The sequence below is a fragment of the Pectobacterium quasiaquaticum genome, assembly GCF_014946775.2.
GTDB classification, from domain to species: domain Bacteria; phylum Pseudomonadota; class Gammaproteobacteria; order Enterobacterales; family Enterobacteriaceae; genus Pectobacterium; species Pectobacterium aquaticum.
Window position 1 is genome coordinate 3,974,750 of the sequence record NZ_CP065177.1, and the last position, 57,671, is coordinate 4,032,420.

Below are 57,671 nucleotides of genomic sequence, written 5' to 3' on the forward strand. Positions count from 1 at the left end.
TAAGCCCCTGTCGCTGTACCCTACCAATAAAAAAGCGTGAAGCCTCGGCCTCACGCTTTTTTTATGGCGAGCTTCCTGCTCGCCACCCTACGGGTCGTTGCTAACGCAACGTTGAAAAACGTTCCCTACGTTTTTTATGGCTGATCTTTTGAGAGCATAATCAGTCTGCTGCGTTAACGACCTGCGCGACGGCTTTAGCAAATTTTGCCATCCCCTGCGCAATATCCTCTTCATCAATGATCAAAGATGGCACAAAGCGGATTACGTTCGGCCCAGCCATCAGCACCATAAGCCCCTGAGCCGTTGCCGCCGCCAGAAACTCGCCCGCACGACCGTGCCATTGCGGTTTCAGTTCAGCCCCCAGTAACAGCCCCATACCGCGGATCTGTTTGAATACATCGTACTGCTGATTGATTTTCTCAAGCTCGCTGACAAAGCGATCGTGGCGATCCGCTACACCTGACAGCACTTCTGGCGTATTGATAATATCCAGCGCGGCTTCCGCTACCGCACAGGCCAGCGGGTTGCCGCCATAGGTGGTGCCGTGCACCCCAACCGTCATGGCCGATGCGATCTCTTCCGTCGTCAGCATCGCGCTAATTGGGAAACCACCACCCAATGCTTTAGCCGTTGTGAGAATATCCGGCGTAATGCCGTAGTGCATGTAGCTAAATAGTTTGCCAGTACGCCCCATTCCGCTCTGCACTTCATCAAACACCAGCAGCGCCTTGTGCTGATCGCACAGCTCGCGAACGCCTTGTAAAAATTCAGGCGTAGCAGGCGTAATCCCCCCTTCACCCTGAACCGGCTCAAGCACGACTGCACAGGTGTGATCGTCCATCACCGCTTTAACCGCAGCCAGATCGTTGAAGGGAACATGAACAATATCGGCAGGCTTCGGCCCGAAACCATCGGCATATTTAGGCTGTCCGCCGACTGAGACGGTGAACAGCGTCCGACCATGGAATGCATTGTAGAAGGCGATGATCTTGGTTTTATACGGACTATGGCGTTTAACCGCATAGTGACGCGCCAGCTTGAAGGCAGCTTCATTGGCCTCAGCACCGGAGTTAACAAAAAACACACGGTCGGCAAAAGTCGCATCAATCAATTTGCTGGCGAGGCGCAACGCAGGCTCATTAGTGAAAATATTGCTGGTATGCCACAGCTTTTCACCCTGCTGCTGCAACGCGTTCACCAATGCAGGATGACAGTGACCCAGCGCCGTAACCGCAATACCGCCGGAGAAATCGATATACTCGCGGCCGTCCTGATCCCAGACGCGACTCCCTTTACCTTTCACGGGTACAAACTTCGCGGGTGCATAAACTGGCAAAATCACTTTATCGTGAGTATCCCGTGTCACTGCTTTCTGCTCTGCTGCCATTTGCTGCCTCACTCTGCTGTCCATCATATCGGAATGAAAATATAGTCACTAAATATGCATAAAAAATCAATTTCAGGCAATATTAAATCGGCTACTGAGGAGAATAACTTTCTATATAGCTAAATTTTAAGGAAATTATCCAAAAGCTGATGCCCTTGTTGGCTAAGAATGCTCTCTGGGTGAAACTGCACCCCTTCCAGCGGCAATGCGCGATGGCGAATCCCCATAATCTCATCACGCGTTCCTTCATGTTCGCTCCAAGCCGTAACTTCAAAGCAATCGGGTAGCGAGGCGGAATCAATAATGAGTGAATGGTAGCGGGTGACCGTCAACGGCTGAGCCAGCCCCGTAAAAACCCCCGTATCGCTGTGCGCAATTGCTGAGGTTTTACCGTGCATCACCTGTCGTGCCCTCACCACCCGAGCGCCGAACGCCTGCCCCATCGCCTGATGACCAAGACACACGCCCAAAATAGGCAATTTATCGGCAAAGTGACGAATAGCCGCCAGTGAAATACCCGCCTCATCTGGCGTGCAGGGGCCGGGAGAAATCACCAATCGCTCAGGCGCAAGCTGTTCAATCTCACGCAGCGTCAGTTCATCATTACGCTTCACCACGACTTGGGCGCCAAGCTCACAAAAGTATTGGTAAAGGTTGTAGGTAAAGGAATCGTAGTTATCGATAATTAGCAGCATATTTTACTTAAGTTATTTATAAATAATGAATTTATAATTTAAACACCCTTTTGATACCCGCTGTAATACCCACAATTTTTTTCAATACCTTCTTATTTGGGCTAAAACGGAAAAACCATTGTACCCGTCTCCGGCATGAAAGGGGTGTGTCAGATGCATGACACAGCAGTTGAGGTGCATGTCTCAGGCAATAATGGGATCTTCGGCTGCAGTATGGAAGCCGTTCTCTGACTGGGTATAGTAAGCCCACGGCAATGTTGGGCTTGAAGTAAAGTAGTCAAAACGAACCTTCATCACCACGCTCGCAACGACGTTCAAACTACCCGGTGATATCTGCTTTCAAAGGCTGGCAGATTTACCACACGCAACTGAGCGTGTTTTTCCTTGCAGGCTACGGAAGTGTTTGTGGTCGCCCGAAGGCATTTCTCACAGGTCACTCGTATCATCCCGATACTGGAAACATTGGTGGCTGTCATCGACAGCAGGGTTTGACGGTCAAAAATACTACAAATTTTTTGCAGATTCCAAGCACTTTGACTCTGCATAAAAAGCGAGTAATCTAGCACCAAGTGCTATAGTTAAGGTTACAGGATGTCGGCCTGATGCGTGTATTCAAAACCAAATGGTTTACTAAGGCAGCTAAATCCCACGCAATCAAGGATAGCGAGTTATATGAAGCTATTGAGGCGGTGATACAAGGGAAAGCTGACGATCTTGGCGGCGGCGTTTATAAGAAGCGGCTGAACCAGAATCGTGATCGCGCGATCATACTGGCGAAAGGTGGACAGCACTGGTTTTACACGTTCCTGTATGCCAAGCAGGATATGGCGAATATCGATAATCGTGAACTGGCCGGATTCCGCGAGTTGGCGAAGCACTACGCAACCCTTGCCGATGAAAAGATTACGGCACTGATTAAGAGTAAAGAACTGGTGGAGATTTGCCATGACTGCAAAAAGTAAATTCAAGAGTCCTGCATTTGAGGCTATCCACAGCGCGGCTTCTGGATTATTCAGTGTCGACGCTATTCCACAGGAAACCATGCGCAACTTTGACAAAGCGTGTCTCAACAGCGTGGACGATCTTCAACCCCTTGAGATTAAGGCACTGCGTGAAAAGCTGAACGTCAGCCAGCCAGTTTTCGCCAGCTACCTAAACACCAGTGTTTCGACGGTACAGAAATGGGAAAGTGGCGTAAAACGCCCTAGCGGGTTATCGCTGAAACTGCTCACCGTGGTGCAGAAGCATGGGTTGAAGGTACTGGTTTGATTTATCGGACTGGTTATTTTGGGAGATAGATTGATGGTCAGTTATGTGCCAGGAGCGGAAGTTATTACGGTGGTTTGTCTCAGTCAATTGGGAGCAGGTCACCCGGACGCTTTATAATTTAGTATAAAATGGCCAGAGAGATCTTCAGATACGCAACACATATTTCTTTCATTTACATTTTTTTCTGACATCTATTAAGGAACCAAGGATGCCTATAGAACGACTACACGTTAAAAACTTAAAACAATTCCCGGAAGTTAACGTTAAATTTAATGACAGATTCAACTTTATTACGGGCCCCAATGGTTGTGGCAAAACATCTCTTCTCTCTGCCATTGCACACTGTCTTGCTTGGAATGGTGAATATTCAAGACACCAAGATGACAGTGAGTACTGGATAGATGTAATTGAAAATGATGCAAGATTCAGACTCGGTTTCGGTCAGATTTTTTTAAGAGATAAAAATTACAGGAATAATCATATAAAGGGATTTGTGGCCCCTCCCACCGAAGAAGGGAGGCAGTCATTTGATATATATAATGCTAATACCGCGTATAAATTCCCTCCACTAGTCATCGGTGCACAGAGAAAAATAAACTATAAATCGATTAACGGAGTGACCAAAGAAAAAGACAGCCAAGAGAGCAAGAGTATATATTGTGTTAATGCGTTACATTTCCTGTACAACAACTTCTCACGCGACGTAAAACAATGGCTCATTAACCGTTACTTTATAATCGATAAACCTTGGGCAAAAGAAGAAAAAGATAATTGGGATCATTTAATTCAATCATTACCAGTAATTGGGCCATTCAACAGTGAGTTCCGATATATTGAAACAGGGCGTGATCTCGAACCTGTATTTTCAATCTATGATAAACAATGTTTCCTCGAGGAGCTATCATCAGGGTTTCAAGCCGTTTTATATATTATAATTTCCATATTTGAATGGATTGAGGCATGCTTACCAGTAGGCGAACGAAATGTAAAAACAGCATATGGGACGGTACTTATTGATGAATTGGACAACCATCTTCACCCTGAGTGGCAACTGACAGTAAGAGATGGGATTGCGGCAATATTCCCTAATATACAGTTCATTGTAACAACTCACTCGCCACATCTCTTGGCCTCGGCGAAAGAAAATGAAATCATCTTGCTTCCACCATCATATATTGATGAAACATATGAATTCCAGCCTTCGGAGAAAGCATATTCAGGTTGGAGTACAGACTTAATTCTGACTGAGCTAATGGGAGTAAGAAGTCTTGATAATAAAGATTACGAAAAACTGGTAAAGAATTGCTATGAAAACATCAAGGAAAATAACCTTGATGATCTTAAAGAAAACTATGCCCGTCTTGAATCCATCAGTCATCCGGGGGATGCCGTATTAATTATACTGAAAACCCGTATTGCAGGTATGGAGGCGAAGGCGAATGATTAAACTAACCCGACCACCTGAACCACAGGTTTTATGTGATAACAGTGTAACCTGGACGAGGGATATTATGGCTTTGGTAAATAAATATGGTGTGTACAAAAAAATACCCAAAGCAGAAAAGGATGCAGCATTAAAGTTCTATCGTCACGATGATATAAGGAACGCACTGAAAGAAAGCTCATTCCAGAAATGTGCCTTCTGTGAAGGAAAACCTGCCGAAACCGGTTTTGCTGAGGTTGAACATTTTCATCCAAAATCGCTCTACACGAATAAAGCCTTCGAATGGACAAACCTCCTTTACAGCTGCAAAGCATGCAATAACAAGAAACTCAATCATGATACACAGAGAGAACCAATCATAAATCCTTACGACCTTGATCCCAGCGATTGCTTTACCTATAACGATATCATGATCGAGGCTAAAGCAGGAGCCAACCACGATATTGCTGAAAAGACCATTGCAGTGTGCGGGCTGTCAGATAAGAGACTTTTTTCTCCAAGAGGCGCTATTTTAGTAAATTTTCGCATTTTCGAGACTGACATCCGTGAAGCTCTGGATGAATTTAATCTGGCTAGCACTTCCGAAAACAAGCAAAGGCGGGCAGGGAATATAAGTGACGCTCTGCGTACGATTGAAGAACTGGTGCAGCCCAGCGCAAAATGCTCAAACTTTTGTTCCCACCTACTGGCTAATTCGGAGGTTTATCAGGAAGCCAAGCAACGACTGCTGGAATATACTAGCGAAAGCTTGTGAGCATCTCTAGACGTTGCCGGGAGCAGAACTAGAAGCGGAAAGACACGTACTTTCCGCTTTCTGGTAGCAAACGAAAAATAAAGTAAGACGGTAGAGACAAAATGAATAGCAACGGCTTTCGTAGCCATTTTTCATTGTAGGTAGATAAGCCCTAACGTCCGCTCTGGGCAAAGCGGACGTAGCGCATAGTGTAGTGCTTCTAGAAAAGCTCTCATGTAGTGGCAAATTTTTGTCGCCCACGTCAAGCCAATAAAATTATTTACAACACAAATTACCAATAAAATCCGCCCACATCTGCATCATCTTCCGTCGCTCATCCAGATACTCCGCACGGTTGTAACTTGCCCGTACCTTTTTACGCTCAGTATGAGCAAGCTGACGTTCGATCACATCCGGGCGGTAGCCCATTTCATTTAAAATAGTTGATGCGGTAGCGCGAAAACCGTGCGCAGAAAAACCGATGCTGTCCTTGCCATTAAATCCCATACGCTCAAGCGCATGGTTAAGAGTGGTCGCCGTCATACAATCCTGTGGATTCCGATAATTTGGAAACAGCCACCCACGTCCGCCAGTGTATATCTGTAGTTCTCGTAGCAGCACTATCGCCTGCGTTGATAACGGGACAATATGCTCTTCTCGCATCTTCATTCTTCCAGCAGGGATTCGCCACTCGGCACCATCCAGATCAAATTCATTCCATTCCGCTTTGCGAAGCTCCACGGTTCTGACAAACGTCAGTAACATCAATTCTAAGGCAATCACCGTGGTTCGATAGCCACCATAACGATTTAATGTCTGCATGAAATCCGTAATTTCAGTGCGAGACAGAGGTTTATGATGTTCAACTTTAGGCTGGCGTAACGAAATATCGCAAATGACCATTGCCTGAGCAGCAAAGCAACCGTCCCCGCCCTTCAATATGTTAGAAGGATGACACGACGTTGACGTTAGCTGCATCCAGAGGCGAGTGGATGATAGGAGACAGAGATTCCGAATGAAATTGGAGAACAATGACGAATCTCTGGTTTGGTTTGATTAAGCGACAAGCACGATCGTTACACGTCATCCGGTATACAAGGCTAACGATGACTGAAACCCGATAATGCACTTCATTTTCCATTAGAAAAACCTAACCGTTATGCCTCACTCACATCCTTATTCACGTAAACCGTGAAGCAGTCTGGTTTTAAATCGGGATGATCAATCGAAATATCATTTATCACTTTACCGGTTAAGGTATAAATTAAGTGCTCGGCAACATGCAGGCACTTTTCATACTCTTCCTGAGGTAATTCAGTTTTCAGCACCACTAATTCTGCTTTGATTTTTTCGATAAGAATGATTGATTTATCAATTAAACTTGCTGCAATTTTTTATCTGAAATGAACATATTACGCTCCTGGTGATGTGTTTGAAAATGGCTTCCCTGTATTCCAATCACGCTACCTCTCACACATTTAACAGTCAATAAAAACCAATTTTGTCAACAAAAAATATGTGGCGAAAATATTTATGCAGATAAACGGTTGCAACACATGGCCAGCTTCCCTGTTTTTAGCGATCCATAACAGTGAGCGGCAATCTTCAACGGCACAACGCCTCTGCAAACAGAGGAAAATCGGGGCTATGTGTTTACACGATGTCAGAACATAAAGTTAGCACGATAATAATCATATAGATCATAAATAATTTATTTCCGTAACAACCATCTTTATTAATAGGCCTTATTTATTATATTCACTACATTAAATGATTACCATGAAATAATTTTTAACAAAAAAAATAATAACAACAAAAAACCATGAATTAATTGATTTTTTAAAAAAGAAAGAGGGAGACTAGGTAAAAAAACCGTTCCAGCAATATTTATTTTTAATTTTTGATGAAGATCACAATTGCTAAGAAAGCGAATAAACCACGCATGTTAGATGGATAAAAAATAAAGAATCCAGATTGGGAAAACACATATTAAAAAAACATAAGCAAATGAATTTAAATGATTTAAATGGAAATTAGTTTCTATTTAAAAGTAATAAACACAAATCCTCTCAGCTGTCCTCTGTTATTTAATTAATATATTTAACGCCCCATCTTGTATTGTTTGTTTTTTCTGTTAACACTTAGCTTGGCCTATAGACAAACCTTAATTTCATTTTTGTTGAAACTGCCTTTTATTACACAGGGTGTGTAGTGATCAATACCCAAAAAATTCTATGTCAAGGAGAGTACATACATGAAATACCTACTGCCTTCTGCAGCCGCTGGGCTGTTGCTGCTTGCTGCCCAACCGACAATGGCCGCAAATACGGGAGGTTATGCCACCACTGACGGCGGCGACGTTTCCGGTGCTGTGAAAAAAACCGCACGCTCTCTGCAAGAGATCGTCGATATCATTGAAGCCGCAAAAAAGGACTCAAGCGGTAAAGCGGTCAAAGGTGGCGCCTACCCGCTCGTTATTACTTATAACGGTAATGAAGATGCGCTAATCAAGGCCGCTGAAGCTAACATCTGCGGCCAATGGAGCAAAGATCCACGCGGTGTAGAAATCAAAGAGTTCACCAAAGGGATCACTATCCTCGGTACCAACGGTTCTTCCGCTAACTTCGGCATCTGGATGGTTAACTCTTCCAACGTTGTCGTGCGTAACATGCGCTTCGGCTATATGCCTGGCGGTGCAAAAGATGGCGATGCCATCCGTATTGATAACACGCCAAACGTTTGGATCGATCACAACGAGATCTTCGCCAAAAACTTCGAATGCGACGGTACACCAGACAACGACACCACCTTTGAATCAGCGGTTGATATCAAGAAAGCCTCAACCAACGTCACCGTGTCGTACAACTATATCCATGGCGTGAAAAAGGTAGGGTTGAGCGGTTCAAGCAACACGGATACGGGTCGTAACCTGACTTACCATCACAATATTTACAGCGATGTTAACTCACGTCTGCCGCTGCAACGTGGTGGTCAAGTGCATGCTTATAACAACCTGTATGATGGTATCAAAAGTTCAGGCTTTAACGTCCGTCAGAAAGGGATCGCACTGATCGAAAGTAACTGGTTCGAAAATGCACTCAACCCAGTGACGGCACGTAACGACGATTCCAACTTCGGTACTTGGGAACTCCGTAACAACAACATTGCCAGCCCATCTGATTTTGCTAAATACAACATCACCTGGGGTAAACCTTCTACACCGCATATCAATGCGGATGACTGGAAGAGCACTGGCAAGTTCCCAGCTGTCCCGTATAGCTACTCTCCAGTTTCTGCACAGTGCGTGAAGGATAAACTGGCGAGCTATGCCGGCGTAGGTAAAAACCTGGCGGTACTGACAGCAGCTAACTGCAAATAAACGCGATCAGGCTTTCCCTGTCGAATCAAGACAGGAAGCAATAAGCCTGGATATCCCGCTGCCGTGACTCTTCACACAGAAGCATGGTTCTACCCAAGCGAGCGCTAAAAGCTCGCTTGTTTTTTATGGAAGCTACGCATGAGAGTGGATAGGTATTCCTAAATAACATGCATAAGTTAAATATCATGCTAATTATTAATTATGTAAATTAATAGCTTGATTTATTAATGAAGAAAAACATCCTTTAATTAAGAATGAATCGATATAAATAACAACAGCTCATCAACACGCGATTAATTAATAACTTGATCGGCATCAACTATTTCTGACCCCATTTTCTCAACGAGGAATTTTACTTATTTATTGATGTCGCTCACAGTTATCACCTCTGTCAAATCGAATCCAACAACACGTAATAAAACGAAATATAATTTTATTTTTCATAAAATTCTCAACAGCTTGATTTTAGAAAAAATGAAAAAAATATTATCATTTAAAATAGGCACTTATTAGTCTTTGAGATTTCCACCGTTATTCACCCTATATATTTAATATCGAAATATTGAATTATTTTTCTTTTATGGTAAGAATTAATTGGGATTTCAATAAACCTTGATTTTATTTTTATTGAAACACCAAGACAATATAATCTGGGTTATGTGGATCATAAATGCCCAAACAAAAATTCTATTCCAAGGAGAGTACCCTAATGAAATACCTACTGCCTTCTGCAGCCGCTGGGCTGTTATTGCTTGCGGCCCAACCAACGATGGCGGCAAATACGGGGGGTTATGCCACCACTGATGGCGGTGACGTTGCTGGAGCTGTGAAAAAAACAGCACATTCCATGCAAGATATCGTTGATATCATCGAAGCCGCGAAGCTGGATTCCAAAGGTAAGAAAGTCAAAGGCGGCGCTTACCCGCTCGTCATCACCTATAACGGTAATGAAGATGCGTTGATCAACGCCGCTGAGGCTAACATCTGCGGCCAGTGGAGTAAGGATGCACGCGGTGTAGAAATCAAAGAGTTCACCAAAGGCATTACTATCATCGGAACCAACGGGTCTTCCGCTAACTTCGGGCTCTGGATGGTTAACTCTTCCAACGTTGTCGTGCGTAACATGCGTTTTGGTTACATGCCGGGCGGCGCGCAGGATGGTGATGCTATTCGTATCGACAACACGCCGAACGTCTGGATTGACCACAACGAGATCTTCGCGAAAAACTTTGAATGCGCAGGCACAAAAGACGGTGACACCACGTTCGAATCCGCGATTGATATCAAGAAAGCCTCAACCAACGTGACGGTGTCGTACAACTACATTCATGGCATCAAAAAAGTGGGTCTGAGCGGCTTCAGCAGCAGCGATACGGGCCGTGACCTGACTTACCATCACAATATTTACGACGACGTTAACGCTCGCCTCCCACTGCAACGTGGTGGTCAGGTTCATGCGTACAACAACCTGTACACCGGCATCACAGGTTCTGGTCTGAACGTGCGCCAGAAAGGGATTGCGCTGATCGAACGTAACTGGTTTGAGAATGCGAAAAACCCAGTGACCTCACGTTATGACGGTTCCAACTTCGGTACCTGGGAACTACGTAATAACAACGTCATGAGCCCAGCCGATTTCGCTAAGTACAACATAACCTGGGATAAAGATACCAAACCCTACGTGAATGCCGAAGACTGGAAAAGCACTGGCACATTCGCTTCTGTTCCTTACAGCTACTCTCCGGTTTCGGCACAGTGCGTGAAGGACAAACTGGCGAACTATGCTGGCGTGAACAAAAACCTTGCCGTGCTGACAGCAGCAAATTGCAACTAGTTGCAATGTGTAAAGCGTGAAAGGTAAATAAGCGAATTGCAGGCCCCGTCCCTCATTGTCCGGTGCTAACCGGACAATGAGGGACGGGGCCTGCAAGCGAGCTTAACGCACGTCGGTTTATCGTTCGGGCCGCACTTGAGCGAGTCCTAAGGGCTCGCTCATTTTTATCGTTAATATTCAAGGAAATGAAATGAAACGTTCTCTTCTGTTCGCCGCACTGTTCAGCACTGGATTCGTATTTAGCGTCGGCATACCGATGGCAAGCGCCGCCACACCGGCTGCACCAGAGTTGAAAGGATTCGGGACTGATACCGTGGCAGGCAGCGGTGGGCGCATTATTCGCGTCACCACGCTGGCCTCTTCCGGAGCAGGTTCACTCAGGGAAGCGCTGGCCGCTAAAGGGCCGCGCATTATCGTTTTTGAGGTTGGCGGCATTATCGACCTGAATAAAAGTGACCTTCGGTTAGCAGAACCGTTTGTCACCATTGCCGGTCAGACCGCTCCCTCTCCCGGTATCACCATCATTCGCGGCGGAATGGGGATCAGCACACATGATGTGCTGATGCAGCATATTCGTTTTCGCATCGGCGATGCCGGTACAGGTAAAAAAAGCGGCTTTGAACGCGATGTTTCCATCAACGGCAAAGATGCCTACAACGTGGTGATCGACCACAGTAGCTTTGCCTGGGGTACAGACGAGAACCTATCTATTTCCGGCCCGCGCTATGACGGGCCGCAGGGCACCGCACACCGTATCACGCTTTCGAATAATATCGTTGCTGAAGGCCTATACGATTCGGCTCACACCAAAGGTATTCACTCGATGGGGACGCTGGTTCACGATAACGTGACCGATGTGTCGATCGTGGGAAGCCTGTATGCGCACAACAACGAACGCAACGCTTGGTTCAAAGCGGGTTCCACAGGCGTCATGGTCAATAACCTGATCTACAACCCTGGCATCTGGGGCGTTCGCGTCGGTGGAGTAAAAGGGGAATGGGAAGGGAAAACCATGCCTGCCAGCCCACGCGTCTCCGTTGCAGGTAACGTGATGCACTACGGCGCCAATACCAAAGCCGGTTTAGGGCTCGTAGGAAGCAACAGCTCCGGCGATGTCTGGATGTCAGATAACCTCGCGTACGATGCCCAAGGAAAAGTGGCGCCGCAAACGTCAGGCAGCGGGATAAATTTACTCAAAGTGTCCCCTATTTGGCCTGCAGGCTTAACGGCATCACCGGCCAGCGCCGTCACCAATCAGGTGCTGCAAAGCGCGGGAGCGCGTCCTAAAGATCGCGATGCCGTCGATAAGCGTATCGTGGACAATTTCAAACAGAGGAAAGGTGGCTTCGTGAACAGCCAGGAAGACGTCGGCGGCTACCCTGTTGCCACCGCAACCTACCGTCAGTTGAATGTGCCGAGCACCGGCGTGGACGCGTGGCTACAGCAGATGGCCAACGCGCTGGAATAACGCGGTAGTCGAGACGTTAAGATCGCAAAAGGCCACATCAGTGGCCTTTTTCATATTCTCGTTTCTTTGCTTATCTATTTTGCCAATCCGGGCAGCACTTTCGCGGACTGAATCACGACTGGCGTAGTCGGCACGTTCTGGTAAGGCCCAACATTTTTCGTTGGCACCTGGGAGATCTTATCCACAACGTCCATGCCCTTCACGACTTTACCGAACACGGCGTAGCCAAAATCACGCTGGCCGTGATCGAGGAACGCATTGTCCGCGATGTTGATAAAGAACTGGCTGGTCGCACTGTCTTTATCAGACGTGCGCGCCATCGCAATCGTGCCGCGCTGGTTACGTAAACCGTTATCGGCTTCATTCTTGATCGGCGCATTCGTCGCTTTTTGGCTCATTTCGCCAGAAAAGCCGCCGCCCTGCACCATAAAGCCAGGGATCACACGGTGAAATGTCGTCCCGTTATAAAAACCGTTGTTAACGTACTCGACGAAATTTTTTACCGAAATCGGTGCCTTTTGATTATCTAAAGACAGTTCGATATTGCCCGCAGATGTCGTCAACAGCACACGCGTGGTGGCGTCGGAAGCCGCAAAGGCGGGAGAAAATGCCGTCAGTGAAATAAGGGCTGCCGCAGCAACCAGAGTACGTTTGAACATGAGAATTCCTTTTTGAAGAGGCCGACTACAGAAAGCGTAATGATTGTAAGTATCCACACCCTTCAACGCTACCCATTTACCTTTTTTTACGTATAAAAGTCTGTTCGTAACCAACTGTGAACGAAAACCTGTGCGTAAGATAAAAAAAGGGCCGATTGCTCGGCCCTCATAATGATGATTATCGCGCAGCGCGACGAGTCCATACGTACTTAGTCTATAAATACCTAGCCCATACGCTCCGAACGCACCGCCAGATCGCGGCTGTACTGACGGCTAGCGTCCACCAGCATGGCAGTATACGCGTCCTTAGGTACATCGCTGGTCAGGTCGTCGGTTTCCAACGTTTCCAGTATCTTCCCGTATTGCATCACCGCCACTTTATGGCACAGGTGGGAAATCACGCCCAAGTCGTGCGTCACCATCAGGTAGGTCAGCTTTTCCTGCTGCTGCAACTCCGTCAGCAGGTTAAGAATTTCCGCCTGCACCGACACATCCAGCGCCGACGTCGGCTCATCCAACAGCAGCACTCTCGGTTCCAGAATCAGCGCTCGGGCAATCGCCACACGCTGACGCTGTCCACCCGAAAGTTGGTGCGGATAGCGGCGACGAAAGTGCGTTCCCAGCCCCACCTTCTCCAGCAAGGTATCGATACGATCGTCACGATCGTCAAAGCGGTGGATCGACAGCGGCTCTTCCAGAATCGACTCCACGGTATGACGAGGATGCAGCGATCCATACGGATCCTGAAACACCATCTGCACCCGGCGACAGCGAGCCTGATCGATTCGGTGTGCCAGTTTCTTCCCGTCAATATGCAGCGTGCCTTCCCAATGATTAAAAAGCCCGGCCAGACACTTCAGCACCGTGGTTTTACCGGAACCCGATTCCCCTACCAGACCAAAGATATCGCCATCGTTGACGGTAAGGTTCACATCGTACAACACCTGATTCGCCGTGCTGCCCTGCCCAAAAGAGAGATTCAGGTTACTCACTTCGATCATCGGCTTGCGCTGACTCATTGCTTCAGTTGCCATGATTATCCCCTTTATCCATTGATCCAGGCTGGATCACGATTCATCACCGGCAAACGCGGGCGTCGATGATCGATATCCGGCAGCGAATTCAGCAACCCACGCGTATAAGGATGCTGCGCGTTGTCCAGATCGGCGGCAGCAATGGATTCCACGACGCGTCCGGCATACATCACCAGCACCCGATCGCAGAAGCTGCGTACCAGATTGATATCGTGACTGATGAAAATCAGCCCCAGACCGCGCTCGCTGACCAGATCGTCCAGCATTGCCAGCACCTGCAAACGCACGGACACATCCAGTGCGGAGGTCGGTTCATCGGCAATTACGATTTCAGGTTCGGTAATCAGCATCATCGCAATCATGATGCGCTGCCCCTGTCCACCCGAGATTTCATGAGGGTACAGATTGTAGACACGCTCTGGTTGACGAATACGTACCACGTCTAGCATCGCCATGACCTTTGCCTTCGCCTCACGGTGCGACACTTTATGGTGTGCCAGATACGCCTCGGCAATCTGATCGCCGACGCACACCACCGGATTCAGCGAATATTTTGGGTCCTGCATAATCATGGAGATACGCTTGCCGCGAATCTGACGCATCCGCGCCTCATCCGCTTTCAGCAGGTCGGTATCGCCAAAGCGCAGTTTGTCTGCCGTAATCCGCGCGCTGTGCGGATGCAGTTGCAGCAGCGCACGACCGACCGTCGATTTACCAGAGCCAGATTCGCCGACAATAGCCAGCTTTTCACAGCCAAGCCGGAAGGAGACGCCGCGCACGGCATCCGTCACGGCACCACGGTTCACGAAGCTTACCCGCAGATTTTCCACTTCCATCAGGGGCGAGCTTCCCGGCGCACGTTGAGAAGACTTATTCAGTTCTGGGATCGAGGATGTCACGTAGGCCGTCTCCAAGGAAGTTGAACGCCAGGCTGTTAATCAAAATCGCCAGCCCAGGAATAGTTACTAACCACCAGCACTCCATCATGTAACGACGACCCGCAGAGATCATCGCGCCCCATTCAGGATCGGGCGGCTGTGCCCCCAACCCCAGAAAGCCCAGACCCGCCGCTGTCAGAATGATGCCCGCCATATTCATGGTGATACGAATAATCACCGACGGCAGACACAGCGGCACAATGTGGTGCAGCAGGATGCGGATAGAGGATGCACCTTGCAGCTTCACGGCAGACACAAAATCCGCGTGACGCAGCGACAGCGTCTCCGCCCTTGCCAGACGGGCAATCGGCGGCCAGGCCGTCAGCGTAATCGCGATCACAACATGCTCCAGACCTGGGCCAAGTGCCGCAACGAACGCCAGTGCCAACACCAGGCTAGGGAACGAAATGAAGATATCGGTAATACGCATCAGGATGGTATCGACGATCCCGCCGTAATACCCGGCCACCACGCCCAGCGCCAGCCCGATAGGCCCAACGGTTACCGACACCAGCGCAACGATATACAGCGTGATGCGTGAACCATAGACCAGACGGCTAAACACATCACGCCCAAACTCATCGGTGCCAAAGTAATGCGCCGCACTCGGGGCCTGTAATGCATTAGCCAAGTCCTGTGCCAGCGGATCGTGCGTGGCGATCCACGGGGCAAAAATGGCGACCAGAATCAACATCAGCACAATCGCAGAACCAATCGCGGTCAGCGGATTACGCAGCATCGTCAAGAGAAACCCGCCGATTCGCGCACAACGTAGCCGCAGGCGGCTCACCCGTTTTTCCGGCGGTGTTCGCATTACCGATTCACGACTGACCGACGGCTCAGAGGAAATATTCATGCGTTCGTCCTCGGATCAAAGATTTGATACAACATGTCCGACAGCAGGTTAAGCGTCACGAAGATCAACCCGACTAGCAGCACACATCCCATAACCGCATTCATATCCCCCAGCAGCAGGCTGCCTGTCAGATAGGAACCAAAGCCAGGCCATGAGAAGACCGTTTCGATCAGTACCGCCCCTTCCAGCAGCGAGCCATACGCCAGCGCCACCACCGTCAGAAGCTGAACCAGAATATTGCGAAACGCGTGCGCCCAGACAACACGGAACTCAGACAACCCTTTCACTCGCGCGGTAATGATGTATTCCTGCGAAAGCTGCGCCAGCATGAAGCTACGCGTCATACGGCTGATATAGGCAAGCGAGTGGAAACCGAGAATCGTGGCGGGCAACACCAGATGGTTCAGCGCGCTGCGGAACACTTCCCACTCACCCGCCAGTAGCGAATCCACCAGCAGCAGGCCGGTACGGTTCTCCACCAGACCGTCGTAGGCCATATCAACCCGTCCGGCACCGCCCACCCAGTTCAGCCAGGCGTAGAACACCAACAGCCCCATCATCCCGACCCAGAATATCGGCGTGGAATAACCGGCCAGACTGATAAAACGCACCACATAATCCGCCCACTTGCCGCGTCGCGCCGCAGCCAGCACGCCTAATGGCACGCCCAGACCGGCACCCACGATAATCGCCATCGTTGCCAACTCAACGGTCGCTGGGAAAACGCGAATAATGTCATCCATAACCGGCCGCCCGGTCAGGAGCGCATTGCCCAGATCTCCATGCATCAGCGAATTGAAGTAAATAAAGAACTGCACATACAGCGGCTTATCCAACCCCAGCTGTTGGTAAACCTGTTGATAGGTACTTTGGTCGGCATCCTGTCCGACAATAGCCAGGACGGGATCGATTGGCATCACACGGCCGATCACGAAGGTCAGGATTAATAACCCGAACAGCGTGACGACGACCTGAAACAGACGTTTTGCCAAACGACGCAGTACTCCACCCGGCTTGATCCAATCAGAGAAAACCATGTTCTTTCTCCTGATATCCCGGTGAGCGGCGACAGCAAACCACCACTCACGCGGTTATCTCTTTTTAACGTATCTGATCGGGATGATTAGCCGGGAACGTATCGGCTAATCATCCGGTTTAACGTGTGGACACTAGCGCTGCTTATACACCTCACGCAGATGCGTCGTAGAAGACGGATGTGGCACATAGCCTTTCACGTCCTTACGCAACACCACAGAATCGATCATCTGCGACACCGGAATGATGGCCGGGAACAGTTCTTCATAGCGATTCTGCGCGTTGATATACATTTGCTTCTGTTTCTGAGGATCTTTCTCCAACAGCGCCTGATCGATCATGTCGTTCAGAGGCTTGTCGTAGAAAGACGTGCGCCAGCCTTGGAAGTTGGTCAGTTTGGCTTCGTCGCTGTTATCCGGGTTATAGACAACAGAACGCAGGCTGGAGTGAGGATGCGGATCGACGCCGCCACCGCCGCGGCCGACTAGCATATCGAAGTTACGATCGCGCATCGCGCCGTAAACCTGATTACCAGTGCCGGAGATGATTTTGGCTTTGATGCCCGCCTGTGCCAGCGTGGACTGTACCGACGTCGCCAGATTCAGGAACGGCTGATCGGACAGGACGCGCAGCGTGGTTTCAAATCCATTCGGGTAGCCCGCTTCAGCCAGCAGTGCTTTAGCTCGTGGCACGTCTAGCTTGTAGCCAGGATCCGGCAGCGTCGCATCCATTCCTTTCTGGATAGGGCGCTGATGATAGAAACCATAGCCAGGCATCACCGTCTTATTCACGCCATCGTAATCGATCAGGTAACGAACCGCTTCGCGCACTTTCGGTTTAGCGAAGTACTCGTTTTTCAGGCTCATGGCAACATAGTACAGCGTGCCTTTTTTCACCTCATCAACCACAACGTCCTTATCTTGTTTCAATGCATTGATATCCGGCACCGACATCCCAGAGGCAACATCAATATCGCCTTTTTCAATCATCAGGCGCAGCGCCTGTGACTCAGTCATGTGACGGAAAATCACGCGACGCATTTTCGCATCGCCCTGCCAGTTGTTCTCAACTTTGCTGATGCGCAGCACGTCTTTCGCCTGCCATACGTCCAGCTTGAACGGGCCGGAACCGGCTTCGTTCGTGGTCAGCCAGCCGTTACCCCAGTCGCCGTTTTTCTCATGCTGCATGACCGTTTTGCTATCCAGCACCGAGCCGCTACCCAGCGTCGCCAGCGAGTAGATCACCAGTTTTGGATCGTTCGGTTTTGGCAGTTCGATTTCAACGGTGTGCGCGTCTTTGGCGCGGATCATTTTCTCCACGTTTTCCGCGGTGAAGCCGTAGGATTTCCACGTCGTGGCCTGTGCCATGTTGAGGTTAAGCAGACGCTTCATCGACCAGGCGAAGTCTTGCGCCGTTACGGGGTTACCGGAATGGAATTTGGCATTATCCACCAGATTGAAGGTAATGACCTTACCATCATCACTGACGCTCCAGCTTTTCGCCAGAGAAGGCTGGATGTTACTCAGGTTGGCGGGATCCAGCACCACCAGCGAGTCATAGAGGTTGACGATAATGCCCACCACTTCGTTACCGGTCATGGCGGCCGGATCGAGTGAGAGCATGTTGTTCATGTTCATCCCCACGATCAGCTGATCGTCAGGGGTTTTTGCCGATAGAATGGCCGGCGTAGCGGCCATGCAGAGTGAACTTAACAGCAAGGTACGGAGTATTGCGCGTGCTTTCATCATTATTCTCCAGGTGTGGGAGCATGGAAGACGACAACTTTTTATTTTTTAGGTAAGGCTATCTTTCAGATCGAACAAAACTATTCATATAGAACACAACGCTATTCTTTACTTAGGGTATGCTCCTCAATCCAGTCAAAATTAATATCTTCTCCCAGCCCTGGACGTTGCGGCAGATGCACAAAGCCCTCGTTGTCCATTGGATCGACAATCGAATTCAGATAAGCAGCAGGTTCGTCATAATCGAGGAAAGGATGCAGCAGCCCGCGCTCATACCAGCGGCAGTTTTTGATCGCACCCACGACGTTGAGGTTTGGTGCACCGTTACCGTGAACTTCGCAATCCATACCGAAGGATTCCGCCAGGCTCGCGACTTTCATACACGGCCAGAGACCGCCCACGCCTTGCACGCCCGCGCGTAAAATGTCGCATGCGCCTTCTTTAACCCAGTCAGCACGGCTGAAGTATTTGCCTGACAGACTTTCTGGCCCGATCACATCGATATCCAGGCTCTTGGTCAGCCAACTGTAAGACGCCATGCTCTGTTCTTCCATCGGCTCTTCAAACCAGGTGAAATCGAGCTTTTGCAGTTCACGGCCGATGTACAGTGCATCGCTACGGCTGTACCAGTGGTAACCATCCAGCATCAGGCAGATATCTGGACCGACCGCTTCACGGACTGCCGCACAGGCTTGTACGTCAATCTTCGGGCTAGGCGCGAACGACACCGGTGGCATCCAGGTATGCAACTTGATGGCTTTATAGCCGCGCTGCACCAGCTTTTCTGCGAACTGGCCGTATTCCTCTGGCGTAGACAAACCACCTTCCAGCTCGTCACCACACATGGTGCTGCCGTAAGCAGGGACTTTCTCACGATAGCCGCCGAGCAGCTTATGGACTGGCATGTTGAGCACACGACCTTGTAGATCCCACAGTGCGGATTCCACAATCGACAGCGCGCGGTCGGTCAGTTGGTTGGCGCTACCGCGCTGCCAGTGCACCAGATCTTGCCACAGGCGCTCACGGTCGAACGGGTTTTGCCCAATCAACACTTTGCGGAAGAAAGCATTAACGATATGAGGACGAATCACTTCCGGCGGCGCGAAAGCGTAGCCTTTTTGGCCGTCATCTGCCGTGATGGTTAACAGTGCCATCTTGGCCTGATTTTCAGGTCCCGGGTGTGAATGACCCGCACTGTCGGAAACCCGGCGTGTGGGATAAGTGAAGACGGTGACATCAATTGATTCTATTTTCACGTTGTTACCTGCCTTGATGTTTAACACAACTCATGTACAAGATTGACGAATGTAAGCCGTATAAATAATTAAAGAATAACTCCACTGACTGTGTTGGCCTTGTCGCTAAAAAACACTGCTATTTTTCTGGTACGACCTTATAAATCGATCAATGTCACAGAAAAGGAATCGCGTGCTGATTAAAAAAAAATGCTGTTTTATTTTCAATTATTAAGGTTGTGACGCCGTTAGTCATTAGGCAATTTCTTCCATATGATGAAATTATGTCACCGATAATTGTGCAATTGCACACAACCTTGTGAGCATTATCACCAGAATATTTCATATCCTTACTAAACAAATGGATAATCCCTTAGTTTTATTTTTAACCGCTCAGGAACGTGAATGATTGACGAGGGGGACGATTACTCTGATCGCGGATTGCCCGCTAACCAGTCGGCTTCTGACCAAAAGCGTGCTATAGATCTCATTTTTGCCCGCCACTAAAACTCCATAAAAAACCAATACTTAATAAAAAATAAGTAAAATCATAAACATACTCATAAAGTAGTATATAAAAGACTATTTGATGTACATCAATAAGCGCCCAGTGTGGAGCGATAAGGTAACCTCAGAAGAAGCAATTTTGAGGCAAAAATGAACAAAGTCAGACTCGCTGTTATCGGTAACGGGATGGTTGGCCACCGTTTTATCGAAGAGTTGCTGGATAAGGCTCCAACGTCCACCTACGATATTACCGTTTTTTGTGAAGAACCCCGCGTCGCCTACGATCGTGTCCACCTCTCTTCTTACTTCGCACACCACACGGTAGAAGAGCTCTCTTTAGTACGCGAAGGCTACTACGAAAAAAATGGCGTTAACATCCTGCTCGGTGAACGCGCCATCACCATCAACCGCAGTGAAAAAGCCATTCACTCTAATTCCGGCCGTACCGTGTATTACGACAAGCTCATCATGGCCACCGGCTCTTATCCGTGGATCCCGTCAATCAAAGGATCAAACGGGCAAGACTGTTTCGTCTACCGCACCATTGAAGATCTCAACGCCATCGAAAACTGCGCCCGCCGTAGCAAACGCGGCGCGGTGATCGGCGGGGGTCTGTTAGGTCTGGAAGCGGCTGGCGCGCTGAAACACCTTGGAGTGGAAACGCACGTCATTGAGTTCGCCCCGGTGCTCATGGCCGAACAGTTGGATGCACAGGGCGGCGCCCTGCTGCAACGCAAGATTGAAAACATGGGTGTGCGAGTGCACACCAGCAAGAATACTCAGGCTATTCAGCATTCCGGTCTGGAAAACCGCAAGACGATGGTGTTTGCCGACGGCAGCACGCTGGAAGTCGACTTCATCGTGTTCTCGACCGGTATCCGCGCACAGGACAAACTGGCGCGTCAGTGTGCGCTGGAAATCGGCCCACGCGGCGGTATCGCGATTAACGACAGGTGCCAAACCTCCGATCCGGACGTCTACGCCATTGGCGAATGTGCCGCCTGGCAGGGCCGGCCATTTGGTCTCGTCGCCCCCGGCTACAAGATGGCGCAGGTTGCCGTCGACCACCTGTTAGGGCATGAAAACCGATTCCAGGGTGCCGATATGAGCGCCAAGCTCAAGCTGATGGGCGTCGATGTCGGCGGGATTGGTGACGCACACGGCCATACGCCGGGTTCTCGTAGCTACATGTGGCTGGATGAAAATAAAGAAACCTACAAACGACTGATCGTCAGCGCCGACAATAAAACGCTGCTCGGTGCTGTGCTGGTCGGCGACACGCGGGATTACGGCAACCTGCTGCAATTCATGCTGAACAAAATCCCGCTGCCGGATTCTCCTGAAGCGCTGATTCTTCCTGCGTCCGCTGGCAGTGCGAAACCGACGCTGGGTGTCGATGCGCTGCCAGAAAGTGCGCAAATCTGCTCCTGCTTCGACGTGTCCAAAGGCGACATCATCAAAGCGATTAACGGCGGCTGTCATACCGTCGCGGCGCTTAAGGAAACCACCAAAGCCGGTACGGGCTGCGGCGGCTGTATCCCACTGCTTACGCAGGTGTTGAACGCGGAACTCAGCAAACAGGGGATCGAAGTCAATAATCACCTGTGTGAACACTTCGCCTATTCGCGTCAGGAGCTGTACCACCTGATCCAAATCGAAAAAATCAAAACGTTCGATCAACTGCTGGAGAAACACGGTTCAGGCTACGGCTGTGAGGTCTGTAAGCCGACCGTGGCGTCCCTGCTGGCTTCCTGCTGGAACGAGTACGTGCTCAAACCGCAGCACACGCCGTTGCAGGATTCCAACGATAACTTCCTCGGCAATATCCAGAAAGACGGCACCTACTCCGTGATCCCACGCTCCGCAGGCGGGGAAATCACGCCGGATGGCCTGATCGCCATTGGTCGCATCGCGAAGCAATATAACCTGTACACCAAAATGACCGGCTCTCAGCGCATGGCGCTATTCGGCGTACAGAAAGACGACCTGCCTGACGTATGGTCTCAGCTCATCGAAGCCGGGTTTGAAACTGGCCACGCTTACGCCAAGGCATTACGTATGGCAAAAACCTGCGTCGGCAGCACCTGGTGCCGCTTTGGCGTCGGCGACAGCGTAGGCTTTGGCGTCGAGCTGGAAAACCGCTACAAAGGCATCCGCACGCCGCACAAAATGAAATTTGGCGTCTCCGGCTGTACACGGGAATGTGCAGAAGCACAGGGTAAAGACGTGGGGATTATCGCCACCGAAAAAGGCTGGAACCTCTATGTATGCGGCAACGGCGGGATGAAGCCGCGACACGCCGACCTGCTGGCCGCTGACTTAGACCGCGAAACGGTAGTCCGCTATCTGGACCGCTTCATGATGTTCTACATTCGCACGGCCGATAAGCTTCAGCGTACGTCCGTCTGGCTGGATAATCTCGAAGGCGGCATCGACTATCTGCGTAACGTGATTGTGAAAGACAAACTGGGTATTAACGATCGGCTTGAAGCGGATATCGCACGGCTGCGAGAAGGCTACGCCTGCGAATGGCAGGCGACGCTGGACGATCCGGAAGCACAGAAACGCTTTGCCCACTTCATTAACAGTCCGGTACGTGACCCGAATGTGCAAATGGTGAGTGAACGTCAACAACACCGTCCGGCACGCCCTGCCGAGCGTATTCCGGTGAAACACATTGATCAGATAAAAAATAGCGAACTAGCGGAGGAAAACGCATGAGCCAGTGGACGACCGTATGTAAATTAGACGACATCCTGCCCGGCACTGGCGTGTGTGCGCTCGTCGAGCAGCAACAGATTGCCGTGTTCCGCCCACGTAACGATGAGCAGGTTTACGCCATCAGCAATATCGACCCGTTCGCGCAGGCGAGCGTATTAAGTCGCGGGATAGTGGGCGAGCATCAGGACGAGCTTTGGGTGGCAAGCCCATTGAAAAAACAGCATTTCCGCCTTTATGATGGCTTCTGTCTGGAGGATGGAGCCTATTCTGTTGCAGCTTATGATACTCAGGTAACCAACGGTAATGTGCAAATATCCATCGCAGACCGTGACATCGCGGTTGATAATAGCCAACCATTACCCTAATAACCTGAGCTTTCAAGAGGCGTTACATGGATTACCTGCCAATATTCTGTCAGTTGCACGATAAACCTTGTCTATTGGTAGGAGGGGGGGAAATAGCCGAGCGCAAAGCCCGGCTATTGCTGGATGCTGGCGCAGTGATTACCGTCAATGCGCTCGATTTTAACGATCAATTTCGGGCGTGGGAGCAGGATGCTCAATTAACGCTGGTACAAGGCACCTTCGATCCCACGTTACTGGACGCGGTGTGGCTGGTGATTGCCGCCACTGACGATCAGGACGTCAATAACCATGTCTATGCCAGCGCCAGTGAGCGCCGGATTTTCTGTAACGTGGTGGATTCACCAGAACGCGCCAGCTTCATTATGCCGTCGATCATTGATCGTTCACCGCTGATGGTCGCGGTGTCTTCTGGCGGTGCAGCTCCGGTATTGGCTCGTCTACTGCGGGAAAAACTGGAGAGTATTCTGCCGCAAAATCTCGGTAAGCTGGCGACATACGCAGGCGAGTTGCGCAGTCGGGTCAAAAGCCGGTTCCGCAATACGAGCGCGCGCCGCCGTTTCTGGGAAAAGCTCTTCGTACACGACAGGCTGGCGCAGGCGCTGGCCAATGACAATAGCCAGAGCGTTAACCAACTGACCGAACTGCTTTTCTCCGCGCCGCTCGATGACCGAGGTGAGGTGACGCTGGTCGGCGCCGGACCGGGCGATGCGGGATTACTGACGTTGAAAGGCCTACAGCATCTTCAGCAGGCCGACATCGTCGTTTACGATCGGCTGGTGTCGAAAGAAATACTCAACCTGTCACGCCGTGACGCCGAGCGAGTTTTCGTCGGCAAAGCGTCTGGCTATCACAGCATTCCTCAGGATCACATCAATCAACTGCTGGAAGAAAAGGCACGCGCCGGTCATCGGGTCGTTAGGCTGAAAGGCGGTGACCCCTTTATCTTCGGCCGTGGAGCCGAAGAGCTGGAGCACCTGCAACAGGCAGGAATACCGTTCTCCGTCGTGCCCGGAATTACGGCCGCGTCGGGCTGTTCAGCCTACAGCGGTATCCCGCTCACCCATCGCGATCACTCACAGGGCGTAAGGCTGATCACCGGACACGTCAAGCATGATACCGATCTAGACTGGTCTAGCCTCGCAGCGGAAAAACAAACGCTGGTGTTTTACATGGGGCTTCAGCAGGCTGAGCACATTCAAAGTAAGCTCATCGAACAGCGGTTACCGGAAACCGTGCCTGTCGCGATTATCGAAAACGGCACCTCAACCAAACAGCGCGTTCTGACTGGACAGCTCTCCCAACTGAGCGAATTAGCACAACAAGCCAGCAGCCCGAGTTTGATCATCATCGGCAACGTTGTCGGGCTGCGGGAAAAATTGAGCTGGTTCGCTGACCAGACAGCATAATCCTCTCCTTACTACCCTACTCACCCGCTATCCGCTCTACCGGATAGCGGTTATGCACCATCATAATGCAACGCCCCGTCAAATAGCATAACAATGCACTATTTTGAACATACTCCCTTACAAAATGTCACTTTAATGCTTTACCGCAGGCCACATCTGCCTTATTTTGACTAAAACAAAACCCATTAATAAGCAGACTATATGAATAAATAATCAATAATCGTTTACGTAAAACGTGGCCCGACTATTGCTTAGCTTTCTAATAGATTCGCGGCACGACCTCTGAATCGTTCCTATCGAACCGATTTCATCGTCAAGCCATCGTGATTTATCGAAACGTAGTTTATCGAAATTAGTGTCTCATCGAACGAGTACATCTCGAAAGGAGATACATCGCGTCATGACGTATTTCTACTCTCGTTCCTGAACGGAGTATGTAGTCCTCTCATCACAAAAACAGTTCTGCTCAGCAGAACAATAAGCAAGCAGTTTGGAGTCACTTGTGGAAGACGTTACTTTCTGGCAGCTCATCAGTTTTGGTGAACATGGCTGGGGGAAATTATTACTCATCGGGGCAGGAATGACGCTCGCACTAGCGATCGGCGGCTTCCTTCTAGGGGCGGTGATCGGCACGATCGGTGCCTGGTCCAAAATTTGCGGCAATCGCCCCGTGCGCTATCTGGCCGATGGCTACACGACGCTTATCCGTGGCGTCCCCGATCTACTCATCATCTACCTGCTGTATTTCGGCGGCAGCTCTGCGTTAACCCTGCTCGCCAAACTGTTTGGCAGCAATGCGTTCTTTGGCTTTCCCGGCTTCCTCGCCGGGGTAATCGCCGTCGGCATTTCCTCCGGCGCGCAGCAGACGGAAGTCTACCGCGGTGCCTTCTACGCCGTGTCCAAAGGGGAAATTGAGGCCGCCAAAGCCTGCGGTATGCCAACGTTACTGCGCCTGCGCCGCATCATCATCCCGCTCCTGCTGCGTCACGCGATCCCCCCACTCGGCAACGTGTGGCAGTTGGTGCTGAAAACCTCTGCGCTGGTTTCCGTTACCGGCGTCGCTGAACTATTGACGCAGGCGCAAACTGGCGCGGGCTCTACCGGCAAACCGTTTGATTTCTTCATGGCGGCCGCGCTGCTGTATCTGGCTATCTCAATCTGTTCCGGCTGGATTATGCGCCGTGCTGAGTCTCATTATTCCCGGGGTGTGAAACGCTGATGGATTTTCCTTTTCTGTACGAAACGTTTCTGGAGATTATTCCCGGTATCCCGTTAACCCTGCAGTTGGCGGTCAGTTCGGTCTTTCTGGGCTTCTTCCTGGCGCTGGGTTTAGCGTTGATGCAGCTGTCATCCTTTGCCGTACTGCGCTCCATTGCCCGGACCTACGTGCTGTTTTTCCGCGGTACGCCGCTGCTGGTTCAACTGTTCCTGATTTACTACGGGCTGGGGCAATTCACTTGGGTTCGGGAAAGTATGCTTTGGCCATTCCTGCGAGAACCGCACTGGTGTGCCCTGCTATCGCTCAGCCTGTGTACCGGTGCCTATGCCAGTGAAATTATCCGTGGCGGATTGCAGTCCGTTCCGGTTGGCCAGATCGAATCGGCGCGCGCCTGCGGCATGCCGTCGTTCATGATTTTCAAGCGTATCGTTTTTCCGCTGGCCATTCGCCAGGCGCTCCCTGCTTACGGCAACGAGCTGATTTCGATGGTCAAATCGACCTCGCTGGCTTCCATCATCACGCTGATGGAAATCACCGGAATTGCTGCACGTCTCATCGCGGAAACCTACCGTGCGCTCGAAGTGTTCCTGGTCGCCGGCGCTATTTATCTGTTTATTAACCTTATTCTGACACGTTTACTGATGTGGACAGAATTTACGCTTACCCCTCATCTCCGTGCGCCGGGTGCGCAACCGGCAGCGAAAAAAATTAAGAAATTGGGAGATCTGCAATGACGACACCCGCCATTAGCCTGCGCAACATTCATAAAAGTTTCGGCTCTCTGGACGTCCTGAAAGGGATTTCGATTGAGGCCAATCAGGGGGAAGTCATCTCAATTCTGGGATCGTCCGGTTCAGGTAAATCGACGCTGCTGCGCTGTAGCAACCTGCTTGAGCTTCCCGATCAGGGCGAGATTATCGTCGGCGGAGAAGCGATTGAAATGAAGCCAAACCGCAAAGGGCAGAACCGCCCGTCGAACCTCAAGCAGATCGACAGAATTCGTACCCAGTTGGGCATGGTGTTCCAGAATTTTAACCTCTGGTCACACAAGACCGTGCTGGAAAACATCATCGAAGCGCCCGTGCACGTCTTAAAACGTCCACAGGCGGAATGCGTAGAGCACGCCGAGCAGCTGTTAGAGAAAGTCGGCCTGGCGGATAAGCGTCACTACTATCCTGCGCATTTGTCCGGTGGACAACAGCAACGCGCTGCGATTGCCCGTGCGCTCGCGATGGAACCCAAAGTGATGCTGTTTGATGAGCCGACCTCCGCGCTTGACCCAGAGCTGGTCGGCGAAGTGCTGCGCGTCATGCGCACGCTGGCGGACGAAGGGATGACCATGCTGGTCGTGACCCACGAAATGGATTTTGCCCGCGAAGTCTCCAACCGCATCGTCTTCCTCCATCAGGGGGAAATTGAAGAACAGGGAACGCCGGAGCACGTTTTCACTGCCAGCCAGTCGGCTCGCTTCCGGCAATTTATTGCCAGTTGGTAAACACAACCTCGCCACTCTCGTTACTGTGGTGGGAAATAAACAAAATATAACGATATAAAATACCGGGAGAAAAAATAATATGATCAAAGCAAAACTCACACTGCTCGCCTGTTCACTGTGTATGGCAGGAACATTGGCCGCTTCATTCACCGCCTCAGCGGAAGAGAAAAAATGGACGACCGTTCGCATCGCGACCGAAGGCGCTTACCACCCGTATAACTTCACCAAACCAGACGGTACGCTGGATGGTATGGAGATCGAGCTGTACAAAGTGCTGTGTAACAACATGCAGGTGAAATGCGAGATCATGGTTCAGCCCTTCGCCAGCGCGATTCCTGCGCTGAACGCGGGTAAATATGACGCGATCATCGCGGGTATGTCCGCCACGGCAAAACGCCGTGAAGTGATTGATTTCAGCCAGCCGTACACACAGTCAGGGCAGACGTTTGCCGTACTGAAATCCAGTTCACTCGCCAAAGATTTCCCAGACGCGGGTGTGCGTTTCTCTATTGAGCCCGCTGATGAAGCGAAAGCCTTGGCCGAAATTGAGAAACTGAAGCCAATGCTGGAAGGCAAAACCATTGGCGTGCAGTCCGCCTCTATCGCCAGCGCCTTTTTGGATAAATATCTGAAAGGCGTGATGAAAGTACGCGAATATAAAACCACACAGGAACACGATCTGGATCTGAAAGCAGGCCGTGTGGATCTGGTCATCGCTTCTGCGCCTTATCTGAAAAGCACGACGGACAAACCGGGCAATGACAACATCGTGATGCCAGGACCACAGTTCATCGGCGGCATTCTGGGCAGCGGTTCTTCCGTTGGCCTGCGCAAAAGCGACCCTGAGCTGAAAGCCATGTTCGACAAGGCGATCGATCAAGCCAAGCAAGACGGCACCATCCGGAAACTGAGCGAAAAATGGTTCGGCATGGACACCACGCCGCTCTAAGCGTTACCCAACCGCTGAATCGCGTGTCATAGCTGACTGGCTGTGACACGCTCCTCGCCAATGCCATCAAAGAAATCAAACGAGCACACCACGCATGAATGCAACACATAATGAAGGAATGCTGCCGGCCGTTAATCGCCAAACCGTGGAAGAGATCTGCGATTTGATTGCCGCTAAGCGGCAGCAGTTTTGTACGCTGAGCGACGGCATCTGGGATACGCCGGAGCTGAACTACGAAGAGCATCGTTCGGCGGCACAGCACGAAGCCGTCCTGAAAGCAGAAGGCTTCCGCCTAACGAAAGGCATCGCCGACATGCCGACCGCACTGTTGGGTGAATTCGGAGAAGGTTTGCCGATTATCGCCATTCTGGGTGAATACGATGCACTACCGGGCCTGAGCCAGCAGGCGAATGTCGCTGAGCCAAAGCCGTTGGAAAACGGTGGCAACGGCCACGGCTGCGGACATAACCTGCTCGGTACCGCGGCGCTACAGGCTGCGACGGCAGTGAAAGATTATCTGCAAAAGCACGCATTGGCTGGAACCGTACGCTTTTACGGCTGCCCTGCGGAAGAAGGCGGGTCGTCCAAAGGTTTTATGGTTAAGGAAGGCGTTTTTGACGACGTCGATATCGCCCTCTGCTGGCACCCGGCGACCTTCACTGGCGTCAACAGCCCGGTTTCGCTGGCCTGTAACGAACTGAATTTTTACTTCAAAGGTCGTGCGGCTCACGCCGCCAGCAGCCCACATCTGGGACGCAGCGCGCTGGATGCTGTAGAACTGATGAACGTTGGCGTCAACTACATGCGCGAACACATGCCGTCCTCCGCCCGCATCCACTATGCGATTACCGACAGCGGCGGCCACGCCCCGAACGTCGTTCAGGCCAACGCCACCGTGCGTTACCTCGTACGGGCACGTCAGTTGCCAGAACTGCATCAGTTGGTCAAACGCGTGAAGAAAATTGCCGAAGGTGCGGCGCTGATGACGGAAACCGAAGTCAGCAGCGAAGTGATTAGCGGTGATGCCAATCTGCTGGCGAACCCGCCGCTGGAAGCGCGTATGCACGAACATCTGCTGGCGCTCGGCCCGATACCGTTCGATGACGAAGACCGCAAAATGGCAGCGATGTTCCAGACCGCGCTGAGTGCCGAAGACATCGCCGAATCCTACGCACGTTTCGGCGTTAAACCGCAGCCGGGTTTAACGCTGCACGACGGAATTTATCCGCTGTATAGCCCGAATGATGCTTTCATCGGTTCTACGGACGTGGGGACGGTCAGTTGGGTTGTGCCAACCGTGCAGATTCGCAGTGCCACTTACGCCATCGGCACACCAGCGCATTCATGGCAGTTGGTCGCACAGGGGAAAACCGGGGCCGCACACAAAGGCACGGAATACGCAGCCAAAGCAATGGCCTCACTGGCTATCGATCTGCTGGCCACGCCCGAACTGATTGCACAGGCAAAAGCCGACCATCAGGAAAGATTGCAGCAGACACCGTTTGAGAACCCGATTCCAGACAACGTGTTTGCACCTATCCCACAGGGATAAGAGGCCGACTCGAAGGGATTAGATAAGAGTAGCAGGACACCGTCAGGAGAGAGCCTCCTGACGGTAATTGAGACTTACGGACGGGCAACAAAACCGATAGCGTCGTAGACTTTCTTCAGCGTTTCCTGTGCGCGAGCACTCGCTTTGTCAGCCCCTTCACGCATGATCTGTTGCAGGAAAGCCTCATCGTTACGGTAGCGATGATAACGTTCTTGCAGCTCAGACAGCATACCGGATACGGCATCCGCCACCGCGCCTTTCAGGTGACCATACATCTGGCCGTTAAATTCCTGCTCCAGCTCAGGGATGGTTTTTCCCGTCACGCCGGACAGAATATCCAACAGGTTGGATACCCCAGCTTTATTCGCGACATCATAGCGCACGACTGGCGGCTCATCGGAATCCGTCATCGCGCGTTTGATCTTCTTCGCCACCGCTTTCGGATCTTCCAGCAGCCCGATAACGTTATTGCGGTTATCGTCAGACTTGGACATCTTCTTGGTCGGTTCCAGCAGCGACATCACGCGCGCGCCCGATTTCGGAATGAACGGCTCCGGCACTTTGAAAATGTCGCCATACAGGCTGTTGAAGCGCTGCCCGACGTCACGGCTCAGTTCCAGATGCTGTTTCTGATCTTCACCTACTGGCACCTGATTCGTTTGGTACAACAGGATATCCGCCGCCATCAGCACCGGATAACTAAACAGGCCAGCATTGATGTTCTCTTCGTAACGCGCGGATTTATCCTTGAACTGCGTCATGCGGCTCAGTTCGCCGAAATAGGCGTAGCAGTTCAGTATCCAGCTCAGTTGGCTGTGCTCAGGCACGTGCGACTGAACAAAAATGGTGCTCTTTTTCGGATCGATGCCACAGGCCAGATACAGCGCCAGCGTATCCAGCGTCGCTTTTCTCAGCGCCTGCGGATCCTGACGTACCGTGATGGCATGCAAATCCACAATGCAATAGATGCAGTCGTAATCGTCTTGCATGTTGACCCACTGACGTAACGCCCCCATGTAGTTACCAATGGTCAATTCACCAGACGGCTGCGCACCGCTAAATACAATGGGCTTGCTCATACTAAGGGTTCCTGATTGTGTGAAGAAGAATGCCCGATCAGGGGCAAAATATCGGCAAAACGATCCAGAACGACATCCGGCTGACTCAGCTCGATCGCTTCACCATAGTTATAACCATACGTCATGCCGACACTGCGACAGCCCGCCGCCTGTGCCGCCTGAATATCATTGCGGGAATCGCCGACGAACAGAAGCTCGCTGGCACGCAGCCCCAGCTTACCGAGCACCAGATAGAGCGGCGCAGGATGCGGCTTTTTCACAATGACATCGTCGCCACCGATGATCAGCGAAAAATAGTCGCCAATCCCCAGGCCTGCCAAGAGCGGGGCAACGAACGGCGTGGGTTTATTGGTCACCACCGCCATCGGAATGCCCTGCTGCGCCAACTGCGCCAGCGTCTCTTTTACCTGTGGAAACAGCGTGCTACCGCTATCCACCGTCTGCGCATAATAGACATCGAACCGCTCACGGGTTTCTTGCAAGCGTGCACCTGTAGGCTCAACGCCAGCCCAGCGCAGCGCCCGTTCAACCATCACGTCCGCACCGTTACCAATCCAGGTTGCGACACGAGCTTCGCCCGCAGCAGGCAACGACTGCGCCACTAAGGCCTGATCGATCGCCGCCGCCAGACCCGGTGCGCTGTGAATCAGCGTCCCGTCCAAATCAAAAGCTAATCCGCGAACTGCGGTTAATTCAGTCATGTGTCGTCCTTGAAATTTCACTACGCATTTGATCAATGACGGCACGGTAATCTGGATGACCAAAAATCGCCGATCCCGCCACAAACATATCCGCGCCTGCTTCAGCAATTGCGCCGATATTGTCTACTTTTACGCCGCCATCGACTTCCAGTCGAATGTCGTAACCGCTGTCGTCGATCAAGCGACGAACCTGACGCAGTTTATCCAGCGTGCTAGGAATAAAGGACTGGCCGCCAAATCCAGGGTTAACCGACATCAGCAGAATGATATCCAGCTTATCCATGACGTAATCGAGATAACTCAGTGGCGTCGCCGGGTTAAACACCAGCCCAGCCTTGCAGCCGTGATCTTTGATCAGTTGCAGTGAACGATCGAGATGATCCGTGGCTTCGGGATGAAAGGTAATGAAACTGGCTCCCGCATTGGCGAAATCTGGGATGATACGATCGACCGGTTTCACCATCAGGTGGACGTCAATCGGCGCGGTAATGCCGTAATCGCGCAGGGATTTCAGGACCAGCGGGCCAATCGTCAAATTTGGCACATAGTGGTTATCCATAACATCAAAATGGACCACATCCGCCCCGGCAGCCAATACGTTAGCGGTATCTTCACCAAGACGGGCAAAATCAGCCGACAGAATGGACGGCGCGATTAAAAACGGTTTCATTCATTTCTCCAAACGGTAAAGTCTGAATGCCTGCGGGTAACCTATTCCCAGCTAATGACGCCTCTCAGATGACATTAACCGATTCACTGCGCTCTGTTTACCCCACCTGAACACAAAATGGTATTACCGATATAGGGCTAATAACTCGCTTACTTTACTACGCCCTAAAATATTACGACTAATCGTTCTGCGCGCTTTAACAACATACAGCACAGCCTCCTGATACCATTCACGAGTCAGCAAGGTGTCATGATTGGAAATCAGCACGGGAATCTGACTTTCTACTGACAAACGACGCGCTAATTGCGCCAAACTTTGCTGGTCGGCACGACTGAAATTATTCGTGTGATAGGCCGTAAAATTCGCGGTAGCAGACAGCGGCGCATAAGGCGGATCGCAATAAATAACCGACCCTTTCTCTGCTTTTTCCAGCGTGTCCTGATAATGCTCGCAGACGAAAGTGGCATTCTGTGCCTTGAAGGCGAACCAGCGAATCTCTTCTTCAGGAAAATAGGGCTTTTTATAGCGCCCGAAAGGAACATTGAATTCGCCGCGCATGTTGTAACGGCACAGGCCGTTATAACAGTGGCGATTCAAATAGAGAAACAACAACGCGCGCCGATAGGCATCGCTGCAAAGGTTAAATTCTTCACGCAGTAAATAGAATGTCTCAGACGTGTTGACCTCATCCGTAAAAAGTTTACGGGCGTCGGTAACAAACTCATCTGCATTCGATTTAACGATATTGTAGAGATTAATCAGGTCGCTATTAATATCAGCCAATATGTAGCGATCGTATTCCGTATTCAGAAATACGGAACCCGCGCCAACAAAGGGCTCAATGAGACAGTCTCCTGCAGGTAAATAGCGACGAATCTCTTCTACCAGCGGATATTTACCACCAGCCCATTTTAAAAAAGCGCGGTTCTTCTTCATGCCGTCGTTAGTTACTCATACGTTTCAGAGCCGCGGATTGTACTCTGTGTCAGACAGCACATCAGGGCTAAAATTGGTGTTACTTATTTAAGTCCTGCTTCACCTGGCGGATCGGCTTAACCCATGGTTTTTTTGCTTGTACCTCTGCGGGCAACGCGGCAATCGCCTGTTTTGCGTCCGCAGAAGAAGCATAGACTCCGGTCACTAACACATACCAGGATTTTCCGTCTCGTTTCGTTTCATACACCCACGAATGGGCGAGATTATGTTGTTTTGCATAGGCTTTCAGCGTATCCGAGCGTGAAGCACTGCTAAGTTGCAACGTAAAACTGCTAGCAGGCGCATTCTGTACGGAGACATTCTGTCCAGCCGCCGCAGGAGCTGCTTTTGCGGTAGCCGCAGGTTTGCTTGCTACTGGCGCTTTTGGCACGCTGTTCGCAGCAGGCTTAGCGTTACTAGCGTGTGCAGGCGTCGCGTTGTGCGTATTTTTAGCAGATGAGGCCGCTGGCGTTTTTCCCGCCGGAGCAACCGTCGCAGGTGCCGTTGGCAGCGTCGAATTTCCTGTTGCGGCCTGAGAGAATTCGCTAACTCGCCCTTCCTGTTGCGACAGGGCATCGGTGATATTACCCGGCAGCTCGATACGCTGCTGGCCTGCCACCGGCGGTTGGATCTGTGCATCCGTCGGCGTACCGGAAATCGGTGGAGCACTTAATGTCTGAGGCGACGTCGGCGTTTGAGAAGACGCCTGCCCTGGCATTTGACCATGACTGACCTCGCCGGAAACGGCCGCAGGGCTTTCACTCGGTGAGGAAAGCTGCGCGCTCTGGGTCATTGCGGACGAGGAAGAGAGATCGATATTTCGCTCGCCACCCGCTTGATTCTGCGTCTGTGACGTTTGTGGCTGAGAAGGTGCCTGCAAAGCCGATCCAATACCTACGATCAGCAACACCAGCACAACGATCCCGATACCAATCATCAGGTGCTGTCTGGAAAGCGCGATCTTAGGTACCGCGAAGTTGCTGCTTTTCTGCTGACGAGTAGGTCGACGGTCACTGGTATCAGGCTTCAGCTCATCTTCCGGCTTGAACTCATCCATTTAACATCTCCCCACTAAAAAGCTCGAATTCGCCACGCGGTCGCCAAGGCGAATCATTGAATCGTAACGCATTGTATTTTATTAACCATAACCCATCAGGGCGTGTCTGTCGTTAATACTTATCTTTCATAACGGCTCGTCTTTCATAACGGATCGTCTTTCATCACCCGATAGCATTACGCATCAGGCAAGACAATCAGCTATCGAAGCCAACACCATGTCATGCGCGACGCCACCACGGACTTCTGATTGACCAATCGCCGTTGGCAGCACCAAGCGTAACTCACCCGCCAGTACTTTCTTGTCACGCATCATATGAGGAAGATAGGATTCAGGTGTCATTTGCGTCGGGCCGTTTACCGGCAGGCCAGCGCGAATCAGCAAAGACCTGACTCGCTCGACATCATCAGAGGAGAATTGCCCGAGACGACGTGCCGTATGCGCAGCCATCACCATGCCAGCCGCAACCGCTTCGCCGTGAAGCCAGTTACCGTAGCCCATTTCTGCTTCAATGGCATGCCCGTAAGTATGGCCCAAGTTGAGCAACGCCCGCATACCGCTTTCACGTTCATCTGCTGCAACCACCGCCGCTTTAATTTCACAGCAGCGACGAATGCAGTAAGCCAGCGCGTCATGCTCTAGCGCACGCACGGCCTCAATGTTTTCTTCGAGCCAAAGAAAGAAATCGCGATCCAGAATAATGCCGTACTTGATGACTTCCGCCAGCCCAGATGACAATTCCCGTATCGGTAAAGATTTCAGGCAGTCCAGATCGATCACGACCGATACGGGCTGGTAGAACGCCCCGATCATGTTTTTACCCAACGGGTGATTGACGGCGGTTTTACCACCGACGGAGGAATCTACCTGCGATAACAGCGTTGTCGGCACCTGGATAAACCGGACGCCACGCTGATAACTAGCCGCAGCAAAACCGGCTAAATCGCCGATAACACCGCCACCCAAGGCAACAATCGTCGTATCACGACCATGCGGTTTCGCCAACAGCGCGGTAAAAACCTGATCCAATACGGTCAACGATTTGTGCTGCTCGCCGTCAGGTAAAATCACCTGATCGACATGCACGCCGCTGTTTTCCAACACACCACGAACGCGGTCAAGGTACAGAGGAGCCAACGTCTGGTTCGTCACCAGCATGGCCTGCTCCCCCGCTTTCAACGGCATAAAAGAAGCCGAATCATCAAATAATCCAGCGGCTATCGTAATGGGATAACTACGTTCCCCTAGTGTTACGGTAATTCTTTCCATGCGCGTTAAACAACCCGTTCAGGATCCGCTCAATGCGGATAAGGTATGCTCTTAGTTACTTTCCAGCATATTGATAATCTGGTTAGCAACGACCTTGGCACTTTGCTCGTCAGTCCGAATGGTCACATCAGCGATTTCTTCATAAAGCGGGTTCCGCTCTTTCGCCAACGCTTCCAATACTTCACGTGGAGGGGTTTCAACCTGAAGTAACGGACGCTTCTTATCACGCTGCGTGCGGGCCAGTTGTTTCTCGATTGTCGTTTCCAAATAAACGACAACGCCGCGCGCGGAAAGACGATTGCGCGTCTCACGTGATTTGACTGAGCCACCGCCTGTCGCCAGTACGATGCCTTGCTTTTCCGTCAATTCATTAATGACTTTCTCTTCACGATCGCGGAAGCCTTCTTCGCCTTCCACATCGAATACCCAGCCCACATCAGCCCCAGTGCGTCGCTCAATTTCTTGATCGGAGTCGAAAAACTCCATATTGAGTTGTTGAGCTAACTGACGGCCAATAGTGCTTTTGCCGGCACCCATAGGCCCAACCAGAAAGATATTGCGTTTCTCTGCCATGTTTTTTGGTATTACTAAGACAATTCGTTAATGATAACCCGCCCCGCCAATTAACCCAGCGGCGGGACCTAAACTGAAACCTCATGAGCGATAGTGCGAGAATCAGACAAAAAATTATCTCAAGACTCAGGGTAGTTTGGCAACCGAATAAAATGTCACACCGGCCACAGGTGGCCAATGTAGTATGTTTTATCGACATTTTCGGTGGAACAACACTTCAGTGCTCAATTCGCTAACCCTTGTAAGCTAAATCCGCCGCAGCGTCAAACTCATAAGCGACGAACGTGACAAAATATTGCGCCCAATCCGAAAAAAAAACACCGTATAACATCAGAGCCTGCCTGGGTTTACTCATGATGACGCGGGTATCAGCGTCGGCGTAATGAAAATGACCAATTCTCGTCGCGTATGCTGCTGAGTATGGTTTCTGAACAGATGACCAAATACGGGAACCTCACCCAATATTGGCACCTGTCTGTCACTGTTCTTTTTTTGCTGCTGGAAAATGCCGCCTAAAACGATGGTTTCACCATCAGCGACTGTCACCTGGGTTTGGATTTCCTGTTTATCGATCGCTAACGCTTCGCCATTATCGCCCTGCTTAATCGTCTGTCCCGGCATGTTTTGGCTAATTTTCAGGTTCAGCGTAATCCGTCCGGCAGGCAGAATGTCCGGCGTAACTTCCATCCCTAATACCGCTTCTTTGAACTCGATAGACGTCGATCCGCTGGCACCGCTGGAAACCTGGTACGGAATTTCCGTGCCTTGTTTAATACTGGCGGTCTGCTGGTGCGCAGTAAACAAGCGAGGGCTAGCGATAATCTCGACCTGACTTTCCTGTTCCAGCGCCATTAACTCCAGATCCAGCAGGCGGCCATTCAGTCGCGCCAAATGGAACCCAGCATTGATCGTCGGCGTGTCCACTGGTAGGCCAACGTTAAAATGATTCAGCCTGAGCGCCTTGCTCGCCGCATCCCCTTCTCCCAGCCCCCAGTTCACGCCCAGCGCCTGCAGGTGCTCGCTGCTGATGGTGACGATATGCGCCGCCAACTGTACCTGCGCTAACGGTAGATCGAGTTCCTTCACCCACGGTTCGAGCTGTGCCAAAGCCTCTTCCGTATCGCGAATCAATAAAGTATTCGTCCGTTTATCCACGGTTACGCTGCCACGTGTAGAAAGCAGCGTCCCACGTTGAGCCAGAACACTGGCCACCACGTCCGTTGCATCAGCATACTGCAACGCCACAGAGATATTATGCAGCGGCAATTTCTGCGCCTGTTCCGCTGTGTGTTCGTCCCGCTCTTTCTGCAAGGACTCAAGGTGCCCGGCAGGGAAAACCATCAGTACGTTACCGTTACGCTCGACGCTAAGTTTCCCCATGCGTAACACAATATCCAGTGCCTGCTGCCAGGGAATATCTGCCAGCCTCAGGCTAAGGTTCCCCGTCACCCCCGGCGCGATCACCACATTGAGTTGCTGGTGATCCGCTAACGCCTGTAGCACTCGCGATATCGGTGAGTCTTCAAACGCCATCGATACCGAACTTTCCGCACTGACCTGAAACGGCGCGGCGAGAAGAAATAACCCGCTCCACGCCACCACTCGACATAACATCTTCATATTCATAACCTTCCTTGTTATCGAGATATGCTGTTGCCAGCGTTTTTTTCAAAGAACGATTGTCCAAAGACTGCGTTCAAAATACGTGTCACCAGAAAAACCTCGCCTATTCCGTAGGCTTAGTGATAAACGGAGAAACCAGCAGCAGGCTATCTGGCAGGCCATCACAGCCAGCCTCACGTGCTGTCGGGACAAATTTGGCCCCTGATTTATCCAATTGGCTGACGAGCCAGTACCCCGGAGGGACCGTTTCACCACTTGTCAGCTTGATCCAACCAACCTCAGGCTGTGCTAGCCAACCAATCCAGCGATCGCCAGAGCCAATCACGCCTTTTAGCTGCCACGGTGGCAATGTCGCGGAGGGCAGACAGCGCGCAGCAGCCAGAGGCTGAAAAGGGTCGATGCGTTCTGCAAGTTTTTCTGCCTGCACGCTATGGGGTACGAAGAGCAGCATCAATGCGATACAACGTGTTATATGACTCATGGCATTCCCTCCGGTCTGACTAGCGATAGCTCAACCTGTAACCGTGGTATTTCTGACGGCGACTCCGTTGGAACGGCATCAGGCTTTATGGTCAGTTGCGTTATCCGCAGCACATAAGGTAGCGCCGCTAGCTCACGCAGCACCTGCAACACGCCCGTGTAGTTCGCGCTAAATACCAGTTGCCAACGTTCCTGATGGGGCACTCCCGCATGAGGCAGCGCGGGCTGCCACGATAGAAGCGAAGCCCCTGCCTGCGACAGAGGCTCGACGATAAGCAGTGCCAGCCTGTCAGGCTGAAAGGGATCGTTTTGCACAGCTTTCTCCGCTAATTGCTCGCGTAGCACCGACAGTAACGGCATCGCATCGAGCTTTTGTTGGACGTCCTGTCTATCCAGACGCGCCTGAATGATTTGCTTTTCTATGCCAATCACGGCCCTACGAGCTTCACCGATGAGGAACCAACCAGATAGCAGCCCGGCAGTGGCGACAAACGCCAGTTGAAGCGCCAACTGCTGCCAGAGCGGTTTATTCACTAGCCCAGGCTGATTCAGCACGACGTCAGTCAAAACCGATGGATTAATCATGGACTTCCTCCTGCAAGGAAGCGCTTGTATCGCGCCAGTTGGCCTGAAAGGAAAAGCGCAGTTGGGTATTCACACCACGCTCTCGGGACGTATGCAGCAACTGCACACTCTCAACAGAAACATGACGTGACAACATTCGTTGTAACGTAATGATATCGTGATAGTTTTCACTTAAACCGGATAGCAGCAGATGCGATCCGCGGTCAGCGATTTCCGTCAGCCACAGACGCGCGGGCATCATGCCTGCAAGCTGATCTAACAGATGGAGATTACGACGATTGTCATACTGGACTATCGCCTCAGCGCGTTCCTGTTCCAGATAGCGACGCAGCGCTTCCCGCGCCTGATGCGTTTGCTGATACCGCGCCGTCAGTTGCTGCTGTTGGGCCAGCACCGCATTGAGTTCATCCTGCGCGCGTTGCTGTCTGTGCTGCCAAAACAGATAGCTCGCGGCGATAAGGCATAGCATCACCCCCGTCTGTAGCCACAGCAACCCTAACCAACGACGTGCACGCTGGCGCATCTGGGTTTTACGCCAAGGTAAAAGATTAATCAGCAGCATAGTCAGGCATCCTCAGGACGCAATACCAACCCACCTGCAATCGCAAAAGCCGAGGCGAAACTCGGCAGCGGCGGCTGCCTATGGTTAAACACCGTTAACGGCGACCACGGCTGTAATACGTTGGTCTGCTGGCGGGGTAAATCGGGCGAGACGCTAGAGTAATAGGCTATGTGATCAACATCATGCTGATAGCGAGTGCTTACAACTGATAAGATATCCGCCTCGTCATTCAGTTCATCAAGGTGTATCACGCCCGAGTGAAAAGCGTGGTTCACCGGGGAAACCCACAGCCAGCTATCCAACAGCCGATGCAGAAGCAGACGGTTAGCGTCAAGCTCAGCTCGCTGCGCTATCGCCCGAAGCGCACAGGTTGAAACCTCAAGCACATCGGGGTGTAGTCCCGCACTATTCAGACATGCCAGCCATTTATCGATCTCCTGTCGACGTGCGGCGGTCACTAGCAGCGTCCCCTGCCTCTGCGGGTCTTCCCGATAGTCGATCGCCAGCGATTCGCTACCGATCGGCAGCTTACGCGCCGCTAGGGTTTCGATGTAGAGGCTACGCTCCGGTTCCTGTAAACGCCGGTCAGGCATCGGTAAATGCTGCTGTAAAATCAGTTGAGCAGGAAACCCCACCCGTAGCGAAATGTGTCCAGGCAGTAAACAACGCCATGTTCGCAAGGCCTCACAAAGCGCCTCAGTATGGTGTAGACTACCCGTGCGCAAGGTGTCGTCGGGTAGCGGATATTGCCACCAGTGACGAAGCTGCCAGCCATCGCGGCGGCGTTGAACCGCCAGTGCGCGCATGAAGCCGTTTTGTATATCTACTCCAACCTGCCAGATGTGATAAGCCATGTTCAACCCGATTTCCTTATCCAATAAACGTATCCACAGTGCTGGCTTACCTTTATACTAGCGCCCGATTGTTTATAAACTGTCCAAACGCTACTGAATGGAAAATCCCAGGTGAAGTTCGTAAAGTATCTATTCATCCTTGCAGTCTCTTGCATTCTGCTGGGAGCTGCCTCGATATACGGTTTGTTCCGTTATATCGAACCCCAACTGCCCGATGTCGCCACGCTGAAAGACGTGCGACTGCAAACGCCTATGCAGGTCTACAGCGCCGATGGCGAACTGATCGCTCAGTTTGGTGAAAAGCGCCGTATCCCGCTCAAGCTGGACCAGATTCCCCCTGAATTGGTACACGCTTTTATCGCGACCGAAGATAGCCGCTTCTATGATCACCACGGTGTCGATCCCGTCGGGATCATCCGTGCCGCATCCATCGCGCTCACATCAGGTCACGCCTCTCAAGGGGCGAGTACCATTACGCAACAGCTCGCCAGGAACTTCTTCCTGAGCCCAGAACGCACCCTGATTCGTAAGATCAAGGAAGTGTTTCTGGCTATCCGTATTGAGCAGTTGCTGACCAAGGATGAAATCCTTGAGCTCTATCTGAACAAGATTTACCTCGGCTATCGCGCCTATGGCGTTGGCGCGTCGGCACAGGTGTACTTTGGCCGCCCAGTTGACCAGTTGACGCTGAGCGAAATGGCGATGATCGCCGGTCTGCCGAAAGCGCCATCGACGTTCAACCCGCTCTATTCCTACGACCGTGCCGTTGCCCGTCGCAACGTCGTCCTTGCACGTATGAAGGATGAAAATTACATCACGCAGTCGCAATACGATGCGGCACGTAACGAAAAGCTGGTCGCGAATTATCACGCACCGGATATTTCGTTCTCCGCACCGTATGTCGCAGAAATGGCACGACAGGAGATGGTCAAACGCTATGGCGAAGATGCTTATAACGACGGTTATAAGGTCTACACGACGGTCACCAAAAAATTGCAAACCGCCGCACAGGATGCGCTGCGTAATAACATCCTCGCCTATGACATGCGCCACGGTTACCGCGGCCCGAGCAAAGTGCTATGGAAAGTCGGTGAAGGCGTCTGGGATCAGGCGAAGATGATTGCCGCCCTGAAAGCGTTGCCGGTCTACGGCCCACTCTATCCGGCCATCGTCACCAGCACTACGGCTGACAACGCGATTGCGATCCTGTCTGACGGCAGCAATATTGCCCTGCCGATGGCGGGCATGCGCTGGGCACGTGCATACCGTTCCGATACGCAGCAAGGGCCGACACCGAAGCGCGTCACAGACGTTGTACAAGCAGGCCAGCAGGTCTGGGTACGTAAAGTGAACGATGATTGGTGGCTGGCACAGGTGCCGGACGTCAACTCTGCGATTGTCTCACTTAACCCGAAAAACGGTGCGATAGAAGCACTGGTTGGCGGTTTTGACTTTAACCAAAGCAAATTCAACCGTGCGACGCAGGCACTGCGCCAGATTGGTTCCAACATCAAACCGTTCCTGTACACCGCTGCGATGGACAAAGGTTTAACGCTGGCAACGATTCTGAACGACGTCCCGATCACCCGTTGGGATGCAGGTGCAGGATCTGACTGGCGGCCGAAAAACTCCCCAGCAACCTATGATGGCCCGATCCGTTTGCGTCAGGGGCTGGGTCAATCCAAAAACGTGGTGATGGTGCGTGCCATGCGCGCAATGGGCGTGGACTATGCAGCGGATTACCTGCAACGCTTCGGTTTCCCAGCGCAGAATATCGTCCATACTGAATCGCTGGCGCTGGGTGCCGCCTCGTTTACGCCGCTACAGGTCGTACGTGGCTATGCCGTCATGGCAAACGGCGGCTATCTGGTCGATCCCTATCTGATCAGTAAGATAGAGAGCGAGGCAGGCGGCACGGTATTTACCGCTACACCGAAAGTGGTCTGTGATACCTGTAATCTCCCGCTGGTCTACGGTGAAACACCGCGTTCTCCGGTATTAGCGACTACTAACGTTGAAGATGTTGCCACGTCAAACGAAGCACCGCCGTTAAGCTTGCCGCAGCCAGAACTGGAGCCTGTCACACCAGAGGCTGCACAGCAAAACGCCGCACAACCTTACGCACCGCACGTGATCAACACGCCGCTGGCATTCCTGATTAAAGACGCGCTGAACAGCAACGTCTTTGGCGAACCGGGCTGGATGGGGACGGGTTGGCGCGCGGGTCGTGAGTTGAAACGTCGTGATATCGGCGGTAAAACCGGCACAACGAACAGTTCCAAAGACGCTTGGTTCTCCGGTTATGGCCCGAATCTGGTGACGTCGGTCTGGATTGGCTTCGACGATCACCGCCGCGATCTGGGTGCCAGCAGCGCATCTGGCGTCATCAAAGATCAGATCTCCGGCTATGAAGGCGGTGCGAAATCAGCGCAGCCTGCGTGGGATGATTTCATGAAAGCCGCGCTGGATGGCGTACCGGAACAACCGCTGACGCCGCCAGCAGGCATCGTCAGTGTCGTCATCGACCGCAGCAGCGGCAAGCTGTCTAACGGTGGCGGGAACAGCCGTTCCGAATACTTTATTGACGGAACGCAGCCGAAAGAATACGAAGTGCATGAAGTCGGCACTACGTTGATGGATAACGGACAAAGCGAAGAATTATTCTAGCCAGCGTTCGATAGCGTTACACATACAAAGAAGGCACCAGAAACGGTGCTTTCTTTATTTGGCTATGATGAATCAGGAAATTAGCGAGGTGTGCGACGCAGCCAGTCGTGGGCCAGAAACAGCGCGCTGACATTACGCGCTTCGCGGAAATCAGGCTCTTGCAGCAGCGACATCATGTCATCTATCAGCCAGCGGACTTGCGGCATCGGCTCCGGCTCATCGCCTTCCAGACTCTGCGGATACAGCCCACGCGCCACAACGATATTCATCTGGCTGGAAAAATAGGAGGGAGCCATCGTTAACGTCGCCAGCAACTCCAGTTTTTCCGCCCCAAAACCGACTTCTTCCATTAGCTCGCGGTTAGCGGCTTCGAAAACCGTTTCGCCGGGATCGATCAGCCCTTTGGGAAAGCCCAGTTCGTATTCCTCAATGCCGACGGCGTATTCACGGATCAACAACAGTTCATCATCGATGATCGGAACGACCATCACCGCCTGTCGGCCGCTTGAACGCATCCGCTCATAAACCCGGCGAACCCCGTTGCTAAATTCAAGATCAACGGATTCCACAGTGAACAAGCGCGAACGCGCTACCGTTTCTACCTTGAGGATTTTAGGTTTTTTCAGGTGATGACTCATTGATGCCCCCAGAGAGTTACGACCAGAACGGCACCTTAGCCCAACTCGCACAGAGAGGTTACGTTTACCGCGACCTGAATACGGCATGCCGTTGAATAAGAAGAGATCGACAATATTCTTTTTTGATCCTGTTCACATTGTGCGTTAACAGTCCCCCTCGCTGCAACTATCGTGACGATGAATTTACGTGTAGGCAACATGCAAGACACACTCTGTATGAGAAACCACCGCTAAAAGTCAATAACTTAAAAAAAATAGGAATATCCTCATTTAAGAGACGTTTTTTGCTTGTTACTATCGTCACCTTATACGATTAATTCTATTCATAATTATGTTATTAATCTAAGAAAACAATGCCATACGGGTTATCATCGATTGTATAATTTTGTTAAACTCGGACGAAAACAAGGAGCATCGCGTTTTGGAATGGAGATGACATGAGCACAATATTTACCCTATTGGCGATATTGCTTGCCTGTCTGATCGTTATAGGAGGTCTTGTCGGCTACCGTATGCGTCACCGATTCCTGTCCGCTCCGCCGTTACCCGTTTCGCAATCGCTTCCTCGACGGTTAACTGAAGACGAACGGATCGCTGTTGAACGCTATCTGGCTCAGGAAAACAGCCAGCAAACGCAAACTACGCCACTTAATACCCCCAATGCGCAGCCTAAACTACCGCGTTCCCTGCAAAGTAATCGGGTTTACCCCATCACTCATACGATTACACGCTACGGCCTGAGCACCGATGTTCAGAATAAGTGGCGCTACTATATCGATACACAAGAAATCCATCTGCCGCCCAGTTGGGAACCGTTCATTACCGAAAATAACACTGTCGAACTGATTAAGACACGCTCGATCCCGCTGGTCATTTCCCTAAACGGGCACTCGCTAACTGAATGTCTCGACGATCGTCCACTCGCTCCACTGCCGAGCGAAGTCCCTGTTCCGAACGCCTCCATCCGTCAGGAAGACAGTGAGCATGCCGAGCTGGTCACTATCCGTAAGGAAACGCGTGAAGAACACGCCATGCACCACTCTGGGGGCTTGAAGGAAACGGCCGTGCTGTGCGTGTCTTTTCTACTTTTGTTAATTAGCCTGAATAGCCCTATCGCCCTGCTCCCCTGGCTGATCGGTACCGCAGCATTATTAGCAAGCTGGAGCCTGTGGCAGCTTTTCCGCTCGCCATCCGCTCAGGAACTGCGCGATGTGCACTGCCTTCACGGCACGCCGCAAGGCTTGGGTCTGTTTGGCGAATCCAATCAGGGGCCGCTCGGTAATATCTCGCTCGGTAATATCGATCTGATTTACCCACCGCACTGGCAGCCCTATATCGCGCAGGATCTCGGGCGAAAAACGGATGTTGATATCTATCTCAACCGACAGGTGATCCGTCAGGGAGAGCACCTGTCGCTGCACGATGAAGTGAAATATTTCCCGCTACAGCGCTGGAGCAGGAATCTGCTGCTGGCCGTGGGTTCACTGCTCAGCCTGATTTTGCTCGTCACTAACGTGCCGCTTGAACTGCCGCTCAAGCTCAGTCTGGCTTGGCTGCAGGGCGCACAGCGTATTCAGGCCACGCAGGTCAGCGATCTGGAAACCGCCCAGCTCCGCATTGGCGACACACTGGCTATCCGTGGCAACGGCATGTGCTACGTGCCGGCAGGCATTCATCCCGTATCCGCACCGTCGCCCTATGTGTTTAGCCCTTTCGACTGTTCCGCTATTTACTGGAATAAGGCCGCGCCGCTGCCATTGCCGGAATCCGAGACAATAGAAAAAGCCTCTGCCCTGCTGAAATCCGTCAACAACCAACTTCATCCGCAAGCGGACAAAGAAGGTCAGGTTAACTCTCAATTAGCGTCTACGATCCAGAAATCAGGGCTGATTCTGATGAAAAACTTCGCTGAAGTTGTTCTGAGAACACAAGATTTGTGCAGGCAGGAAAACGATTGTTCCCGCCTGAAAAATGCGCTGGTAAACCTGAGCGACGTCAAGAACTGGAATACGCTGGTAAAAGACGCCAATTCCGGCAAGCTGAAAGGGATGAATGTGGTGCTGCCCGCCGTCAGCGCAGAAACGCTGGAGTCATTGGTCAACAGTTCCACCGATCAATTCTTCTATCAGGAAATCAATCACGCGACAGAGTCGCTGAACAGCCCGCCGCCCAGTGGATTCCTGATTCGCAGCGACGAAGGCCGACAGTTCGTTAACCATCCGCTTCCTCCGATGCCGCTGAATGAATATCGGCCATCGGACCAGTGGCAGGAACTCCAGCGGCTTTCCGCGATGCTACTGCATACGCCGTTTAATGCCACGGGCGTTATCACGCAGCTTAATACCGATGCCAACGGGACCCAGCACATCAGCCTGCACAGTGAACCCGACGTCATTACCGTCTGGCGCTATCTCGGCACGTGTCTGTTGCTGCTGCTCTTTTCTGCGACGTTTACCGTTAATGCGGTTCTGACCGGCATTAAGATGCGTAAAAGCCAGAAGCGAGTGACCGATATTCAGTGCTATTACACCTCACGGTACAATATGATGACGAATTCGTTCCCAGACAATCGTCCTCAGAGCCCCCGCTAACGGCATCGTGCCCACCCTGCGGTTATGCTAACCTAGCGGAATCAGTTTCCCGTCATTCTTGTCACTATTGCATTGTGCGCCTTCTGCTACATCACCCTATAGCACGGAGCGGCATCTGGAGTCGTTATGAATCCCCACGTTAACTGGCACGACATCGACACCGTGATACTGGATATGGATGGCACGCTGCTCGATCTGGCGTTTGACAGCTATTTCTGGCTTCAACTGGTGCCGCAGTCGCTCAGTGAAAAACGTCGCATCAGCCTTGAACAGGCGCACCAGCTTATCGAACAGGAATACCGAGCGGTTCAGCACACGCTAAACTGGTACTGTTTCGATTACTGGTCAGAACGTCTCGATCTGGATATCTATCAAATGACGACGGATATCGGTACGCAAGCCCGATTGCGCGATGACACGACGCCGTTTTTAGCGGCGCTGCGCGAATGCGGTAAAGAGACAATTCTACTGACCAATGCCCATCCACACAGTCTAGCGGTAAAAATCGAACACACTGGGCTGGATCAGCACCTTGATTTATTACTTTCCACCCATACTTATGGGTATCCGAAAGAGAATCAGCGCTTGTGGCAGGCAGTACAGCAACAGACTGGCTTCAACCCCGCCAGAACGTTATTCGTGGATGACAGCGAACCGATTCTGGATGCCGCGAAAACGTTCGGCATCCATTACTGTCTGGGTGTGCGTAATCCCGATTCCGGCCAGCAGGAAAAGGCATTCCTGCAACATCCGTCAATGAACGACTACCTTGCGCTGCTACCCGCCCTGCGCCACTCCGTTAACGCAGGGTAATGTAAGGTGGCCAGAGGGGGGGAAACACGGTGATGAGGTTCCGCAGGGATGCCTCGCACCATGGTCGCCCAGTAACGCGATCTTTAAACGATCGGCATTAGGGTAATCAGGGGGATTGATGGTGAAAGCTACCGAACAGGCCGACGACGCCGTTCGTCTGGACAAATGGCTTTGGGCAGCCCGTTTCTATAAAACCCGGGCGATAGCTCGCGAAATGATCGACGGCGGCAAAGTGCACTATAACGGGCAACGCGGTAAGCCGAGCAAACAGGTCGAACTGAATGCCGAGATCAAACTGCGTCAGGGCAATGAGGAACGCACCGTTATTATTTTGGCCGTCAGCGGTCAGCGCAGAAGCGCAATAGAGGCGCAGGCGCTGTATCAGGAAACAGCCGCAAGCATTGAGAAACGAGAAAAGCTGTCGCAGGCGCGGAAAATGAATGCGCTGACGATGCCACACCCCGATCGCCGCCCAGATAAAAAAGAGCGACGCGATCTGATTAAATTTAAATACAGCGATCGAGAATAGCACGCCGGCCTTCAGAGAAGCCCCAGCGATCGCCGCACGACTTATTCGCCGTACCACTCATCGCGCACTACAACGAGAAAACATTATGGCTCACGACCAACTACATCGTTATCTGTTTGAAAATTATGCCGTTCGTGGCGAATTGGTGACAGTTAACGAGACGTATCAACGTATTTTGACCAACCACGACTACCCAGCGGCGGTACAAACGCTGCTAGGCGAAATGCTGGTTGCCACCAGCCTGTTGACGGCCACGCTGAAATTCAGCGGCGATATTACCGTTCAGCTTCAAGGCGATGGCCCACTGAAACTGGCGGTGATTAACGGTAACCACCAGCAGCAGATGCGCGGCGTTGCCCGTCTGCAAGGGGATATCGCACCGAGGAGTTCGCTGAAAGAGATGGTGGGCAATGGCTATCTGGTCATTACCATTACACCGACTGACGGCGAGCGTTATCAGGGCGTCGTCGGTTTAGAAGGTGAAACCGTGGCCGAATGTCTGGAGAGCTATTTCCAGCAGTCCGAGCAGTTGCCAACACGGTTGTTTATCCGTACCGGTCAACACGGCGGGAAGCAGGCCGCCGCAGGTATGCTGCTCCAGGTGTTGCCCGCACAGGATGCCGATCGTAATGATTTTGATCATCTGGCCCAGCTCACCACGACGGTCAAAGCCGACGAGCTGTTTACCCTGCCCGCCACCGAGGTACTGTACCGCCTTTACCATCAGGAAGAGGTCACCGTGTATGAGCCGCAGGATGTCGAATTCCGCTGCCACTGTTCGCGCGATCGTTGCGCAGATGCATTAATGACGCTGTCCGATCAGGAAGTGAATGAGATGATCGAGCAGGACGGTGAAATCGATATGCACTGTGACTATTGTGGTACGCACTACCTGTTTAATTCGCTGGACATCCGCGCCATACGGCAGGATTCATCAGGGAATCTGTTGCATTAATCTTTCTAACGGGTACGACAGTGCCCGTTTTATTTTGCTTATTCTCCCACCAACAAACCGCAATGGTTGTTTTTCAAACACCCTAAATAAGCAAAGTTATTAATGAATTTATTTAATTTTATGATTGCTATCGCGGTTAAAATAAGCTCACTCCCTACAATGTTTAGTAGTACAACTATAACTTGAGGAGTAGCAACATGCAGATCAACGGTATTACCCCGCAAGCCCTGACGGCTTATGGAATCCATGATGTCCGCGATATTGTCTACAATCCCAGCTATGACCTGCTTTTTGAAGAAGAACGCTCACCTACCCTACAAGGCTATGAACGCGGCATCGAAACCCAACTGGGTGCGGTAGCCGTCGATACTGGCATCTTTACCGGCCGTTCCCCGAAAGACAAATACATCGTGCGCGATGACGTCACCCGCGACACCGTATGGTGGTCCGATCAAGGCAAAGGTAAGAACGATAACCACCCGTTGAGCCAGGAAACCTGGACGCACCTGAAGCAACTCGTCACCACGCAGCTGTCCGGCAAGCGGTTGTTCATCATCGATGCTTTCTGCGGTGCCAACCCAGACAGCCGCCTCAGCGTACGTTTCGTCACGGAAGTGGCGTGGCAGGCGCATTTCGTCAAAAATATGTTTATCCGCCCGAGCGATGAAGAACTGGAAGGCTTTGAGCCGGATTTCATCGTGATGAACGGCGCAAAATGCACCAACCCGAACTGGCAGGAACAGGGGCTGAACTCCGAGAACTTTGTCGCGTTCAACCTGACAGAACGCATCCAGCTGATTGGCGGCACCTGGTACGGCGGCGAAATGAAGAAAGGGATGTTCTCCATCATGAACTACCTGCTGCCGCTGAAAGGCATCGCTTCCATGCACTGTTCGGCAAACGTCGGCGAAAAAGGTGATGTGGCGGTCTTCTTTGGCCTGTCCGGTACGGGTAAAACCACGCTGTCCACCGATCCAAAACGCCAGTTGATTGGTGATGACGAGCACGGCTGGGACGACGATGGCGTCTTCAACTTTGAAGGCGGCTGCTATGCCAAAACCATCAAGCTGTCTAAGGAAGCAGAGCCGGATATCTTTGGTGCCATCAAACGCGATGCGCTGCTGGAGAACGTCACCGTGCTGGCAGACGGCACCGTGGACTTCAACGACGGTTCCAAAACCGAGAACACCCGCGTCTCCTATCCGATCTACCACATTCAGAATATCGTTAAACCGATCTCCAAAGCGGGCCATGCAACGAAAGTGATCTTCCTGACGGCGGACGCGTTCGGCGTGTTGCCACCGGTTTCCCGCCTGACGTCCGATCAAACGCAGTATCACTTCCTGTCCGGCTTTACCGCCAAACTGGCAGGAACCGAGCGCGGCGTGACGGAACCGACACCGACCTTCTCCGCCTGCTTCGGCGCAGCATTCCTGATGCTGCACCCGACGCAGTACGCTGAAGTGCTGGTGAAACGCATGAAGGCGGCTGGCGCACAGGCCTATCTGGTGAACACGGGCTGGAACGGCAGCGGCAAACGTATCTCCATTAAAGATACACGCGGGATTATTGATGCCATTCTGAACGGCAGTATTGATGATGCAGAAATGCAGACGCTGCCTGTCTTCGATCTGGCGATTCCGACCTCGCTGCCCGACGTCAATCCTGACATTCTCGACCCGCGTGATACCTACGCCAGCGTTGAACAATGGCAGGAAAAAGCGGACGATTTGGCACAGCGCTTTATCACCAACTTCGATAAGTACACCGATGCACCAGCGGGTGCTGCGCTGGTCAAAGCAGGACCGAAGCGGTAAACACTGAAGAAAAACCATCATGAAAAAGGCGCGGATTCCGCGCCTTTCTTATTCATGCCAGTGCTGCACAAAATGCTTATGACTCTTTCGCGGCACTCACATCTGCTACCGCGACGTCCGATAGCAGCGGCAGATACGCGCGGACGCAGAGCCCACCGCGTTCGCTTCTGCCGACATCCAGCACACCATTGTGCGCATCGATAATACGCTGCACAATCGCCAGCCCCAGCCCTGTACCGCTAGTGGTTCGCGCGCTATCGCCACGCACAAACGGCTGGAATAGGTGCTTCAACTGATCGGGCGCGATGCCTTCTCCGTCGTCTTCTACCTGAAACCAGACGCGCTGTAGCTCACGCCCAGTACTGACTTTTATCCAGCCGTTCCCGTAACGCGCCGCATTCACGACCAAATTCAGCGCAGCACGTTTTATTGAGAGCGAGCTGATACGCACCAGCAGCTCGCCGGTAGCAAACTCGCTGTCGATCTGGCGTTCATAACCGCTTTCCGATGCCACCACTTCGCCCATAATGGCGTTCAGATCGGCCATTTCCGTCTGCATTTCCTGACCGGTACGCAGGTAGTCGAGGAACTGCTCAATAATCGCATTACACTCTTCAATGTCCTTATTAATAGATTCCGCCAGATAGTCATCTTCCTTGCCCATCATTTCGGTCGCCAGACGAATTCGCGTCAGCGGCGTACGCAGATCGTGGCTGACGCCCGCCATCAGCAGCGTGCGGTCATCGGCTAGCAGCTTCACGCCGGAGGCCATCTGGTTAAAGGCACGCGTCACAGAACGCACTTCGGAAGCGCCATACTCACGCAGCGGCGGCGGAATAATGCCTTTACCGACCTGCAAAGCCGCATGCTCCAGCTCAACCAAGGGTCGGTTCTGCACCCGAATAAATAGCCACGCGCCGCCAATCACCAGCAGCATTATCGCCAGCGTATAGCGGAAGAGCGGCGAGAAATCGCCTTGATGAATTTCGGTGAGGGGAACGCGCACCCAGATATCCGGTGACAGCCAGGTTTTCAGCCACACCACCGGTGTATTCTTGCTGACTTCAACCCGCACATCCGTCGGGCCGCCCAGCTGTTGCGCCATCTGGTCACTCAGAAACTTGTAGTGCTGGGCCCAACGCAGGCCGCTTTCCTCCGCCGCCGCATTGGTGTACAGCGATATACCCAATTCGCGGTAAATCTCACGCCGGAACGCAGGCGGCACCTCAAGCGTGGAGCCATCTTCCAGTTGCAGACTGTCCGTCATCAGCATTCTTACTTCGTATGCCAGCACTTTATTGAACTGCTGCAAACTCGGCAGAATCGCAAAGTTGAGCACCACCAGATAGGTGGTGACCAAACTGACAAACAATAGCGTGACAATCAGTAGCAACGTCCGTGCAAATGAGCTGCGCGGAGAAAAACGCCATTGCATCATGCCTTACTGCCGTCCGGGACAAACACGTAGCCAAGACCCCACACGGTCTGGATATAGCGCGGGTGCGCCGGATCCTCTTCCACCATGCGGCGCAGACGAGAAATTTGTACGTCGATGGAACGCTCCATCGCGCTGTATTCACGACCGCGGGCCAGATTCATCAACTTATCGCGAGACAGCGGTTCGCGCGGATGACTCACCAGCGCCTTAAGCACGGCAAACTCGCCGCTGGTTAACGGCATCGGTTCATCATCACGGAACATTTCGCGCGTGCCCAGATTCAGCTTGAATTTGCCAAACGCAATAATGGCTTCTTCTTGCGATGGCGCGCCCGGCAGTTCATTCGCCTGACGACGCAGCACCGCACGGATGCGAGCCAGCAGTTCACGCGGGTTGAAAGGTTTAGGAATATAATCGTCCGCGCCGATTTCCAGCCCGACGATACGATCGACTTCTTCCCCTTTTGCCGTCACCATAATGATCGGCATCGGATTGCTCTGGCTACGCAAGCGACGGCAGATGGACAGCCCATCTTCGCCCGGCAGCATCAGATCCAGCACCATAAGGTGAAAGGATTCACGGGTCAGTAAACGGTCCATCTGTTCAGCATTGGCTACGCTACGTACCTGAAAACCCTGCTCAGTCAGATAACGCTCTAACAGCGCCCGCAAACGCATGTCGTCATCTACAACCAGAATTTTATAGTTTTCTTGCATTCTCTTTCTCCAAAGGCGTAATAGCGCCGACGCTGCTATTGTTCAGAAACATACGAATTACTGACAGTCGTTTCTGGTATACATTCTAGGCAAAATTGTTACAAAGCATATTAAAACGCGTGTAATCAATCATTTCCTTTGCCGTCAGTCATAAAATAATCAGTGATTTGTGAACGTTGTGGGCGGTGAAGTGTAGTTGTGCACGAGTAGTTGTGCACGAAGAGTATAGTAACGCGGCCATCAATAAAAAGGCGCGAGACGGCAAAAGCCGGAGAAAAGCTAAGAGAGAGGGCGTTCTCACCTGAATTCAGCGCGACAACATAAAGCGGTTAACGCATCGCAGTGATTAACGCATAAGCTCATCCAGCACAACACACGGGGATCATCATAATCCCCGTCTCTTTCTCTATCTATCGGTGCCAGAGCCCGCCTGCTAGTAGCTTACTGCGCAAGACTGACGAAATAGCCCGGCTGGTAATCAACCGGCAGGAACTGCTGGTGAAGCTGGCGGAAGGTGTCATCCGCGTTGAGATCGCGGAATAAGTCTGGGTGGAACCACTCGGCCAGTTGCTGAATGGCGATAAAGTCATACGGGCCATTGTAAAACTGATGCCAGATGGCATGAAACGCTCGCTGCTGCTTGGCGACGCTGTTGGTGTAGGCCGGACGCCCCAGAAACCATTCGAGACGCTTACGTCCTTCCGCCCTATCCTGCCCCGGCCCCAGACCAATCCAGCGTCCGCCGGGCACGAAGGCCTCAAAGTTACCGCTGGTGATCACCACAATTTCCGGGTTTTCCACAATCACCTGTTCAGGGTGCATCTGCATAAAAGTGCTCGGCGCATTTTTTGCCGCAACGTTATCGCCACCGGCCAGTTGCACGAATTTACCGAAGTTATCCGGGCCGAACGTCAGGCAGCATTCATCGGTATAGCCACCCAATCGCTCAATAAAAACGCGCGGGGAGCGTGGTTTTTTCGCCGCCAGCACATCGGAAACGCGTTTTAGCTGCGCCTCACGGAATGCGAGAAAGGCTTCGGCACGTGCTTCCTGATTAAACAGCTTGCCGAATAGACGCATGGTAGGCGCGGTGTTTTCCAGCGGGTGATAGCGAAAATCGACATACACAATCGGAATGCCGACGCTGTCCAGTATCCGGTCATAACCCGCATCGACAATCGACCGCTGCGCCTCAATGTTCATAATGATGACGTCCGGCTTGAGCGACACCGCCTGCTCCACGTCAAACGTGCCCTTTTCCGTACCGTCAAACGTCGGTATTTTTGCCAGTTGAGGGAAGCGGTCACGATACTGGTGCCACGTGGCCGGATCGGACTGAATCAGATCGCGCTTCCAGGCGACAATCCTTTTCGCCGGGTCTTCCCTGTCGAGCATTGCGACCAGATACAACTGACGCCCCTCCCCCAGCATGACGCGCTGCACCGGCGTGTTGACTCTCACTTCGCGCCCCAACACGTCCTTGATGACAGTGGAGGTTTGCGCGGATTGCTCAGCCTGCCCCGCCAGCGGCGACAGACCGACCATCAACAGCGCGCTCAGCAATAACCGACGGCAATATTGCCGCGTCCAACGATTACACATTTTCGATATTTCCCTTCGTCGAGAGAGAGTCATGTTTTTCCGCCTGTATCCGCAGGCGTCGTAGCAGCATCAGCGAGACCAGGAAGGTCACCAGATAGGCGGCGCCAACGCAGAAGAACAGCGAACGTAATCCGGGGGAATAGAGAACCAATCCGCCCAAAGCAATGCCCAGAATCGAGGCAAACTGGCTGACGCTTTGCGCCACGCCGAGTAGGTAACCCTGCTGTCCGGCCCCCGCCGCGCGGGAAATCAGCGCCATCAGCACGGGCGTCGTCGCCCCCAACAGCACGCCCCACAGGAAGTACAGCGGGATGAAAATCGCAATACTCAGGATCGTAGCGGCCGTCAACGTCACGATGGCGCAGGCCAGCATGACCACACACAGGCGGCTCAACGTCTGCGACAGCGAGAGGTTTTCAAAATAGCGCGCCCACAGCGATGCAGAGACAATCACGCCGGTCGCCTGCAAGCCATAACACAGCCCGATAACCCACTTATCCACCTGAAAGAAGCCGTCCAGATAGAGGGAAAACGGCGTTTGCGGGATCATACGGCTGGTCAGCAGCAGGCCAGAAATCAGCAGCAGACCGGGAATCGGCGACAGCGCCCAGAGCCGCCTGCGGGGAATAGTTTTCACCTGCGCATCCGCAGGCGGAGCCGTAGGGACATCGGGGGCGACATGCGGCAGGAACAGTGCCACTGTGATGCCGCACAGCGCGCAGAGGATCGCCGCACTCAGGTTGATCCAGAAGAAGTTCAGGTAATCGAGGATCAGCCCACCGACAATCGCTCCCAACAGCGATCCCACGTTGGTAGATACCTGAAGCCAGGCAAACAGTCGCGTGCGCTGTAGCGGACTGACCACCGCGACACCATACGCCTGCGCGGGAGCAATATAGCCCGCACAGGCACCCTGAATAAAACGCAGCGCGACTATCGTCCAGATGTCGTTTGCCCACGCTAGCCCGAGTTGGGTTAACGCCAGCCCGAATAGCGCGCGGATCATCATGGCTTTGTTGCCCAGACGGTCGCCCATCCGTCCCCAGAAGGCGCTGGTCAGCATAATGCCCAGCATCGGCCCGACGTACACGGCAATCCCCGCGATACTCAGTTCCGCACCGGAGGACATACTTTCCAGATGCAGCGGCCAAAACGGCCCGCTCATCTCCATCGCCCCCATCGCCACCAGCTGTACGACAAACATAAAGTGGATGATGAACGCGACCTGTCCGTTCAAGCGCATGCGTCAGCCCCTTCTGGTTCCACGGCGTCACCCGGCCTCATTTTCGCTACGGTCATCACGTCAATTCATCTCATCCGTCAGCCAGTGCGGCGGGAAATAGTCGGGACGATCCTGCGTGGAAGTTCCCATGTAATCGCTGCACCACCGGTAGACTTCCTCAATGTACGGCACGCTAACGGCCAGGTTCTCCGCAATCGTCACCAGCAGGCTCAAGCCGTAGGCAATATCCTCCTGAAACACCCGATGCCGCGTATCAAACACGTACCCACCAGCGTCATGTTTTCGCAGCGGCAGACCGATGCCGTGATAAGCCTGATTGGTGCGCAGCACGGAAAGCATCGTGTGCGCATCGGCAATCTGATCGCCATAGGCATCGATAATCTCCTGCTTGAGCGGCAGCACTGAATCCAGCCGCACGCCAAGCCGCGTCTCCAGCGCCGCACACAGTTGCTGGTTCTCTTCGTCCATGCGTTCCAGATAATAGGCACCGAGTTCCGGGCAATCATTCCACCAGCATAGCGGCTGCAAGAGCGGTCGGGCATGCCACTGCCCGTAAGGACCGATCAGGCCGTAAATCACCGCGCTGTGCATAATCGGGTTACCCGGCGTCAGCGTGATCTCCAAATAATCCGGCAAGAGCACCACGGGCGCAGCATAGAGCCGTTGCAGCAGCGCCATCAGCGCCTGCTGGCTCGCAGCGGTTTCGCGCCGATGCGTGGCGACATATAGCGCGGCCTTTTCACCGCCCATTTTGATCGACTGGCCCGGCAGCAAATCAAACGCAATGTGCGCGACGTCCTTCATGCCCCAAATCACCGCATTTGGGCGCGCGGTCAGCTCACGTTCGGCCAGCCAGTCAAAGCCGCAAAAGCCGGGGATCGCCCCGACATAAACCGGTTTATCACTGGGAAGATGAGGAACGATCCGCGCCAGAAGATCGGCGCGGAAGTTGGCGGGAACGGTGATGATAACGATATCCGCATCGCGGCAGGCTTCCGCCGGGTCGCAGGTCACACAGTCCGGCGTGGCCGTCAGCGTCTCGCCATCCGGCAGCAGCGCGTGTAGACGTTTACCGTTCTGCTGATAGGCTTCCAGCAGACGAGGATGGCTGCCCAGCAGCGTCACCTTGACGTCTGGCCGTTGTTTAAACAGCACCGTGGCGAGATGGCCGGTCTTGCCGGCCCCGCAAATCACCACGTTAAGCGGCTGCCCGCTTAGCGCTTCGGTCATCCTTGACTCCTTAGCTTGCCTGCTCCAGAGAAATCGCGTTGCCCAGCCAGCGATCCAGATCGTGCCATACGCCGCTATCCGTCAGATTACGCGCCGCCAGCCACTCTTCGTTAAACACCGTGTGCAGGTATTTCTCCCCGCCGTCGGCAATCGCCAGTACCACGTTGCCGCCGATACGATCCTGATAGATCAGCTCCAGTGCTTTATAGATCACCCCGCCCGTCGAACCGCCGACCAGCAGACCGTAGTGCCGTGCGATATAGCGTGCCGTTTCAAACGCCTGCGCATCCGACACCTGCTCGCCACAGTCGATGCAGCTGTAATCCAGCACCAGCCCCACGGTATCCCCCGCGGGTGTACCGGTGCCGGACTGATAATAAGGTTTGCCGGGGTGACCGAAGACGATAGAGCCAACCGGTTCAACCGCAATGGTCGTGATATCCGGGTTATGGACTTTCAGGCCGTGCGAAATGCCCGTCATCGATCCGCCGGTGCCCACGCAGCCGACAAACGCGTCGATCTTGCCAATCTGGCTGAACAGCTCGCGGACAAAATCGGCATAGCCGCCCGCATTCGCCGCGTTATCCGACTGGTTCATAAACACCGCGCTGGGTATTTCCTGCGCCAGCTGTGCCGCCATGCGCTGGCGTTCCACCACCGCCACCTCATCTTCGCCGTAGTCGCCGGAGACGTAGCGAATTTCCGCGCCGAGCGCGCGCATGATGGCGATTTTGTCCTGTGCTGCGTGATGATCGACCACGGCGATAAAGCGCAGGCCGTATTCAATTGACGCCAGCGCCAGCCCGATACCAGTATTCCCCGATGACGACTCAACAATGGTACTACCGGGGCGGATTTTGCCTGACTTCAGTCCGGCAATAATCATGTTTCTCGCCATGCGATCCTTCATGCTGCCGCCGGGGTTGTTCTTCTCCACTTTTAAAAACAAACGCGTATCCCCATAGGGAACCGGAATCTGTATAACGGGCGTATTACCAATCAAATCAGTTACTTTATTCAGGATCATGGTTCTGCTCCATTCAGTTATCACTGGAAAAAATCAGCTCACCTTTCTTACC

The 57,671-nt window shown here is 52.2% G+C and carries 53 protein-coding genes (2 of these 53 running past the window's edge); 22 read left to right on the plus strand and 31 right to left on the minus strand.

Annotation, left to right across the window (positions count from 1 at the left end):
* A protein-coding gene (gene crp, locus IG609_RS18220; RefSeq protein ID WP_004090925.1) for a cAMP-activated global transcriptional regulator CRP crosses the window boundary here: on the plus strand, positions 1–3 show its 3' portion. The gene continues 630 nt to the left of window position 1, outside the view; the window shows 3 of its 633 coding nt (coding positions 631–633); its start codon lies beyond the left edge, outside the window; it ends in the stop codon at positions 1–3.
* Positions 4–160: 157 nt separating this feature from the next.
* Here crp and argD read toward each other — a convergent pair whose 3' ends face one another.
* Both argD and IG609_RS18230 read right to left on the minus strand, forming a co-directional pair.
* Positions 161–1,387 carry a bifunctional acetylornithine/succinyldiaminopimelate transaminase gene (gene argD, locus IG609_RS18225; RefSeq protein ID WP_193398026.1) on the minus strand — a complete coding sequence of 409 codons (1,227 nt, stop codon included), beginning with the start codon at positions 1,385–1,387 and terminating at the stop codon, positions 161–163.
* A 119-nt stretch (positions 1,388–1,506) separates the two neighbouring features.
* The gene (locus IG609_RS18230) at positions 1,507–2,082 is read right to left on the minus strand and encodes an aminodeoxychorismate synthase component II (RefSeq protein ID WP_193398027.1); all 576 of its coding nucleotides are present in this window, start codon (positions 2,080–2,082) and stop codon (positions 1,507–1,509) included.
* A 602-nt stretch (positions 2,083–2,684) separates the two neighbouring features.
* On the opposite strand from IG609_RS18230, the gene IG609_RS18235 reads away from it, so the two are divergent.
* From IG609_RS18235 to IG609_RS18250, 4 genes are all read left to right on the plus strand, one after another.
* Positions 2,685–3,044 (plus strand): type II toxin-antitoxin system RelE/ParE family toxin, encoded by a 360-nt coding sequence (locus tag IG609_RS18235; protein ID WP_193398028.1) that lies wholly within the window; start codon positions 2,685–2,687, stop codon positions 3,042–3,044.
* On the plus strand, positions 3,028–3,351 hold the full coding sequence (locus IG609_RS18240) for a helix-turn-helix domain-containing protein (RefSeq protein WP_094102059.1): 324 nt from the start codon (positions 3,028–3,030) through the stop codon (positions 3,349–3,351). Before IG609_RS18235 ends, IG609_RS18240 begins: the two co-directional genes overlap by 17 nt.
* A 208-nt stretch (positions 3,352–3,559) precedes the next feature.
* Positions 3,560–4,798: an AAA family ATPase gene (locus tag IG609_RS18245; protein WP_193398029.1), complete on the plus strand. Its 1,239-nt coding sequence runs from the start codon at positions 3,560–3,562 to the stop codon at positions 4,796–4,798.
* A gap of 64 nt (positions 4,799–4,862) precedes the next feature.
* Entirely contained in the window at positions 4,863–5,549 is a 687-nt protein-coding gene (locus tag IG609_RS18250) for a retron system putative HNH endonuclease (protein WP_226374107.1), read from the plus strand.
* Between the two features lie 255 nt (positions 5,550–5,804).
* On the opposite strand, the gene IG609_RS18255 is transcribed toward IG609_RS18250, so the two are convergent.
* A complete protein-coding gene (locus IG609_RS18255) occupies positions 5,805–6,350 on the minus strand; it encodes a tyrosine-type recombinase/integrase (RefSeq protein ID WP_250127227.1) in 546 nt (181 codons plus the stop codon).
* Positions 6,351–6,685: 335 nt separating this feature from the next.
* Complete coding sequence (locus IG609_RS18260) at positions 6,686–6,856, minus strand: hypothetical protein (RefSeq protein ID WP_226374105.1); 171 nt, start codon at positions 6,854–6,856, stop codon at positions 6,686–6,688.
* Positions 6,857–7,782: 926 nt separating this feature from the next.
* Here IG609_RS18260 and pelA point away from each other — a divergent pair.
* The 3 genes from pelA to pelZ all read left to right on the plus strand — a co-directional run bounded on the left by pelA (position 7,783) and on the right by pelZ (position 12,209).
* Positions 7,783–8,907, plus strand: coding sequence for a pectate lyase PelA (pelA, locus tag IG609_RS18265; protein WP_102116849.1), 1,125 nt, complete (start codon positions 7,783–7,785; stop codon positions 8,905–8,907).
* A 709-nt stretch (positions 8,908–9,616) separates the two neighbouring features.
* Complete coding sequence (pelC, locus tag IG609_RS18270; protein ID WP_193398031.1) at positions 9,617–10,741, plus strand: pectate lyase PelC; 1,125 nt, start codon at positions 9,617–9,619, stop codon at positions 10,739–10,741.
* A 190-nt stretch (positions 10,742–10,931) separates the two neighbouring features.
* Positions 10,932–12,209, plus strand: coding sequence for a pectate lyase PelZ (pelZ, locus tag IG609_RS18275; RefSeq protein WP_193398032.1), 1,278 nt, complete (start codon positions 10,932–10,934; stop codon positions 12,207–12,209).
* A 74-nt stretch (positions 12,210–12,283) separates the two neighbouring features.
* Here pelZ and ppiA read toward each other — a convergent pair whose 3' ends face one another.
* From ppiA to IG609_RS18310, 7 genes are all read right to left on the minus strand, one after another.
* A complete protein-coding gene (gene ppiA / locus IG609_RS18280; RefSeq protein ID WP_193398033.1) occupies positions 12,284–12,868 on the minus strand; it encodes a peptidylprolyl isomerase A in 585 nt (194 codons plus the stop codon).
* Positions 12,869–13,092: 224 nt separating this feature from the next.
* On the minus strand, positions 13,093–13,869 hold the full coding sequence (locus IG609_RS18285) for an ABC transporter ATP-binding protein (RefSeq protein WP_193398068.1): 777 nt from the start codon (positions 13,867–13,869) through the stop codon (positions 13,093–13,095).
* 44 nt (positions 13,870–13,913) lie between these two features.
* Positions 13,914–14,801 (minus strand): ABC transporter ATP-binding protein, encoded by an 888-nt coding sequence (locus tag IG609_RS18290; protein ID WP_370463347.1) that lies wholly within the window; start codon positions 14,799–14,801, stop codon positions 13,914–13,916.
* On the minus strand, positions 14,773–15,654 hold the full coding sequence (locus IG609_RS18295) for an ABC transporter permease (protein WP_193398069.1): 882 nt from the start codon (positions 15,652–15,654) through the stop codon (positions 14,773–14,775). The genes IG609_RS18290 and IG609_RS18295 overlap by 29 nt, the downstream gene beginning before the upstream one ends.
* A 38-nt stretch (positions 15,655–15,692) precedes the next feature.
* Complete coding sequence (locus IG609_RS18300) at positions 15,693–16,733, minus strand: ABC transporter permease (RefSeq protein WP_193398034.1); 1,041 nt, start codon at positions 16,731–16,733, stop codon at positions 15,693–15,695.
* Positions 16,734–16,865: 132 nt separating this feature from the next.
* Positions 16,866–18,476 (minus strand): ABC transporter substrate-binding protein, encoded by a 1,611-nt coding sequence (locus IG609_RS18305; protein ID WP_193398070.1) that lies wholly within the window; start codon positions 18,474–18,476, stop codon positions 16,866–16,868.
* A 101-nt stretch (positions 18,477–18,577) separates the two neighbouring features.
* Complete coding sequence (locus tag IG609_RS18310; protein WP_010297089.1) at positions 18,578–19,732, minus strand: mandelate racemase family protein; 1,155 nt, start codon at positions 19,730–19,732, stop codon at positions 18,578–18,580.
* A gap of 636 nt (positions 19,733–20,368) precedes the next feature.
* On the opposite strand from IG609_RS18310, the gene nirB reads away from it, so the two are divergent.
* The 8 genes from nirB (at position 20,369) to IG609_RS18350 (ending at position 29,925) form a co-directional block, all read left to right on the plus strand.
* Positions 20,369–22,939, plus strand: coding sequence for a nitrite reductase large subunit NirB (nirB, locus tag IG609_RS18315; RefSeq protein WP_193398035.1), 2,571 nt, complete (start codon positions 20,369–20,371; stop codon positions 22,937–22,939).
* Positions 22,936–23,304 carry a nitrite reductase small subunit NirD gene (gene nirD, locus IG609_RS18320; RefSeq protein ID WP_193398036.1) on the plus strand — a complete coding sequence of 123 codons (369 nt, stop codon included), beginning with the start codon at positions 22,936–22,938 and terminating at the stop codon, positions 23,302–23,304. Before nirB ends, nirD begins: the two co-directional genes overlap by 4 nt.
* Before the next feature lie 26 nt (positions 23,305–23,330).
* A complete protein-coding gene (cysG, locus tag IG609_RS18325) occupies positions 23,331–24,710 on the plus strand; it encodes a siroheme synthase CysG (protein WP_193398037.1) in 1,380 nt (459 codons plus the stop codon).
* A 502-nt stretch (positions 24,711–25,212) separates the two neighbouring features.
* The gene (locus IG609_RS18330; protein WP_116186186.1) at positions 25,213–25,929 is read left to right on the plus strand and encodes an ABC transporter permease; all 717 of its coding nucleotides are present in this window, start codon (positions 25,213–25,215) and stop codon (positions 25,927–25,929) included.
* Positions 25,929–26,663 (plus strand): ABC transporter permease, encoded by a 735-nt coding sequence (locus IG609_RS18335; protein ID WP_010277633.1) that lies wholly within the window; start codon positions 25,929–25,931, stop codon positions 26,661–26,663. Before IG609_RS18330 ends, IG609_RS18335 begins: the two co-directional genes overlap by 1 nt.
* Entirely contained in the window at positions 26,660–27,424 is a 765-nt protein-coding gene (locus tag IG609_RS18340) for an ABC transporter ATP-binding protein (RefSeq protein ID WP_010277637.1), read from the plus strand. The genes IG609_RS18335 and IG609_RS18340 overlap by 4 nt, the downstream gene beginning before the upstream one ends.
* A 79-nt stretch (positions 27,425–27,503) precedes the next feature.
* Entirely contained in the window at positions 27,504–28,373 is an 870-nt protein-coding gene (locus IG609_RS18345; RefSeq protein WP_193400808.1) for a transporter substrate-binding domain-containing protein, read from the plus strand.
* Between the two features lie 94 nt (positions 28,374–28,467).
* Positions 28,468–29,925: a M20 family metallopeptidase gene (locus tag IG609_RS18350; protein ID WP_193398039.1), complete on the plus strand. Its 1,458-nt coding sequence runs from the start codon at positions 28,468–28,470 to the stop codon at positions 29,923–29,925.
* Positions 29,926–29,999: 74 nt separating this feature from the next.
* Here the strand turns inward: IG609_RS18350 and trpS are convergent, their stop codons facing one another.
* From trpS to pilM, 12 genes are all read right to left on the minus strand, one after another.
* Positions 30,000–31,004 carry a tryptophan--tRNA ligase gene (gene trpS, locus IG609_RS18355; RefSeq protein ID WP_193398040.1) on the minus strand — a complete coding sequence of 335 codons (1,005 nt, stop codon included), beginning with the start codon at positions 31,002–31,004 and terminating at the stop codon, positions 30,000–30,002.
* Positions 31,001–31,705: a phosphoglycolate phosphatase gene (locus tag IG609_RS18360; RefSeq protein WP_039288665.1), complete on the minus strand. Its 705-nt coding sequence runs from the start codon at positions 31,703–31,705 to the stop codon at positions 31,001–31,003. Before IG609_RS18360 ends, trpS begins: the two co-directional genes overlap by 4 nt.
* On the minus strand, positions 31,698–32,375 hold the full coding sequence (gene rpe / locus IG609_RS18365) for a ribulose-phosphate 3-epimerase (RefSeq protein ID WP_010277661.1): 678 nt from the start codon (positions 32,373–32,375) through the stop codon (positions 31,698–31,700). Before rpe ends, IG609_RS18360 begins: the two co-directional genes overlap by 8 nt.
* 123 nt (positions 32,376–32,498) lie before the next feature.
* Positions 32,499–33,311 carry an adenine-specific DNA-methyltransferase gene (dam, locus tag IG609_RS18370; RefSeq protein ID WP_129708484.1) on the minus strand — a complete coding sequence of 271 codons (813 nt, stop codon included), beginning with the start codon at positions 33,309–33,311 and terminating at the stop codon, positions 32,499–32,501.
* 79 nt (positions 33,312–33,390) lie between these two features.
* Positions 33,391–34,407 carry an SPOR domain-containing protein gene (locus IG609_RS18375; protein ID WP_193398041.1) on the minus strand — a complete coding sequence of 339 codons (1,017 nt, stop codon included), beginning with the start codon at positions 34,405–34,407 and terminating at the stop codon, positions 33,391–33,393.
* Positions 34,408–34,590: 183 nt separating this feature from the next.
* On the minus strand, positions 34,591–35,676 hold the full coding sequence (gene aroB, locus IG609_RS18380) for a 3-dehydroquinate synthase (RefSeq protein WP_193400806.1): 1,086 nt from the start codon (positions 35,674–35,676) through the stop codon (positions 34,591–34,593).
* A gap of 51 nt (positions 35,677–35,727) precedes the next feature.
* Positions 35,728–36,249: a shikimate kinase AroK gene (gene aroK, locus IG609_RS18385; protein ID WP_005969451.1), complete on the minus strand. Its 522-nt coding sequence runs from the start codon at positions 36,247–36,249 to the stop codon at positions 35,728–35,730.
* Between the two features lie 351 nt (positions 36,250–36,600).
* The gene (gene hofQ, locus IG609_RS18390; RefSeq protein WP_193400805.1) at positions 36,601–37,875 is read right to left on the minus strand and encodes a DNA uptake porin HofQ; all 1,275 of its coding nucleotides are present in this window, start codon (positions 37,873–37,875) and stop codon (positions 36,601–36,603) included.
* A gap of 100 nt (positions 37,876–37,975) precedes the next feature.
* Complete coding sequence (locus IG609_RS18395; RefSeq protein ID WP_193398043.1) at positions 37,976–38,353, minus strand: DNA utilization family protein; 378 nt, start codon at positions 38,351–38,353, stop codon at positions 37,976–37,978.
* Positions 38,350–38,937, minus strand: coding sequence for a hypothetical protein (locus IG609_RS18400; protein ID WP_193398044.1), 588 nt, complete (start codon positions 38,935–38,937; stop codon positions 38,350–38,352). Before IG609_RS18400 ends, IG609_RS18395 begins: the two co-directional genes overlap by 4 nt.
* Positions 38,930–39,499, minus strand: coding sequence for a PilN domain-containing protein (locus IG609_RS18405; protein WP_193398045.1), 570 nt, complete (start codon positions 39,497–39,499; stop codon positions 38,930–38,932). The genes IG609_RS18400 and IG609_RS18405 overlap by 8 nt, the downstream gene beginning before the upstream one ends.
* A gap of 2 nt (positions 39,500–39,501) precedes the next feature.
* Entirely contained in the window at positions 39,502–40,353 is an 852-nt protein-coding gene (gene pilM, locus IG609_RS18410; RefSeq protein ID WP_193398046.1) for a type IV pilus biogenesis protein PilM, read from the minus strand.
* 111 nt (positions 40,354–40,464) lie between these two features.
* Here pilM and mrcA point away from each other — a divergent pair, with 111 nt between their 5' ends.
* Positions 40,465–43,020 carry a peptidoglycan glycosyltransferase/peptidoglycan DD-transpeptidase MrcA gene (gene mrcA, locus IG609_RS18415; protein ID WP_193398047.1) on the plus strand — a complete coding sequence of 852 codons (2,556 nt, stop codon included), beginning with the start codon at positions 40,465–40,467 and terminating at the stop codon, positions 43,018–43,020.
* Between the two features lie 80 nt (positions 43,021–43,100).
* Here the strand turns inward: mrcA and nudE are convergent, their stop codons facing one another.
* Positions 43,101–43,658, minus strand: coding sequence for an ADP compounds hydrolase NudE (nudE, locus tag IG609_RS18420; protein ID WP_193398048.1), 558 nt, complete (start codon positions 43,656–43,658; stop codon positions 43,101–43,103).
* Positions 43,659–44,095: 437 nt separating this feature from the next.
* On the opposite strand from nudE, the gene IG609_RS18425 reads away from it, so the two are divergent.
* The 5 genes from IG609_RS18425 (at position 44,096) to pckA (ending at position 50,363) form a co-directional block, all read left to right on the plus strand.
* The gene (locus tag IG609_RS18425) at positions 44,096–46,249 is read left to right on the plus strand and encodes an intracellular growth attenuator family protein (protein WP_193400803.1); all 2,154 of its coding nucleotides are present in this window, start codon (positions 44,096–44,098) and stop codon (positions 46,247–46,249) included.
* A gap of 126 nt (positions 46,250–46,375) precedes the next feature.
* Positions 46,376–47,062: a GMP/IMP nucleotidase gene (gene yrfG, locus IG609_RS18430; protein WP_193400801.1), complete on the plus strand. Its 687-nt coding sequence runs from the start codon at positions 46,376–46,378 to the stop codon at positions 47,060–47,062.
* Positions 47,063–47,180: 118 nt separating this feature from the next.
* Positions 47,181–47,591, plus strand: a complete 411-nt coding sequence (hslR, locus tag IG609_RS18435; protein WP_193400799.1) for a ribosome-associated heat shock protein Hsp15 — start codon at positions 47,181–47,183, stop codon at positions 47,589–47,591.
* Between the two features lie 85 nt (positions 47,592–47,676).
* Positions 47,677–48,546, plus strand: a complete 870-nt coding sequence (hslO, locus tag IG609_RS18440) for an Hsp33 family molecular chaperone HslO (RefSeq protein ID WP_193400798.1) — start codon at positions 47,677–47,679, stop codon at positions 48,544–48,546.
* A gap of 197 nt (positions 48,547–48,743) precedes the next feature.
* Entirely contained in the window at positions 48,744–50,363 is a 1,620-nt protein-coding gene (pckA, locus tag IG609_RS18445) for a phosphoenolpyruvate carboxykinase (ATP) (RefSeq protein ID WP_193400796.1), read from the plus strand.
* A 76-nt stretch (positions 50,364–50,439) separates the two neighbouring features.
* On the opposite strand, the gene envZ is transcribed toward pckA, so the two are convergent.
* The 7 genes from envZ to IG609_RS18480 form a co-directional block, all read right to left on the minus strand.
* Positions 50,440–51,801 carry a two-component system sensor histidine kinase EnvZ gene (gene envZ, locus IG609_RS18450; RefSeq protein ID WP_193400794.1) on the minus strand — a complete coding sequence of 454 codons (1,362 nt, stop codon included), beginning with the start codon at positions 51,799–51,801 and terminating at the stop codon, positions 50,440–50,442.
* Positions 51,798–52,517, minus strand: a complete 720-nt coding sequence (gene ompR, locus IG609_RS18455) for an osmolarity response regulator transcription factor OmpR (protein ID WP_005969424.1) — start codon at positions 52,515–52,517, stop codon at positions 51,798–51,800. The genes envZ and ompR overlap by 4 nt, the downstream gene beginning before the upstream one ends.
* A 441-nt stretch (positions 52,518–52,958) precedes the next feature.
* On the minus strand, positions 52,959–54,119 hold the full coding sequence (locus tag IG609_RS18460) for an ABC transporter substrate-binding protein (protein ID WP_193398050.1): 1,161 nt from the start codon (positions 54,117–54,119) through the stop codon (positions 52,959–52,961).
* Positions 54,112–55,362: an MFS transporter gene (locus IG609_RS18465; protein WP_193398051.1), complete on the minus strand. Its 1,251-nt coding sequence runs from the start codon at positions 55,360–55,362 to the stop codon at positions 54,112–54,114. The genes IG609_RS18460 and IG609_RS18465 overlap by 8 nt, the downstream gene beginning before the upstream one ends.
* 60 nt (positions 55,363–55,422) lie before the next feature.
* Entirely contained in the window at positions 55,423–56,592 is a 1,170-nt protein-coding gene (locus tag IG609_RS18470; protein WP_193398052.1) for an NAD/NADP-dependent octopine/nopaline dehydrogenase family protein, read from the minus strand.
* A gap of 10 nt (positions 56,593–56,602) precedes the next feature.
* On the minus strand, positions 56,603–57,619 hold the full coding sequence (locus tag IG609_RS18475; RefSeq protein ID WP_193398053.1) for a PLP-dependent cysteine synthase family protein: 1,017 nt from the start codon (positions 57,617–57,619) through the stop codon (positions 56,603–56,605).
* 13 nt (positions 57,620–57,632) lie between these two features.
* Positions 57,633–57,671, minus strand: partial view of a Y4yA family PLP-dependent enzyme gene (locus IG609_RS18480; protein ID WP_193398054.1) — the end only. It continues 1,365 nt past the right edge of the window; the window shows 39 of its 1,404 coding nt (coding positions 1,366–1,404); the start codon falls outside the window, past its right edge; it ends in the stop codon at positions 57,633–57,635.

Bases quoted from the DNA above. Each gene is read 5' to 3' on its own strand.
- argD (WP_193398026.1), bottom strand. From the start codon at position 1,387: ATGGCAGCAGAGCAGAAAGCAGTGACACGGGATACTCACGATAAAGTG.
- IG609_RS18230 (WP_193398027.1), bottom strand. From the start codon at position 2,082: ATGCTGCTAATTATCGATAACTACGATTCCTTTACCTACAACCTTTAC.
- IG609_RS18235 (WP_193398028.1), top strand. From the start codon at position 2,685: ATGCGTGTATTCAAAACCAAATGGTTTACTAAGGCAGCTAAATCCCAC.
- IG609_RS18240 (WP_094102059.1), top strand. From the start codon at position 3,028: ATGACTGCAAAAAGTAAATTCAAGAGTCCTGCATTTGAGGCTATCCAC.
- IG609_RS18245 (WP_193398029.1), top strand. From the start codon at position 3,560: ATGCCTATAGAACGACTACACGTTAAAAACTTAAAACAATTCCCGGAA.
- IG609_RS18250 (WP_226374107.1), top strand. From the start codon at position 4,863: ATGGCTTTGGTAAATAAATATGGTGTGTACAAAAAAATACCCAAAGCA.
- IG609_RS18255 (WP_250127227.1), bottom strand. From the start codon at position 6,350: ATGCAGACATTAAATCGTTATGGTGGCTATCGAACCACGGTGATTGCC.
- pelA (WP_102116849.1), top strand. From the start codon at position 7,783: ATGAAATACCTACTGCCTTCTGCAGCCGCTGGGCTGTTGCTGCTTGCT.
- pelC (WP_193398031.1), top strand. From the start codon at position 9,617: ATGAAATACCTACTGCCTTCTGCAGCCGCTGGGCTGTTATTGCTTGCG.
- pelZ (WP_193398032.1), top strand. From the start codon at position 10,932: ATGAAACGTTCTCTTCTGTTCGCCGCACTGTTCAGCACTGGATTCGTA.
- ppiA (WP_193398033.1), bottom strand. From the start codon at position 12,868: ATGTTCAAACGTACTCTGGTTGCTGCGGCAGCCCTTATTTCACTGACG.
- IG609_RS18285 (WP_193398068.1), bottom strand. From the start codon at position 13,869: ATGATCGAAGTGAGTAACCTGAATCTCTCTTTTGGGCAGGGCAGCACG.
- IG609_RS18295 (WP_193398069.1), bottom strand. From the start codon at position 15,654: ATGCGAACACCGCCGGAAAAACGGGTGAGCCGCCTGCGGCTACGTTGT.
- IG609_RS18300 (WP_193398034.1), bottom strand. From the start codon at position 16,733: ATGGTTTTCTCTGATTGGATCAAGCCGGGTGGAGTACTGCGTCGTTTG.
- IG609_RS18305 (WP_193398070.1), bottom strand. From the start codon at position 18,476: ATGAAAGCACGCGCAATACTCCGTACCTTGCTGTTAAGTTCACTCTGC.
- nirB (WP_193398035.1), top strand. From the start codon at position 20,369: ATGAACAAAGTCAGACTCGCTGTTATCGGTAACGGGATGGTTGGCCAC.
- nirD (WP_193398036.1), top strand. From the start codon at position 22,936: ATGAGCCAGTGGACGACCGTATGTAAATTAGACGACATCCTGCCCGGC.
- cysG (WP_193398037.1), top strand. From the start codon at position 23,331: ATGGATTACCTGCCAATATTCTGTCAGTTGCACGATAAACCTTGTCTA.
- IG609_RS18335 (WP_010277633.1), top strand. From the start codon at position 25,929: ATGGATTTTCCTTTTCTGTACGAAACGTTTCTGGAGATTATTCCCGGT.
- IG609_RS18340 (WP_010277637.1), top strand. From the start codon at position 26,660: ATGACGACACCCGCCATTAGCCTGCGCAACATTCATAAAAGTTTCGGC.
- IG609_RS18345 (WP_193400808.1), top strand. From the start codon at position 27,504: ATGATCAAAGCAAAACTCACACTGCTCGCCTGTTCACTGTGTATGGCA.
- IG609_RS18350 (WP_193398039.1), top strand. From the start codon at position 28,468: ATGAATGCAACACATAATGAAGGAATGCTGCCGGCCGTTAATCGCCAA.
- trpS (WP_193398040.1), bottom strand. From the start codon at position 31,004: ATGAGCAAGCCCATTGTATTTAGCGGTGCGCAGCCGTCTGGTGAATTG.
- IG609_RS18360 (WP_039288665.1), bottom strand. From the start codon at position 31,705: ATGACTGAATTAACCGCAGTTCGCGGATTAGCTTTTGATTTGGACGGG.
- rpe (WP_010277661.1), bottom strand. From the start codon at position 32,375: ATGAAACCGTTTTTAATCGCGCCGTCCATTCTGTCGGCTGATTTTGCC.
- dam (WP_129708484.1), bottom strand. From the start codon at position 33,311: ATGAAGAAGAACCGCGCTTTTTTAAAATGGGCTGGTGGTAAATATCCG.
- IG609_RS18375 (WP_193398041.1), bottom strand. From the start codon at position 34,407: ATGGATGAGTTCAAGCCGGAAGATGAGCTGAAGCCTGATACCAGTGAC.
- aroB (WP_193400806.1), bottom strand. From the start codon at position 35,676: ATGGAAAGAATTACCGTAACACTAGGGGAACGTAGTTATCCCATTACG.
- aroK (WP_005969451.1), bottom strand. From the start codon at position 36,249: ATGGCAGAGAAACGCAATATCTTTCTGGTTGGGCCTATGGGTGCCGGC.
- hofQ (WP_193400805.1), bottom strand. From the start codon at position 37,875: ATGAATATGAAGATGTTATGTCGAGTGGTGGCGTGGAGCGGGTTATTT.
- IG609_RS18395 (WP_193398043.1), bottom strand. From the start codon at position 38,353: ATGAGTCATATAACACGTTGTATCGCATTGATGCTGCTCTTCGTACCC.
- IG609_RS18400 (WP_193398044.1), bottom strand. From the start codon at position 38,937: ATGATTAATCCATCGGTTTTGACTGACGTCGTGCTGAATCAGCCTGGG.
- IG609_RS18405 (WP_193398045.1), bottom strand. From the start codon at position 39,499: ATGCTGCTGATTAATCTTTTACCTTGGCGTAAAACCCAGATGCGCCAG.
- pilM (WP_193398046.1), bottom strand. From the start codon at position 40,353: ATGGCTTATCACATCTGGCAGGTTGGAGTAGATATACAAAACGGCTTC.
- nudE (WP_193398048.1), bottom strand. From the start codon at position 43,658: ATGAGTCATCACCTGAAAAAACCTAAAATCCTCAAGGTAGAAACGGTA.
- IG609_RS18425 (WP_193400803.1), top strand. From the start codon at position 44,096: ATGAGCACAATATTTACCCTATTGGCGATATTGCTTGCCTGTCTGATC.
- yrfG (WP_193400801.1), top strand. From the start codon at position 46,376: ATGAATCCCCACGTTAACTGGCACGACATCGACACCGTGATACTGGAT.
- hslR (WP_193400799.1), top strand. From the start codon at position 47,181: ATGGTGAAAGCTACCGAACAGGCCGACGACGCCGTTCGTCTGGACAAA.
- hslO (WP_193400798.1), top strand. From the start codon at position 47,677: ATGGCTCACGACCAACTACATCGTTATCTGTTTGAAAATTATGCCGTT.
- pckA (WP_193400796.1), top strand. From the start codon at position 48,744: ATGCAGATCAACGGTATTACCCCGCAAGCCCTGACGGCTTATGGAATC.
- envZ (WP_193400794.1), bottom strand. From the start codon at position 51,801: ATGATGCAATGGCGTTTTTCTCCGCGCAGCTCATTTGCACGGACGTTG.
- ompR (WP_005969424.1), bottom strand. From the start codon at position 52,517: ATGCAAGAAAACTATAAAATTCTGGTTGTAGATGACGACATGCGTTTG.
- IG609_RS18460 (WP_193398050.1), bottom strand. From the start codon at position 54,119: ATGTGTAATCGTTGGACGCGGCAATATTGCCGTCGGTTATTGCTGAGC.
- IG609_RS18465 (WP_193398051.1), bottom strand. From the start codon at position 55,362: ATGCGCTTGAACGGACAGGTCGCGTTCATCATCCACTTTATGTTTGTC.
- IG609_RS18470 (WP_193398052.1), bottom strand. From the start codon at position 56,592: ATGACCGAAGCGCTAAGCGGGCAGCCGCTTAACGTGGTGATTTGCGGG.
- IG609_RS18475 (WP_193398053.1), bottom strand. From the start codon at position 57,619: ATGATCCTGAATAAAGTAACTGATTTGATTGGTAATACGCCCGTTATA.